Annotated in this window: 36 protein-coding genes, 1 tRNA gene and 1 rRNA gene; 19 read left to right on the top strand and 19 right to left on the bottom strand. The window is 53.9% G+C overall.

The window, feature by feature from the left end:
- A 16S ribosomal RNA gene (locus tag HMPREF1121_RS06350) occupies nt 1-190 on the bottom strand; the annotation flags it as partial.
- A gap of 1,494 nt (nt 191-1,684) precedes the next feature.
- Here HMPREF1121_RS06350 and HMPREF1121_RS06345 point away from each other — a divergent pair.
- The 13 genes from HMPREF1121_RS06345 (at nt 1,685) to HMPREF1121_RS06290 (ending at nt 13,959) form a co-directional block, all read left to right on the top strand.
- Complete coding sequence (locus HMPREF1121_RS06345) at nt 1,685-2,683, top strand: adenine-specific methyltransferase EcoRI family protein (protein WP_044115393.1); 999 nt, start codon at nt 1,685-1,687, stop codon at nt 2,681-2,683.
- Between the two features lie 9 nt (nt 2,684-2,692).
- On the top strand, nt 2,693-3,484 hold the full coding sequence (locus tag HMPREF1121_RS06340) for a DUF262 domain-containing protein (RefSeq protein ID WP_232223753.1): 792 nt from the start codon (nt 2,693-2,695) through the stop codon (nt 3,482-3,484).
- Complete coding sequence (locus HMPREF1121_RS08875) at nt 3,450-3,827, top strand: HNH endonuclease (protein WP_232223752.1); 378 nt, start codon at nt 3,450-3,452, stop codon at nt 3,825-3,827. The genes HMPREF1121_RS06340 and HMPREF1121_RS08875 overlap by 35 nt, the downstream gene beginning before the upstream one ends.
- Nucleotides 3,828-4,476: 649 nt before the next feature.
- Entirely contained in the window at nt 4,477-4,773 is a 297-nt protein-coding gene (locus tag HMPREF1121_RS06335; RefSeq protein WP_232223751.1) for a carboxypeptidase-like regulatory domain-containing protein, read from the top strand.
- 24 nt (nt 4,774-4,797) lie between these two features.
- The gene (locus HMPREF1121_RS06330) at nt 4,798-6,123 is read left to right on the top strand and encodes a C10 family peptidase (RefSeq protein WP_044115391.1); all 1,326 of its coding nucleotides are present in this window, start codon (nt 4,798-4,800) and stop codon (nt 6,121-6,123) included.
- A gap of 252 nt (nt 6,124-6,375) precedes the next feature.
- The gene (locus HMPREF1121_RS06325) at nt 6,376-7,095 is read left to right on the top strand and encodes an energy transducer TonB (RefSeq protein WP_044115390.1); all 720 of its coding nucleotides are present in this window, start codon (nt 6,376-6,378) and stop codon (nt 7,093-7,095) included.
- Nucleotides 7,096-7,260: 165 nt separating this feature from the next.
- Nucleotides 7,261-8,259, top strand: coding sequence for a polyprenyl synthetase family protein (locus tag HMPREF1121_RS06320; RefSeq protein ID WP_232223750.1), 999 nt, complete (start codon nt 7,261-7,263; stop codon nt 8,257-8,259).
- Nucleotide 8,260: 1 nt separating this feature from the next.
- A complete protein-coding gene (locus HMPREF1121_RS06315; RefSeq protein WP_044115387.1) occupies nt 8,261-9,040 on the top strand; it encodes a TatD family hydrolase in 780 nt (259 codons plus the stop codon).
- Nucleotides 9,041-9,053: 13 nt separating this feature from the next.
- A complete protein-coding gene (locus tag HMPREF1121_RS06310; protein WP_044115386.1) occupies nt 9,054-9,653 on the top strand; it encodes a nitroreductase family protein in 600 nt (199 codons plus the stop codon).
- A 40-nt stretch (nt 9,654-9,693) separates the two neighbouring features.
- A complete protein-coding gene (locus tag HMPREF1121_RS06305; RefSeq protein ID WP_052353632.1) occupies nt 9,694-10,686 on the top strand; it encodes a M28 family peptidase in 993 nt (330 codons plus the stop codon).
- Between the two features lie 18 nt (nt 10,687-10,704).
- Nucleotides 10,705-11,127: a SufE family protein gene (locus HMPREF1121_RS06300; RefSeq protein WP_044115385.1), complete on the top strand. Its 423-nt coding sequence runs from the start codon at nt 10,705-10,707 to the stop codon at nt 11,125-11,127.
- 21 nt (nt 11,128-11,148) lie between these two features.
- Nucleotides 11,149-13,452 carry a GH92 family glycosyl hydrolase gene (locus tag HMPREF1121_RS06295; protein WP_052353631.1) on the top strand — a complete coding sequence of 768 codons (2,304 nt, stop codon included), beginning with the start codon at nt 11,149-11,151 and terminating at the stop codon, nt 13,450-13,452.
- 105 nt (nt 13,453-13,557) lie between these two features.
- Complete coding sequence (locus tag HMPREF1121_RS06290; RefSeq protein WP_198019168.1) at nt 13,558-13,959, top strand: hypothetical protein; 402 nt, start codon at nt 13,558-13,560, stop codon at nt 13,957-13,959.
- 279 nt (nt 13,960-14,238) lie between these two features.
- On the opposite strand, the gene HMPREF1121_RS06285 is transcribed toward HMPREF1121_RS06290, so the two are convergent.
- Nucleotides 14,239-15,102 carry an alpha/beta hydrolase family protein gene (locus tag HMPREF1121_RS06285; protein ID WP_084151989.1) on the bottom strand — a complete coding sequence of 288 codons (864 nt, stop codon included), beginning with the start codon at nt 15,100-15,102 and terminating at the stop codon, nt 14,239-14,241.
- Between the two features lie 949 nt (nt 15,103-16,051).
- Between HMPREF1121_RS06285 and HMPREF1121_RS06280 the strand changes: the two genes are divergently transcribed.
- From HMPREF1121_RS06280 to folD, 3 genes are all read left to right on the top strand, one after another.
- A complete protein-coding gene (locus HMPREF1121_RS06280) occupies nt 16,052-17,047 on the top strand; it encodes a class II fructose-bisphosphate aldolase (protein ID WP_044115383.1) in 996 nt (331 codons plus the stop codon).
- 145 nt (nt 17,048-17,192) lie between these two features.
- Entirely contained in the window at nt 17,193-19,238 is a 2,046-nt protein-coding gene (locus HMPREF1121_RS06275) for a M3 family metallopeptidase (RefSeq protein ID WP_044115381.1), read from the top strand.
- 181 nt (nt 19,239-19,419) lie between these two features.
- The gene (folD, locus tag HMPREF1121_RS06270; RefSeq protein ID WP_044115380.1) at nt 19,420-20,313 is read left to right on the top strand and encodes a bifunctional methylenetetrahydrofolate dehydrogenase/methenyltetrahydrofolate cyclohydrolase FolD; all 894 of its coding nucleotides are present in this window, start codon (nt 19,420-19,422) and stop codon (nt 20,311-20,313) included.
- Between the two features lie 95 nt (nt 20,314-20,408).
- On the opposite strand, the gene HMPREF1121_RS06265 is transcribed toward folD, so the two are convergent.
- The 6 genes from HMPREF1121_RS06265 to HMPREF1121_RS06240 all read right to left on the bottom strand — a co-directional run bounded on the left by HMPREF1121_RS06265 (nt 20,409) and on the right by HMPREF1121_RS06240 (nt 28,841).
- The gene (locus HMPREF1121_RS06265) at nt 20,409-21,452 is read right to left on the bottom strand and encodes a BT_3987 domain-containing protein (RefSeq protein WP_044115379.1); all 1,044 of its coding nucleotides are present in this window, start codon (nt 21,450-21,452) and stop codon (nt 20,409-20,411) included.
- Nucleotides 21,453-21,528: 76 nt separating this feature from the next.
- Entirely contained in the window at nt 21,529-22,746 is a 1,218-nt protein-coding gene (locus HMPREF1121_RS06260; protein WP_044115378.1) for a DUF1735 and LamG domain-containing protein, read from the bottom strand.
- A gap of 9 nt (nt 22,747-22,755) precedes the next feature.
- Nucleotides 22,756-23,913: a glycoside hydrolase family 18 gene (locus HMPREF1121_RS06255; RefSeq protein ID WP_052353629.1), complete on the bottom strand. Its 1,158-nt coding sequence runs from the start codon at nt 23,911-23,913 to the stop codon at nt 22,756-22,758.
- A gap of 21 nt (nt 23,914-23,934) precedes the next feature.
- Nucleotides 23,935-25,479, bottom strand: coding sequence for a SusD/RagB family nutrient-binding outer membrane lipoprotein (locus HMPREF1121_RS06250; protein ID WP_044115423.1), 1,545 nt, complete (start codon nt 25,477-25,479; stop codon nt 23,935-23,937).
- A 36-nt stretch (nt 25,480-25,515) separates the two neighbouring features.
- Nucleotides 25,516-28,503: a SusC/RagA family TonB-linked outer membrane protein gene (locus HMPREF1121_RS06245; RefSeq protein ID WP_232223754.1), complete on the bottom strand. Its 2,988-nt coding sequence runs from the start codon at nt 28,501-28,503 to the stop codon at nt 25,516-25,518.
- Nucleotides 28,504-28,571: 68 nt separating this feature from the next.
- Nucleotides 28,572-28,841: a hypothetical protein gene (locus tag HMPREF1121_RS06240; RefSeq protein ID WP_156946061.1), complete on the bottom strand. Its 270-nt coding sequence runs from the start codon at nt 28,839-28,841 to the stop codon at nt 28,572-28,574.
- A gap of 410 nt (nt 28,842-29,251) precedes the next feature.
- On the opposite strand from HMPREF1121_RS06240, the gene murF reads away from it, so the two are divergent.
- From murF to trxA, 3 genes are all read left to right on the top strand, one after another.
- Nucleotides 29,252-30,571, top strand: coding sequence for a UDP-N-acetylmuramoyl-tripeptide--D-alanyl-D-alanine ligase (gene murF, locus HMPREF1121_RS06235; protein WP_044115421.1), 1,320 nt, complete (start codon nt 29,252-29,254; stop codon nt 30,569-30,571).
- An 813-nt stretch (nt 30,572-31,384) separates the two neighbouring features.
- Nucleotides 31,385-35,074: a DNA polymerase III subunit alpha gene (gene dnaE, locus HMPREF1121_RS06230; protein ID WP_044115375.1), complete on the top strand. Its 3,690-nt coding sequence runs from the start codon at nt 31,385-31,387 to the stop codon at nt 35,072-35,074.
- Nucleotides 35,075-35,120: 46 nt separating this feature from the next.
- Nucleotides 35,121-35,435: a thioredoxin gene (trxA, locus tag HMPREF1121_RS06225; protein WP_044115374.1), complete on the top strand. Its 315-nt coding sequence runs from the start codon at nt 35,121-35,123 to the stop codon at nt 35,433-35,435.
- Between the two features lie 82 nt (nt 35,436-35,517).
- Here trxA and HMPREF1121_RS06220 read toward each other — a convergent pair whose 3' ends face one another.
- From HMPREF1121_RS06220 to HMPREF1121_RS06170, 11 genes are all read right to left on the bottom strand, one after another.
- Nucleotides 35,518-36,561, bottom strand: a complete 1,044-nt coding sequence (locus tag HMPREF1121_RS06220; RefSeq protein ID WP_044115373.1) for a GNAT family N-acetyltransferase — start codon at nt 36,559-36,561, stop codon at nt 35,518-35,520.
- Entirely contained in the window at nt 36,539-37,465 is a 927-nt protein-coding gene (locus HMPREF1121_RS06215) for a DUF2156 domain-containing protein (protein WP_044115419.1), read from the bottom strand. The genes HMPREF1121_RS06220 and HMPREF1121_RS06215 overlap by 23 nt, the downstream gene beginning before the upstream one ends.
- Nucleotides 37,466-37,715: 250 nt before the next feature.
- Nucleotides 37,716-38,207: a threonine/serine exporter family protein gene (locus tag HMPREF1121_RS06210; protein WP_044115371.1), complete on the bottom strand. Its 492-nt coding sequence runs from the start codon at nt 38,205-38,207 to the stop codon at nt 37,716-37,718.
- Nucleotides 38,208-38,246: 39 nt separating this feature from the next.
- Nucleotides 38,247-39,074, bottom strand: coding sequence for a threonine/serine exporter family protein (locus HMPREF1121_RS06205; RefSeq protein ID WP_044115370.1), 828 nt, complete (start codon nt 39,072-39,074; stop codon nt 38,247-38,249).
- A gap of 105 nt (nt 39,075-39,179) precedes the next feature.
- A tRNA-Met gene (locus tag HMPREF1121_RS06200) sits at nt 39,180-39,251 on the bottom strand.
- Nucleotides 39,252-39,473: 222 nt separating this feature from the next.
- Complete coding sequence (locus HMPREF1121_RS06195; protein WP_232223749.1) at nt 39,474-41,402, bottom strand: ATP-binding protein; 1,929 nt, start codon at nt 41,400-41,402, stop codon at nt 39,474-39,476.
- A 17-nt stretch (nt 41,403-41,419) separates the two neighbouring features.
- Entirely contained in the window at nt 41,420-42,706 is a 1,287-nt protein-coding gene (locus HMPREF1121_RS06190; RefSeq protein WP_044115367.1) for a hypothetical protein, read from the bottom strand.
- A gap of 207 nt (nt 42,707-42,913) precedes the next feature.
- The gene (locus HMPREF1121_RS06185) at nt 42,914-43,810 is read right to left on the bottom strand and encodes an FKBP-type peptidyl-prolyl cis-trans isomerase (RefSeq protein ID WP_044115365.1); all 897 of its coding nucleotides are present in this window, start codon (nt 43,808-43,810) and stop codon (nt 42,914-42,916) included.
- 36 nt (nt 43,811-43,846) lie between these two features.
- Entirely contained in the window at nt 43,847-44,653 is an 807-nt protein-coding gene (locus HMPREF1121_RS06180; RefSeq protein WP_044115363.1) for an FKBP-type peptidyl-prolyl cis-trans isomerase, read from the bottom strand.
- A gap of 3 nt (nt 44,654-44,656) precedes the next feature.
- Nucleotides 44,657-45,310 carry an FKBP-type peptidyl-prolyl cis-trans isomerase gene (locus tag HMPREF1121_RS06175; protein WP_084151985.1) on the bottom strand — a complete coding sequence of 218 codons (654 nt, stop codon included), beginning with the start codon at nt 45,308-45,310 and terminating at the stop codon, nt 44,657-44,659.
- Between the two features lie 390 nt (nt 45,311-45,700).
- On the bottom strand, nt 45,701-45,967 hold the full coding sequence (locus HMPREF1121_RS06170) for a SemiSWEET family transporter (RefSeq protein ID WP_044115362.1): 267 nt from the start codon (nt 45,965-45,967) through the stop codon (nt 45,701-45,703).
- Nucleotides 45,968-46,048: the final 81 nt, after the last annotated feature.

The raw sequence follows: 46,048 nt of genomic DNA, 5'->3' as shown, positions 1-46,048 counted from the left end.
AGAGTGTACGCGGTATTAGTCCGTCTTTCGACGGGTTATCCCCCTCTGTGAGGCAAGTTGCATACGCGTTACGCACCCGTGCGCCGGTCGCCATCAGTCTTAGCAAGCTAAGACCATGCTGCCCCTCGACTTGCATGTGTTAAGCCTATCGCTAGCGTTCATCCTGAGCCAGGATCAAACTCTTCATTGTCAATATTTTTATTGTACTTTGTTCTGCTTGTCTTGCTCTAAAAATGATTCTTGCTTCAGATTTATTAGTGTATCTCTACCTAAGTAAAGGTCGTAATTGACGGTTAGGTCTTCATTTCCCTAAACGTTTGTTACTACACTTCTGTTTGTCAATATCAATTATCTCAAAGATCTCTTAAAGTCAAACACCCCGCGTCACCGCTAGGCCGTTCGTTTCTTTTGCGAGTGCAAAGGTAAAGCAAAGTTTTCACTCCACCAAATCTTGAGTGAAACTTTTTCGTTACCACTCTTGATTTAAACCCTGTCATTCGCTGCTCGTCCGCCTGACTTGCGACTGCAAAGATACGGCAATAATACCTGTATTTCCAAATAGAGACTATCGCCGCGACTCCTGTCCTCTATTTATTCTGCTAAGGCATCGCACGCCCAACTCCCCGATATGCCCCTCCGAAGAGATACACAAGCCCTGCGCCTTATCGCGAGTATTCCTCTTATCGAGCGGAGGGAAAAGCATCGTTCTCGTGAAGAAAAAGTGCCTTCATGTAGTGGTTTTTCCGCATCTATGTACGTAGTCTTAAAGACCAGGCACGTAAACCCAAATATCCACGTACGTAGATATTAGATCCACGTACGTAGTCCAAACTTATCTTCCACTCGTCCATAACTTTTATCTCTATGCGGAGCAACAACCTAATAGAGGTCACTTTACAAAGCTATATAGCTTTCTTCGCCGTCCTATATAGCTCTACACACGCAACCATATATCTACATATGAGCTCCGCACGCTTACTTCTCCCCGCAAACACTATGCCTCGCGCGCGTACATTATATATTACAGGAGGAGGGCTGAGCATTAGTCCCTCTCCCACACGATCCGCATGCGACAGAAGCTCTGACTGTAACACCATCCCAAAGCCCTATAGAAAGACATGGTATCAACCTATATTAGTCTGTGAGTCGACCTATATTGATCATCGCGCGAACCTATATAGGTTGTTGATGCGACCTATATAGGTCAACCCAGCGACCAATATAGGTTCACATCACCCTCTATACGAAGGACTCGAAAACAACCCTATAAGAGACCACTTCCCCCTTCATTTAAGCAAGGGAAGCCCTGCGAAAAGTAGTAGCACACACACCTACTCCTCACACTCCGATGCAGTCCTCCTGCCATTGCGGAGGTATCCAATTATCCATACCTTTGTACTTGGAGTCGGGGAGAAGCGTCTGCCAATAGCACTCCATCTTTAGTACTAACATAGCGTTTGCTATTTATTCGGAAAGTACCTTCGAACCTAGGAAATTCTAAGCTACGTCGCTCGAATAAGTCAGTGAACGCCTGCGCATAGCGTAGGCGTGACTTATCTCTTGTGACGTGGGCTATTCCTAGGGCCTGAAGGTACGGAGAGAGGCGCGTCTACGCTTCTCTTTGTACCCAAGCCCTAAGTAGCCCACCCGAGAGATAGCCAGCGCCCAATCATGCTATGCGCTTATGGCAAACAAACAACTCTCTCAAGCCAAGAAGGGGAAGGAGGATGAATTCTACACCCAGCTGGAGGACATCGAGGCTGAGCTCAAGCACTATCGAGAGCACTTCGCAGGTAAGACGGTGCTCTGCAACTGTGACGATCCTCGGATGAGTAACTTCTTTTACTACTTCGTCCTAAACTTCCATTACCTCGGCCTCAAGAAGCTCATCACCACCTGCTACAAGAATCAAAATCCAGATCTCTTCTCTGTCAGTGCGACCGAGCAGGCGGTCTACCTCGTCTACGAGGGAGAAGATATCGGCATGCCACCTAACCCGAATATCGCTGGACTCGTGCATCCGCTGAAAGGGGATGGGGACTTCCGCAGTGAAGAGTGTATCGAGTTCCTCAAAGAAGCAGATATCGTCGTCACCAATCCCCCCTTCTCTCTCTTCCGTGAATACGTCGCTCAGCTGATTGAATACCAGAAGAAGTTTATCATCATCGGTAATATAAATGCCGTCACCTATAAGGAGATCTTCCCTTTCGTACAGAGTGAGCAGATCTGGCTAGGGCCAAGCATTCATAGCGGAGATAGAGAGTTTGAGATACCAAGCAGTTACCCCCTGGAAGCTGCGAGTTCCCGCATAGATGGTGACGGGCGAAAATTCATACGCATGAAGGGAGTACGTTGGTTTACCAACTTAGACTTTCCCCAACGTCACCAGGCACTTATCCTTCACAAGAAGTATAGCCCCAAGGAATACCCTCACTACGACAACTACGATGCGATCAACGTAGATAAGACCGCTGATATTCCCTGTGACTATGACGGAGTAATGGGTGTACCCATTACCTATCTGGACAAGCACAACCCCGATCAGTTCGAGATACTCGACGCGAATAACTTTATCATCGGGAATAGAGCTCCCCAAAAGCCCCATGGTCTAATCAAAGATAAGGATGGGAGTGTAGAAGGGCGAATCGTATACGCCCGCATACTTATCCGCAAACGCAAATAGCAAGAACCTATGAACATTCGACTCGTACACATTAAAGTCCGTGATCTATTCAACGGCTACAAAGACAATGGCGACAATGGTGTCGTCGCCTATGGAGGCAAGCTGGATGTACGCCCTGCCTACCAGCGCGAATTCGTCTACAAGCCTGAGCAACAGCAAGCGGTCATCAATACCCTTAGCAAGGGCTATCCGCTAAACGTCATGTACTGGGCTGATCACGGGAATGGGCACTATGAGCTAATAGATGGCCAGCAACGAACGCTATCTATCTGCACCTTCCTCAATGGGGACTTCTCCTGTGCTGGACTCTTTGGCATCAAGCAGCCTCAGGCATTCCACACGCTTCCAGAGGACCTAAGGGTGCAACTTCTTGACTACGAGCTCACCGTCTATATCTGCGATGGGACAGAGAGTGAGAAGCTCGAGTGGTTCAAGACCATCAATATCGCAGGCGAAGAGCTTACCGACCAAGAGCTACGCAATGCAGTCTATACAGGTCCCTGGGTATCAGATGCGAAGCGCTACTTCAGCAAGACGGGCTGTGCCGCTTACGGGCTTGGGAGTAAGTACCTCAAGGGAACAGCTAACCGACAGGACTACCTGGAGACCGTGATCTATTGGTATGGTGACCGAGAGAACCCCCAAACAGAGCATCGAGGAATGCATGATGAAGCACCAGCAGGATCCGAATGCCCAAGACCTTTGGGATTATTTTCGACGTGTCATCGAATGGGTCGAGGAGCTCTTCCCCATCTATCGCAAGGAGATGAAGGGGCTTCCCTGGGGGATCTACTACAATAGATACCACAAGAACACCTACAACCCAATAGCGCTGGAGCAGGAGGTTGCCTCCCTGATGGCTGATGATGATGTGACCAAAAAAAGTGGCATCTATAAGTACGTCCTGGAGAAGGCGATCGGGAACGACGACCCGAGCGTGCTCGGCATCCGCGCCTTCAGCGACAGCCAAAAGCGCACCGTCTACGAGCAGCAGGGCGGGATCTGCACCTGCTGTGGGAAGAAGTACAAGTACGAGGAGATGGAGGGCGACCACATCAAGCCTTGGAGCAAGGGCGGGAAGACCGAGATAGAGAATCTACAGATGCTTTGCCGAGACTGCAACCGCCGCAAGAGCAATAAGTAGCTACGGATAGAGGTAGACGGCACACGGCCTCTTTGCCTCCTTAGGCAAAGGAGTAGTCTACACCACTATACCATAATAATATAAGGGAGAGTCCCAGCCGAATGATCTGATAGCAGACATTCGGCTGGGGCTCTCCTCCTATTTATTCTCGGTATCACTCAGTACAAAGGTTTCTCACACGAGTGCCAGAAGTGGCGCAACGTGCGGTAGGACACGCACACCCTACATAAAGAAATTAAGTAAGTATCTCTATGAAAACGTACCATCTTACAGATAATTAAAAAGCTATAAAAGAGAAGCATAGCACCCCTAAAACGAGGTATTTATCAGCGGACTTGCATAGGAAAGAAAGATTGCTACCTTTGCTCATAGAGTCTGACATAGCACACAGACTGCCATGGAGCGAGGGAGATACGAGTACCACCTACCCTCACATCGACAGACTGCACTACCACCAGACCGCAGGAATGCTTGTGGCAAGCGGCCGCATATCCCTCTACAGAGGTCCTCATCTCGCAGTGGCACACACATCACATATCACACGTCACGTCTTTACCACAGCGAGATGACGACCGAGGAGTCATCACCCAAGGGTCACACTACCCCAGAGCAATCTAACATCCGTTTCACCCTAATCACCACAAGTCTAATGAGAAAGAGTTTACTCTTCGTCCTACTCCTCTGCATATCTATAGGAGTAGCGTGGGCTCAGAAAAAGCAAGTCACCGTCACCGGTGTCGTCATCGCGGCAGATGACAAGGAGCCCGTGGTCGCCGCATCCGTGACCTGCGTCGAGTTCCCCTCCCACGGGGTCTTGACCGACGTCAACGGGAAGTTCACACTCCGTCTCCCTGCCGAGGCTAAGACACTCAAGGTCTCCAGCATTGGCTACCTCCCCCAAACAGTAGCCATCACGGGGCAAGAGCTCAAGATCACATCATACTAACAAACAGATATAACAACATTCCCTATGAGAACTCTAAACTCCAAATACTACTTTAACATCTTAGTAGTAACAGCCCTATGGCTCCTGACCTCCTCTTGTAATCACAACGAGATACCAACCAAGCAAAGCGGCAAACATATTACTATAGGAACTCCAACCGAACGACTCTCGGAGGACGATGCCACACTGCAAGCTATAAACATATATGGAGCCATTTTCCATGGTAGCATGAGGTCGATAAGCACTCCTCCAGTCACTAATATCAAATACATCTCAAAGAGTACAGGACGAAGTACTTCTGGAAAGCCTATCTATGGAGCCTACATCGTAAGCTTCGGAGATAAACAGGGGTACGTTGTCCTCTCCGAAAATCCCAAGAGCAAGCACCCTATCCTCATGGCATGCTCACAGGGAAATCTAGACTTGAAGCACCCTCATGAGACCCCAGCTCTTCAGCCTATAGAAGAGGGCATCAACTTCTTGCTCGAAAAAGACAACGAACAAGATCCCGACGATGGCACACACTTCAGAGATAGCACTGGAAACATCGTTAACCCTGGAAGATACTACTCCGAATATGGTCCTTGGGAAGTCATTGAACAGCACGGACCTTTACTCTCTATCAACTTAGGGCAAAACTCACCTTACAACGCTCGACTAACTCCAATAGAAGGGAAGCTTCCTCCAACTGGATGTGTCGCAACAGCTGTAGCTGGAATTATGAGCTTCTACAAATATCCTCAGTTCAACTGGGATCTAATCACGGAGCAGCCTCGAGGAACCTATGCAGCGAGCGTACTTCCTCAGTTATTCCTTGATTTAGGTCGGCCTCATAATTTGGACATGAAATATGGGCCTAAAGTGAGCGGTGCATTCAGTACCAATGTCGTGCGAACCCTACAACATTATGGATATCAATGTAAGGGATTGATGCCATACAACTGGAAAGAAGTTAAATCCGAAATTAAGACCAAACACCCCGTATACATCGAGGCTTTTGCTTTTCGACATGACAAGAAAAGTTCTAAGTTCCTATTCTGGGGAGGAAACACAAAAACGACCTACAGTGGTGGACACGCGTGGGTTCTAGACGGGTATCGCGTTCTGAAACGCAAAGTATCTACTCATTGGATCATTGAGGGGGAGATCATCAACACCACAGTTAGATACGAGACAAGGGATTTAGTCTTTTGTAACCTAGGATGGGATGGTCTAGACAACGGATATTACCCAACAGAAATCTTTGACACCACACGTGGCCCAGAAATGAGAGGTCTATCGTCAGGCACTACTGGGAAGGAGGATTGCTATGCCTACAATATGAACGTAATAATGGGAATACGCAGGTAAGCAGAAACTTTCCGCAGCCCCCCGCACTAGCGCCCCCGTAGCTCTCTTGCTACGGGGGCGCTATACCTATATAAAATAGGAGTGCTTACCCTCTTCGACGAGCATTCACCACCCCTCAAGCGAAGCTCGCAGATAAATCTTTTGCCTACATATAGTATGTAGACGAATATATTCGTATATTTGTGGTCAAGAAAACAAGTGTACGCAACGTACAGGATCAACATCAACCACTAAAGATACAGTGTAAACGGTATGGAAATCAAGAAGTCACCAGAAGCTGACCTCGAGAAGGGCAAGGGGCTCTCGCTCCTACTGGGTCTCGTCGTAGCACTCTCCCTGACCTTCGTAAGCTTGGAGTGGCGTAGCTCTGTTGCCCAAGCAGGCAACCTTGATGGAGCTGGCAACAAGGCCGAAATGGAAGAAGCGCTCCTCGTCAAGGAAGAGCAGCCTGAGGATAAGCCTGAAGAGCCTAAGCCACAGGAGCAACCCCAGCAGACCGAGATCCAGCTACCTCAGGAATTCAAGGTCGTGGACAACAACGTCAAGGTCGATAAGCCCACCTTCGTCTCTGCCGATGAAGGTAAGGATCTTCCTCCCGTCAACATCCCCTTCGGCCCCAAGGATGTACCAGGCACGCCTACCGAAGAACTCTCTGACGAGCCCTTCGAAGTCGTAGAAGAGCAGCCAGAGTTCCCCGGTGGTATGAACGCCTTCCGTAAGTATCTGCAGGATCACCTCCGCTACCCAGAGAGCGCACAGGATGCAGGTATCCAGGGTAAGGTCATCGTCCGCTTCGTCGTAGAGCGTGACGGCTCAGCTACCGCTGTAGAAGTCTACAAGGGCGTAGACCCTGCACTCGACAAGGAAGCTGTCCGCGTGGTCAAGTCCATCCCAAAGTGGAAGCCAGGTAAGCAGCAGGGTAAGGCTGTACGTACGCGCTACGTCATCCCTATCGTCTTCTCTCTGCAGTAAGACCTCTTCACGCACTCCCCACGGAGGCGACACATACAGCTCGGGCAGATGCTCTCCACAGTGGAGCATCTGCCCGAGTTCCTTTTGCCCCAGACTCAGCGATGGGGCTTATTCGCTGGCTAAGTCGTATCTTTGTAAAAGGCACATCGCCGACAATAGCGTCTTATGACAATGTACCCCGACCAACAGAAGCTCAAGCTCATCCGTGAGGCCGTAGAGGAGCAGCTCGCAGCCCGCTCCCTTGGCACTCGCTCTCCCGAAGGGCTCTTTGCCCCCATCGACTACACCCTGCGTCTCGGAGGCAAGCGCATCCGCCCACTCTTGGCCTGCGCTGCAGCTGCCGCCTTCACCGAAGCCTGGCAGCCTGTCCTCCCCGTAGCTGTAGCCCTCGAGATCTTCCACAACTTCACGCTCCTTCATGACGACCTTATGGACCGCTCCCCACTTCGCCGTGGACAAGAGACGGTCTATCGTCGCTGGGGTGACAATACGGCTATCTTATCGGGTGATGCGATGAGTATCGAGGCTTATGCATCTCTTGCTGAGATTGCAGACAAGTCCCTACTTGCCGAGCTCCTTCCTCGCTTCAGCCAGATGGCCCTCGAGGTATGCGTCGGGCAGCAGTATGATATGGAGTTTGAGACTCGCTCCGAGGTCCGCGTCGAGGAGTACATGGAGATGATCCGCCTGAAGACCTCCGTACTACTCGGCTCGTCACTGGAGCTGGGCGCACTCGTCGGAGGCGCGACTGCAGAGCAAGCTCGCGCACTCTACGCTGTGGGCATCCAGCTGGGACTGGCCTTCCAGATCCAAGACGACCTACTAGACGTCTATGGCGATGAGAAGACCTTCGGTAAGCCTATCGGTGGTGACATCGTCAATGCTAAGAAGACCCTCCTTCTCCTATATACTTTAGAGCAGCTACAGGGCGAAGATCTCAAGCGTCTGCAAAAGATCTTGGCCTACACGCCCAAGGAGCGCCGAGCCTACATCGATGAGGTACGCGCACTCTACGATAAGGCTGGTACACGCCTCTATGCCGAGGCAGAGATCAAGCGCCTCACTACCAAAGCCTACCACGGAGTGGAGCAGCTTCCCCTCCGAGAAGAAGGACGCGAGCTCCTTCTCACCCTCTTCCATACCCTCTCCGGTCGCACGAAGTAGCATGCAGCTCATCGACAGCCACACACATATATACGGAGAGGAGTTCGACGAGGACCGTGACGAGATGCTCGCACGCGCCACAGAGGCTGGTGTAGGGCAGATGGTCCTACCTAATGTTGACGCAGCGAGCTATCCCCGCGTCCTTGATCTTTGCGCAGCACATCCCGAGCGACTTTTCCCTACCATTGGCCTGCACCCGACCTATGTCAAGGAGGACTACACCTCCCAGCTTGACTATATGGAGCGGGAGCTCTCGCAGCGTCCTCATGTAGCTATCGGCGAGATCGGGCTGGACTACTATTGGGACACGACCTATCAGCGGGAGCAAATCGAAGCCTTTGAGCGCCAGCTCCACTGGGCTGCTAAGCTTGATATCCCCGTGATCCTCCATATCCGCGAGGCCTTTGCTGATGCCTTCGAGACGCTACGTCGGGTAAATCTCCCACAGCTTCGCGGAGTCTTCCACAGCTTCACTGGCACACGAGAGGAGCTTGAGGAGGCACTGTCCTTCCCGTCCTTCTACGTCGGGATCAATGGCGTCGTGACGTTTAAGAACAGCACGCTCAAGGAGTACGTCGCCTCCATCCCCCTGGAGCGCCTCTTGCTGGAGACTGACGCTCCCTATCTTGCGCCTGTCCCCAAGCGAGGCAAGCGCAATGAACCGGCCTTCCTCCCCCACACGGCAAGCTTCGTAGCCAGCTGCTACGAGCTGACTGACGATACACTGACCACGAAGACCAGCGAGAATGCACGCCGGCTCTTCGCACTACCCAAATACTAAATCTCCACTATCTATGTCTTCGCTCATCGAGACTCTCATCAAGAAGGATCGCACCTACCGCCGCTTTGACGAATCGGTAGCCATTGACCGCCTGCAGATCCTCCGCTGGCTGGACGTCGTCCGCCAGACGCCATCATCACGCAATGTCCAGCCACTGAAGTATATCATCATCACGGACGAAGCCCTCTGTCATGAGATCACAGAGCTCCAGCACTGGGCTGCTATGCTCCCCGAGTGGGATGGTCCTGCTGTAGGTGAGCGTCCCCGTGCCTACCTTCTCCAGCTCATCGACACCGATATTGCTCCTGCTGCTCGCTTTGACGAAGGCATCCAACTCCAGACGCTGGGTCTGCTGGCTACAGATGCGGGCTATGGCGTCTGCATCTTCGCTGGTCACGGCAAGGGTGAGATCACACGCCGCCTGGATCTCCCCACGCACCTATCTATCAATGCGATCGTCGCTATCGGTAAGCCAGCCGAAGAGGTCATCCTTGAGGAAGCACGCAGCCCCGAGGACGTCCGCTACTGGCGCGACGAAGAAGGGCGCCATCACGTACCCAAGCGTCCCTTGAGCGAAATCATCATTGAGCCCAACAAGCCCTCGATCTTCTAAGGTCATCTCATATCCCTCCTCATCCAAGAGCAAGAAGATTATGCCTAAGTCCCCTCTTCTCTATCTCTTTATCGTAGGCCTCGGCGCAGCTCTCATCAGCTGTGGTGGCACGAAGAGCCAAGCACAGAGTGCCGACAGCACGGGCAGCGAAAGCGCCGAGAGACGCACTGCGGCTCCCTTCAGCGCTGACTCTGCCTACCAGTACATACAGCAGCAAGTAGCTTTTGGTGTGCGCACTCCTGGCAGTGAAGGTCACCGCGCGACAGCTGCCTGGATAGAGCAGAAGCTACGTCAGTGGGGCTATGAGGTGACCCTGCAGCGCTTCGAGGGGAAGGACCACTTCGGCAAGCAGGCGGCGGGAACGAATATCATCGCCACCCGCACTCCCGAGGGTACGGACCGCATCCTTCTCATGGCTCACTGGGATACCCGCCAAGTAGCTGACCACGACCCAGTCGTCCAGCGTCAGGGCGAACCCATTCAGGGCGCAGATGACGGAGCCAGTGGCGTCGCCGTCTTACTTGAGCTTGCACGCCAAGAGAGCCTAAACCCCTCGGGGAAGGCCCTGGACTTCGTCTTCTTTGACCTCGAAGATGGTGGTCAGAGCGAAGACGAAGACAGCTGGTGCCTCGGCTCACAATACTGGGCACAGCACCCCCACCAGAGTGACTACAAGGCTAAGTGGGGCATCCTCCTCGACATGGTCGGCTCCCAAGGTGCCCGCTTCTACTGGGAGGGACTCTCGCGAGAATATGCCCGTCCCCTACTCTCCGCCCTCTGGCAGACCGCAGCCCAGCTTGGCTGGGGCGACTACTTCGTCCAGGCTAATGGCGGACAGATGACCGATGACCACGGCCCCGTGATCCGCTATCGTGGCATCCCTTGCGTGGACATCATCAACTTCGCCCCCAATAGAGCCACGGGCTTTGGGGCTCATTGGCACACCTCAGCAGACAACATGAACGTCATCCATATGGAGACCCTGCGTGCTGTCGGCGAGACCGTAGCCACCACGATCCGAGAGGACATCTAATCACTTCACCCACACTCCATGCCTACAATCAACGAACTACAAGACGAGATCATAGAAGAATTCTCTGCCTTGGACGATTGGATGGACCGCTATGCGCTCATCATCGACCTCGGCAATACCTTAGAGCCACTCCCCGAGAGCGACAAGACCCCGACTAATATCATCGAGGGGTGCCAGAGTCGCGTGTGGATCACCGCTCACTTTGACGGTGAGCGCGTACACTTCCAGGGTGAGAGCGATGCGATCATCGTGAAGGGTATCGTCAGCCTTCTGCTGCGTGTCCTCAATGATCAGAAGCCACAGGACATCCTCGACTCCGACTTGTACTTCATCAAGGAGATAGGTCTCTCCGAGCACCTCTCCCCTACACGCTCCAACGGGCTCGTCTCGATGCTCCGCCAGATGCGTCTCTTCGCTGCAGCCTTCGCCAGCCAAAGCTAAGTATCTATCTCACCCTATCTCATGCATCTATTACCCCATTCACTGAGGTCGCTTGCCGCGTCCTCAGCAGCCCTCCTTGCGGCCGCCTTCTTCCTGCCGGCCTGCTCCTCGAAGACTACGGGCAGTAGTTCCAGCGAGGATCTTCTGAGTTTCGTCGATCCGTTCATCGGTACGGGTGAGCACGGACACACCTTCCCAGGGGCTACACGCCCCAATGCGATGGTACAGTTCAGCCCCGACACCCACCTCATCGGTTGGGATGCCAGCAGTGGCTACCATGAGTCTGACAGCGTCATCTATGCCTTCAGCCTCACCCACCTCTCAGGGACGGGTATTGGTGACCTCGGCGATGTGGCGATCCTTCCCTATAGCGGAGCTGACACGCTGCACCCCATAGCTCAGTTCGACAAGACCGAGGAAGCCGCTTCCCCTGGCTACTACTCGGTGCGCCTGAAGAACTTCGGCATCCAGACCGAGCTGACCTCCACCGACCGCGTCGGGCTTCTCCGAGCTACCTATGCGGACAGCACAGACCGCAAGCTCCTCCTTGACCTCGGTCATATCCTCCAGCCCAACTGGGGACACAAGGTCGTGGGGAATGACTTCCGCCTTGTCAATGACTCGACGATCGTCGGTACCTACTACACTAAGGGCTGGGCAGAGCATCATCAGATGAGCTACATCCTCCGCCTCTCCACACCTGCCGATAGCATCGCCCTCTATCGTGATGGCAAGCGTCAGCTCCTCAGCGCAGGCTTCGCCATCGAGCGTGACACGGCTGACCTGAAGCTCCACCTTTATCTCCCCAAGGGGAGCGCACCCTACCTCGTGAAGGTCGGTCTCTCGGCCGTCTCTCCCGAGGGTGCTGAGCGCAATATGCAGGCAGAGCTCCCCGCCTGGGACTTTGAGGCTGTACGCACCGAGAGCCGCCGTATCTGGGCTGATCTCCTCGGCAAGATCCGCATCGAGACCTCTGACACGGCAGTGCTCAAGAACTTCTACACCGCACTCTACCACTCGCATATCGCCCCCTTCAACTATCAGGATGTCGATGGTAGCTTCCGTGGCATGGACAAGGCTATCCATAAGAATCCCCGCCCCGAAGAAGGTCACTACACCGTCTTCTCTATCTGGGATACCTATCGTGCGCTGCATCCTCTGCTCACGATCATCGACCCCGATCAGGCACTGCGCTATGGCAAGAGCCTCGTCAGCGACTACGACGAAGGGACGATCCTCCCACGCTGGCCACTCGCCTCGAACTATACGGGCTGTATGCCAGCCTACCACTCGGTGAGCATCCTCGCCGACCTCGTCGCTAAGGGTCTGGCTACAAGCGAAGACCTGCGTCACTGGACGGAGGCTGCGCAGCGTAGCTCGATCTATCGCGCTGACCTGGCGGAGAAGTTCGCCGGTACGCGTGAGCTCGACCTCATCACCCGCCATCCTTACTACAAGGAGCGCTACGGCTTCGTGCCCTGCGACTCCGTCCCCGAGAGCGTCAGCTGGGGTGTAGAGATGGCTTACGATGACTGGTGTATCGCCCGTATCGCTGAGGCTGCAGGCCTCGACTCCGTAGCTAAGGCTTACGACCAGCGCGGGCTCTACTACCGCCGCTACTGGGATCGTGAGACGAACCTCATGCGCCCCGTCAAGGGTGATGGCTCATTCCTCACACCCTTCAACCCCCGCTTCTCCGCTCATGAGAAGAGCGACTACACCGAGGGTAATGCCTATCAGTGGAGCTTCTACGCTCCCCACGATATGGAGGGCTTCCTCAAGCTCATGGGCGGTCGTGAGGTGCTGGAGCGCAACCTCGATACGCTCTTCACCACGTCCTCACGTATCGATGGAGCTGAGCAGTCGGGTGACATTACGGGCCTCATCGGGCAGTATGCACACGGCAATGAGCCCAGCCACCACATCGCCTACCTCTACAACTACACCGCTGCACCTCACAAGGGACAGGCGATCCTCGACACCGTCCTGCGCCACTTCTACAAGCCTACGCCTGCAGGTATCATTGGCAACGAGGACTGCGGTCAGATGTCAGCTTGGTACGTCCTCAGTGCGCTGGGCTTCTATCAGGTCTGCCCTGGTAAGGCCGAGTACACCATCGGCCGTCCGCTCGTAGATATGGCGAAGATCCAGCTCCCCAAGGGCATCTTCACTATCGAGGTGCGTAACAATAGTAAGGAGAATAAGTACGTGCAGCAGGCCTCCATCAACGGACGTGACATCACGGAAAGCCTCACCTTCACGCACAAGGATATCCATCCCAATAGCAAGCTCACCATCGTCATGGGTCCCAAGCCCCGACGCTAAGGAGCACCAGCTCTCCTAAGCATGTAGCGCCAGCTTCTCCGACAGCAATCCCTTTGCTCTATGTAGAAGCTGGCGCTACGCTTTTTTATTACACACACTCCATCTATGCGTACACACCATTTCCTATACGCCCTCATCGGGCTCACCCTCTGCTCACTACCCTTACAAGGGCAGAGCCGTCAAAACATCAGCCTGAAGTTCATGGGCCTCAGCTTCCATCCTCTGAGCGGGAGGCCCAATGCCAAGCTGATGCCGAACCGCCTGGACCCCGAGGCTTACTTCGTAGTTGATCTGGGTGCCCTACTCTCCTACGAGTACTTCATCATCCCCGAGATCCTCTCCGTCAAGGGTATCCAAGGGCTTTATGCAGACTGCACCGCCCAGCTCGCTGGTGTGACGAGCATCGGCCTACGTGCTCGTATCTTCCGCATCGGGCGGCATCGCCTCTACGGCGGTATCGGACCGACATGGATCTACCGACGCAACTGGTACCGCCTCCCTGGGTAGGTCGACACGAAGTACTTCGAGGGTAGCCCCACGGACAAGTGGCAGCGTAAGTTCCTCTGGTATGGAGGTGAGCTGGAGTATAAGTATGCCCTCAGCCCCAAGCTCGACATAGCGACGACCTTCGTCCCAGGCTACCCCGACCTCATGGCCTTCGCTGTCGGGCTCAGCTACAATCTTTAGCCCGCACAAGCACACCTCTTCAAAGAGCTCCGCCCCGATCGTCCTCTCTATGTGGACGGTCGGGGCGGAGCTTTTTCTATCAGGGAAGGTGCGCCGTAGCTATCGCTTCATAAAGGTCTGGATGTAGCGCTTGACCTGCTGGAAGGCCTCTCCCGAGAAGCCGTGTTCGCCACCTGGGATCACGTGGTACTCGGCATTCTTGTAGATAGTGGCTGCACGATCCGAGACGGACTGCTCTACGATGCGGTCCCTATCCCCATGGAGGATCAGCACAGGGCCTTGGAAGCGCCCGATGACGGCATAGGGGTCGATATTCCACACATCTTTGTAGTACTTCTCCCCAAGACGCATACCCCAGAGGGTGTTTTCCAGAGGGATTTTCCGATACTCACCCCACTGCTTACGCACCATCTCAGGGATGCTGAAGGCGGGATAAATCAAGATGAGCGAAGCGATATCATCGGGGCGCGATGCCGCCGTGAGGGCGGAGACCAGCCCGCCCTGGCTCAAGCCCAAGAGGGTGATATATCGGGGATCAACGTCGGAGCGGCGCTTGAGCTGATCGATGACCGCATTGAGGTCCGCTTGCTCGGTGAGGACAGACATATCTGTCGTCGCACCAGCACTCAGGCTCTCACGTCCACCGCCGTTGAAGTCGAAGGTATAGCAGAGGTAGCCCATGCGCGTCAGGAGTTCGGCATAGCCCTCGCCATCACGGTGCGTCACGCCAAAGCCATGGCTAAGGATAACGAGCGGTAGGCGCCCCTTGACTCCGACAGGACGGTACAGGCGACCATAGATACCGAGGTGATCGCGCGAGCTATACACCTCCTCAATACTAATGCGCTGGTCGGGTAGCACGTGGCGACGGCTCTGAATCCCAGCGGAGCGGAAGAAGGAGCAGGAGCTCGAGGCCAAGGTCAGCATCATAAGCGCCAAGAGTAGGCTGAATGTTCTCTTCATGATAGTCTATTTGAATAAGAGTGAAGTCAGGACATACGAGAGTAGTGGCACGGGGCATCCCCCTAAATCCACCTGAGCAAAGATAAGGGCTTCACGGGATATCTCACCCTTCCTTGTGCCTATGGATAAGCTCCCACTACGAGCCCTTGGGCGAACCTATATAGGTCACGAAGCCAAGCTATATTGAGACCATTGCTCCACGTAGGAATAAAAGTTGTGGACGAGTGGCAGATAAGTGCGGGCTACGTACGTGGATCTAATATCTACGTACGTGGATATTTGGACTGACGTGCCTGGTCTTTAAGACTACGTGCGTAGATAGAAGAATACCACTACGGGAAGGTGCTTTTTCCTTCACGAGAAGGACACTTTTTCCTCCACTGGATCAGAAGAATACTCGCGATAAAGCGAAGAGCTTGTGTATCTCTTCGGAGAGGGATATCGGGGAGCTGGACATGCAATGCCTTAGCACAATAAATAGAGGGCAGGACTCACGGCAACAGTCTCATATTGGTCACTGGGCGAACCTATATAGGTCAGCCCAGCGACCCATATAGGTTGTCTTTCCCTCCTATATGAGGTGCTACTATTCTCCCGTAGTGGGGTATATGAAAAGAACCCTAACTTCTATACAAGCTAAGGCAGTGGCTGAGGCTCAATAAGAGGGCCAATTCTACCGAGTAGAGTCGGCCCTCCATGCTTTATGCACCCTCACATTTCCATTCCCGCAAACACATCAAAGTGAAATAAATAGCGGGTGGGAGCAGAGGGTAAATCAGGAGATGAATGTCCCAATAGTCAGCACCATTCCCGAGGTACGAGCTCTATGAGGGGAGAGGAGTAGCCTCAACTTCCTGAAAAATTTAAGTATATCGAACCGTTTTACATATATTTCCCTTATCTTTGTTGCATAGAACGATAAACGTATCAACTATAAATAGGAACAGTAATGGTTAGTTACAAAGAACTGGGTCTTGTGAACACCCGCGATATGTTCGCAAAGGCTATCAAGGGTGGCTACGCTATCCCCGCTTTCAACTTCAATAACATGGAGCAGCTGCAGGCTATCATCAGCGCTGCAGTAGAGACCAAGTCTCCCGTCATCCTTCAGGTATCCAGCGGCGCACGTAAGTACGCTAACCAGACGCTCCTGCGCTACATGGCTCAGGGTGCTGTAGAATACGCTAAGGAGCTGGGCTGCCCCAATCCTCAGATCGCCCTTCACCTCGACCACGGTGATAGCCTCGAGCTCTGCAAGAGCTGTATCGAAATGGGCTTCTCCTCGGTGATGATCGACGGTTCGCACCTCCCCTACGACGAGAACGTCGCTCTGACGCGCTCTGTCGTTGAGTACGCTCACCAGTTCGACGTGACGGTCGAAGGTGAACTCGGTGTCCTCGCTGGTATCGAAGACGATGTCGTAGCTGAGCACCACACCTACACCGAGCCCGAAGAAGTTGTTGACTTCGTCAGCAAGACGGGTGTTGACTCACTCGCTATCTCTATCGGTACGTCACACGGTGCTAACAAGTTCACGCCTGAGCAGTGCCACCGCGACGCTAACGGCATCCTCGTACCTCCTCCCCTCCGCTTCGATATCCTCGCTGAGATCGAAAAGCAGATCCCTGGCTTCCCCATCGTACTCCACGGTTCTTCCAGCGTACCCCAGGACGAAGTCGCTACGATCAACAAGTTCGGTGGTGCCCTCAAGGATGCTGTCGGTATCCCCGAAGAGCAGCTCCGTCAGGCTTCTAAGAGCGCTGTCTGCAAGATCAACATCGACTCTGACGGCCGTCTCGCTATGACCGCTGCTGTACGTAAGGTCTTCGCAGAAAACCCTGCTGAATTCGACCCACGTAAGTACCTCGGTCCAGCTCGTGAGTCTCTCAAGAAGCTCTACGAACACAAGATCATCAACGTCCTCGGCTCTAACAACCGCCTCTAAGACGTCGATCCCTACGTATCCTACCCCTGCGGCCTTCCGCTGGAGGGATACACCATACGGCTACCTGCCTTCGCCTGCCCCTTCGCGTGGCTGCGACGAAGGCAGGTAGCTTTCTTTTCACCCCCTCCCGTGTATCACTGACGACATGAATAGTATTTGTCAGCCCAGCCAGCTCCCCCACGGAGCCTATGCCTTCGACCAATTCAAGACTGAGGACTTCCGCGAGGCTTTCCGTCTGGCTATCGAAGAGAAGCGCCGTGAGGTAGAGGCGATCATCGCCTCACCCGAAGCCCCCACCTTTGCCAACACCATCCTTGCTCTCGAGCGCTCCGGTGCCCTCCTCGAGTGGGTATCAGGTAGCTTCTACAACCTCCTACACGCTGAGGCTACGGACGAACTGATGCAGATCAGTCAGGAGGTTAGCCCTGAGCTCTCAGCACTCTCCTCCTTCATCACCCTCTCCGAGCCCCTCTTCGAGCGTATCCGTCAGATATGGGAGGCACGTGAGAGCCTCCAGCTCGATGCCGAAGACCTACGCCTCCTCGAGCGCTGCTACGAAGGCTTCAGCGAGAGCGGTGCCCAGCTCCCTGCAGAGGAGAAGGAGCGACTGCGCGAAGTCAAGCGTGAGCTGAGCGAGCTGAGCCTCACCTTCGGACAAAACAACCTCAAGGATCAGCAGCGCTTCCGCCTCTTCGTCGATGATGCCGCTGCGGTCGAAGGGCTTCCCCACTCGACACTCGCCGTAGCGCATGAGCTGGCCGAGAAGGAGGGCAAGGGCGATGGCTGGCTCTTCACCCTCTCCGCCCCCAGCTACTTCCCCTTCATGCAGCACTGCCCCTCGAGCGCCCTACGCCAAGAGATGTATCTGGCGAAGATGGCTGTCGGAGCTGCGGGAGACGCGTATGACAATAGAGAGCTCATCCGTCGTCTCGTGAACCTGCGTCTGGAGCTTGCTCAGCTCTTAGGCTCCAAGAGCTTTGCTGAGAAGGTCCTCGCCCGCCGTATGGCAGGTAGCACGACGGCAGTCTATGGGCTGCTCGACGAGCTCCTCGAGGCTTACAAGCCCTTAGCAGAGAAGGAGCTTGCAGCAGTGGCCGACTTCGCATGCGAGGCAGGCGCTACCCTCCCCCTCCAGCCCTGGGACTGGAGCTACTGGGCAGAGCGCTATAAGCAGGCCTTCTACGAGCTGGACGAAGAGGAGCTACGCCCCTACTTCGAGCTATCGCGCGTCTCGGATGCCATCTTCTCGCTGGCAACACGCCTCTACGGCATCCGCTTCACCGAGCGCACGGATCTGCCCGTCTACCACAGCGACGTACACACCTACGAGGTGCACGATGCTGATGGGAGCTATCTCGGACTTCTCTACACCGACTTCTTCCCTCGTGAGGGCAAGCAGAGCGGTGCCTGGATGAACAATCTCCAGGAGCAGTATCACACGGCCGAGGGTGAAGACCATCGTCCCCACATCGTGCTGGTGATGAACTTCACCCAGCCCACGGCCGATCGTCCCGCTCTGCTCACACCAGGTGAGGTACGCACCTTCCTGCATGAATTCGGTCACTCCCTGCATGGTATGCTCTCCACATGCCGTCACGGCTCGCTCAGCGGGACCAACGTCGTCCGTGACTTCGTCGAGCTACCCAGCCAGCTGATGGAGAACTGGCTGGACGAGCGTGAGTGGCTCCAGAGCTTCGCCGTACACTATCAGACGGGCGAAGCACTACCCGAGGTCCTCATCGAGCGTATGGAGCGCGCCCGCCACTTCCTCGCAGGCTACGCTGCCTGTCGTCAGCTGAGCTTCGGCTACCTCGACATGGCTTGGCACACGATCACCGAGCCTCTCGCCGAGGGCCTTGACACGAAGACCTTCGAAGATACGGCTTGGCAGAAGGCCCAACTCCTGCCCGCTACGCCTGCACCTTGCCAGATGAGCACCTCCTTCGGGCATATCTTCTCGGGTGGCTATGCAGCTGGCTACTACGGCTACAAGTGGGCCGAAGTGCTGGATGCCGACGCCTTCGCCGCCTTCCAAGAAGAAGGGATCTTCTCTACGGCTACAGCTGAGCGCTTCCGCCGTGAGGTACTGAGTCAGGGTGACCGCCGTGATGCCGAGGAGCTCTATCAGAGCTTCCGTGGCAAGAAGGCCACCATTGATGCCCTCCTTCGTCGTGACGGCATCGTGCGCTAAGAGCATGCCTTCCACCCCAATAAAGCAGCACCGCCCCACAGCCTCTCCGCGAGGTCTGTGGGGCGGTGCTTTTTCATAAGTAGATCTACCTCATAGGCGCCAAACTTTGCCTATCTTTGATAAGCCTTAGGGCCCGTAGCGGCGTCTATCCGCCCACCTACTCATTCATCGTACTACCCCAATGAAAGAACAAACCTACAAGCTCCTCGATGGTAAAGCAACCTCCGCTCAGATCAAGCAGGAGATCGCAGCCGAAGTAGCTGCCCGCGTCGCAGCTGGCAAAAAAGCCCCTCACCTGGTAGCTATCCTCGTCGGACATGACGGCGGCAGCGAGACCTATGTAGCAGCTAAGATCAAGACCTGTGCCGAGGTGGGCTTCCGCTCCTCACTCATCCGCTTCGAGGATGACGTCACCGAAGAGCGTCTGCTCAGCGAGATCGAGCGTCTGAATAACGACCCCGAGGTGCATGGCTTCATCGTCCAGCTCCCCCTGCCGAAGCACATCAACGAGCAGCGCATCATCGAAGCTGTCAATCCCAGCAAGGACGTCGACGGCTTCCACCCCATCAATGTAGGGCGCATGAGTATCGGCCTTCCCTGCTTCGTGTCAGCGACCCCTCAGGGGATCATTGAGCTCCTTCGCCGCTACGACATCGAGACGTGTGGTAAGCACTGCGTCGTCCTTGGCCGTAGCAACATCGTCGGTAAGCCCATGGCGCAGCTCCTCCTGCACAAGGGTACTCCTGGCGACTGCACCGTCACGGTCTGCCACAGCCGCACGCCCAACATCAAGGAGCTCTGCCTGCAGGCAGACATTATCGTCGCAGCCCTCGGCGTACCTGAGTTCCTCAAGGCTGACATGGTGCGCCCTGGTGCCGTCATCGTTGACGTAGGCACGACACGTGTACCCGATGCTTCGCGTAAGAGTGGCTTCAAGCTCACCGGTGACGTTGCCTTCGATGAAGTTGCACCCCTCGCCTCCTACATTACGCCCGTCCCTGGTGGCGTCGGCCCGATGACCATCATCTCCCTCATGCTGAATACCCTCGCAGCAGCTAAGCAGGCAGAGGACTAAGTCCTCTTCTTAAAGGGAATAATAAAAAAGTTCAGGGGCTGTATCTCCATCGTGAGATACAGCCCCTGAGGCTTTTTTATAGTAGGAGGGAGACCTTACTCGGCGTAGAAGGTCAGCTCACCGATACCGAAGAGACCAGACCCAGTGGGATTGATACCCTGGATCTTCACACCCTTAGCTTCAATAGGATTGAGGAAGCGGACTACAGCCGAGCTTTCCTGATTGAGGTAAGATGCGGAGAGGACACCCTGAGAAGTCCAGTTCGTGCCGTCCTGCGTCGTGAAGATCTCAATCGCAGCGAAGGCTTCGATAAGCCCAGACGTACCCTGGAAGTGAATAGCAGTAAACTTCTTCGTACCATTAGCGAGGATACCACTCACCCAAGGAGATTGATCTGAGGAAGCCGCATACCATTCATCAGAAGGATCGCCGTCATAGAGATGATCCTTACTATAGGTATAGGTCAGCCAAGAGAGCGCCGAAGAAACATCATAGGTGATGTCTGCAGAGGTAAGAGCCGTACCCTCAGGGTTGCGCGTATAGTAACCGACATTCTGATAGCTCTTATTCACAGGGATGAAGTAGGTACCATAGTCCTGACTAACACCGACAGAGGATGAGCCCGAGATAGCAGATACCTGGACGGGAATTACATAGTATTCCGTAGCTGCATTAGCCTTTGAGATCTCAGTATACTTATCACCCACGCTGATGGTGATCGCTGAAGAGCTCTTCGTCTGCCCCTTGGGAATAGTTACGGTCGTGGTAGAAAGCTTAGCATAGCCTTCGGGAGCGACCTTATAGCCAGGATTCGTCGGGAGAATCTTTGTAAAGGAAGCGATAGAAGATTCCGTCGTAGCGAGAGCTACAGTCACCGTCACATCCTGATCAACGGGCTTGGAGAGGTAGACATAGCGCTCCTGAGCGGTGAACTCAGTTACGGTCGAGGCACTGTGTGCGACGAGAAGAGGGCTGATGGACTTAGCGAGGTCGAAGTCGCCCGTCTTGATATACGCTACGGATGCAGCAGTCTGTGTCTCTGTCTTATCAAAGAGAGGAGTATCCAGATCAAAGCTCTTGCTACAAGACGTGAGGCCAAGGAAGAGCGCTGCGCAAGCTATAGATAGAGTCTTTTGCATATTAAACTTCTATTAGAGGGGTCGTACACGACCCTCCCAGCGAGGAGAGGGCCGTGTCGTACCACCAATATTACGATTAGGGTACCTTGACCGTACCGGTACCGTCAGAGCGGACGTTAGAGACCCAAGTAGGCGTCAGGATCTGGCTGCTTGCAGGGTTGTTCTCATCGTATGCCGTGCCATAGACGTTGAGAGCAGGGCCACCAGCGATCGAGTTAGCGAATGTGCCACCCTGACCTTCGTTCATCTTCCAGTAGTGTAGGAGACCTGGGGTCGAAGGATCGACGGTGTACTCGTTATCCTTCAGCTGCTCAGGCGTACGAGTCGTATTCCAAATACGAAGCTCGCTGAAGATACAAGCATTTCGGAACCATGCAGCACCCGAGCCAGCGACGTGGATAGCATCGTTGAGCTTGAAGGTACGACCAGCAGGCTTGTCCGTGCTGATGACCTTGCTACCATTGACGTAGAGCGTAGCCTGCGCGCCATCGTAAACGAGGGCAACGTGATACCACGTATTCGTCTTAGCACCTTCGAAAGTACGGTCGATCTGGCCACCATCACCGAACTTGATGTTCAGGTAGTTGTATGGAGGCGTAGCATCACCGAAGCGCATGTAGATCTCAGAGCCCTGAGCCCAAGCACCGAAGATAGCCTGGTTGTTGATGTCGAGGCCATTGATATTCACACGCATCTCGACCGTGAAGCGCTCAAGGTCAGTAGCGGGGATACCACGAGCGATAGCGCGATAGTATACACCCTTGTAGGTACCGAGGATAGGAGCACTTGCCGAGGTGATCGTCTTAATAGCATAGACGTAGGTGTCAGCCCCATTAAGGATAGGAGTAGAGGCATCCACACTCTTGAGCTTAAAGGCGACAGCATACTTCTTACCGAGGTTCATCTGCTCCTGCGTCAGAGGCTGGAGAGTTACCTTAACAGCTTCGGAGAAGACAGCACCAGCCTTGACGACAACCTGAGAGGAAGAGAGAGCGACCTGACTTGCAGGGAGCATCGTGTAGGCCGTCCCATTGAGCTTGTTGTACTCATCGAGAGCTTCCTGACTCAGCTCGAGTGCATAGGTCTGGTCCTTGGTCTGGGGCGAAGAGATGCGGATATTGATATCCGTAGAGACTTCGCTGTCTCCCAGCTGGAGTGACCCGATACGACCAGCCTGCGTACCCGTCTGGGCGATGTAAGCTTGATTCGTGAGCTCCTTAAGTTCTCTGTCGTTACAGGAGCTGAGGAGTGCAGCAGCAGCTACGACTCCGAGGAGATATTTATTGATCTTCATTGGATTCGTCTACTTGATCTGGGGGTTCATAAGCTGGATAGCACGACGCCACCAGGGATAAGAGAGGCCCTTGACAGGCTTCATGTCGATCCCGTTCACGACGTCAGGCGTAGTGACGGCATACTCGAGGTCTACACGGAAGGCACCGACACCACCCTTACGGTAGGTAACACCATCGACGACGGGGTTCTGCAGGGCGAAGTTGAGGATCTGTCCCAGGCCAGCCTTACCACCCGTAGTAGCACCAGACTCGAAGTCTACGACGAAGATGCTCTTCTTGCAGATCTCTTCGACCTTGAGGACATCCTTATAGGCTCTGAGCATACCCTGGAAGTGGCCATTGTTGTAGCCTACAGAGTTGTTATAAGCTTGGATGATGAAGTAGTTGAAATACTTCGCGTGCGAAGCAGGAAGCGCATCGGGCTCACCGTCGACAGCAAGGATCTTCTTACGACCAGCCTCCGTCTCAGCCATAGGGCCGATACGCTTACCGAGGGTCTCGATGAAGAGCGTCATGAGCGTCGGGACACCATTCTCCTTGTCAGTTCTCCAGAGCTCATAGTTCGTCCCGAAGGGGTGAGAATAGTTGGGCTCAGCATCGATATCGAAGCCATCGTAGCCGTACTTATCAATGAGGTCACAGATCGCATTAGCATACTTGACGACAGATGCACGACGGGCAGCCTTACCTTCTTCCGTCTGTTCGGTGCTCCAGCCCCAGTACTTGTGCGTCCACTGTTCACCACTCTTAAGAGCGGCCTTTTCAGCATCTGTAGGATCGGGAGTAACACCAGCGCCCATATCGAGGACGAGGAAGCAGATCATAGCCTTCAGACCCTTCTTCTGCTGTGCATCACGCAGGTCCTTGAGCTGAGCTTCAGATGGGTTCTTCCACCCGCCCCAGAGAGAGACGAGGTCTACAGAGTCGGGCAGGCCCATCAGTGAGCTCTGCATATTCGTACCAACACCCGTCCAAGCGCTGTAGTAAGAGAATGCGATCTGGTGATCGGAGTTCTTATAGTCGCGCAGAGCCTTGTAGTAGGCCTCTGAGTGGTTGGGCTGGGTGAGGTCTTCGGGATGCTGGATCTCCATATCCGTCCACTTGCTGCATGAAGCCAGCGTGGTCAGAGCGAGAGCCGATACCGCGAGGATATTCTTGATCTTCATTTCTTGATTCGTTAGCTATAGTTACTTCTTCTGCCACCAGAGCTTCGTAGCATAGTCATCAGCACCACCGAGGGTGACGAGAGCTGCACTGTAGTTAGCCTGGTTACGGGTACGCTCGTTGACGTCGTAGGGGATACGGTTAGCCACATGGATGGTGTAGCCGTTAGTGGAGACGGGGAGCGCGAAGACCTTAGGATAGCCAGTACGGCGAATTTCCGACCAGCCTTCCTGACCATTGGGGAAGAGAGCGATCCACTTCTGGACGATCAGACGCTCGAGCTTGGCTTCGTCAGAAGCTGAGTCATCCCACTTAGGAGTGATGGTGCTGGTAGCGGACATGTCCTTACCATAGCCACCGACAGCATCCTTGTAGTCAGCAGGAGTCTTGCTGCTCTGCAGGTAGGCATCAGCACCAGAGACATTCCACTGAGTGAAGGACTCCTTGACTCCGCGCTCATAAAGGGCCTTAGCAGTGCCGCCCATGCCCGACCAACCGGCCAGCGCACCTTCAGCACGGCAGAACCACATTTCAGCAGCAGAGAGCCATACGCTGGGGGAGTTCTTCGTGACAGCAGCAGCCGAATAAATTTCGTCAGCAGTGTTCTTATTCTTCACGTCAGCACCAGCCAGACAGCCAATGAGCTTACGGTCACCAGCCTTAGCAGGAGCTGCGAAGTAAGCAGGGATACGAGGGTCTTCGTAGCCGTTCATGTAGGAGTCAATGTCGGCACAAGCACGAGAGTCACCCCACTCGACCGAAGTCTTGTAAAGACCACGAGGAATATAGGTGATAGCGCAGTTGTCAGCCGAAGACTCGATGACCCCAGCCTGCACAGCCTCAGTAGCGTACTGCTGAGCCAGAGCAGGAGCAGCATAGCGCATACGGATAGCGATACGGAGCTTGAGCGAGTGAGCGAGCTTGACCCACTTAGAGAAGTCTCCAGAGTAGATCTTATCTGCAGCCTCATTGACCGTACGACCTGGGTTAGCCAGGACGAAGGCGTTGATATTGCTTGCAGCAGCATCGAGGTCAGCTACGAGAGCCTTATAGATAGCTTCCTGAGAGTTGTAACCTTCGAGGTTGGTCGCATCAAGGCCGAAGGGCATAGGACCATACTTGTCGGTCAGAGCAAGGAAGGCGTGAGCACGCATGATAAGTGCCCAGTTGTAGTTGAGGTCTTCCTTACCAGCGAGGCTTGCGATTTCAGCGAACGCACTCTTTGCAGGGACGAGGATCTGAGAGTTGGACCACCCGAGCCAGCCACTTGGAGCGCTGAAGGTGGCGAAGTTCTTAGAGCTCCAGCCGTTGTTAGCATAGGTGAAGTAACGGCCGAGGTAGTTACCCACGAGGTCAAAGTTACACTGGTACGCGTTCTCCTGCTCGGGGAAAGCTACATTCTGGAGCTGAACGAGGAAGGAGGAGATATTGTAGTTATCACGCTGCAGGACCTCCTTACTCTGGCTACCGCCAGGGCGGTTGGCTTCTTCAAAGCCACTGGTGCAGGAGGCCAAGGCGAGTGACAGGGCAGCGATGCCGAGCCCCTTGGCGATATGATTCTTCTTCATAAGATACATTCTTAATAAACGTCTCTAAGAATACGCTTAGAACTGGAGCTTCACCGTGAAGCCGAGGTTACGCAGGCTGGGCTGCATGAAGTAGTCGAAGCCCTGGTAGTAGGTACCAGTAGAAGCGGTGAGCTCGGGGTCGAATGGAGCCTTGTTATAGATCATCAGCAGGTTACGTGCTGTCAGACCGAGCGAGAGGCGGACCTTATCGCCGAGGAGCTTCTTAGGGATGAGGTAGGAGACGTGAGCTTCCTGGAGGCGGACGTTCGTAGCATCATAGATGTACTCTGACCAGACGGGGCTTGCACCACCGACTACAGAGTAGTAGCCCTGAGCATCGATGCGGCCGTTACCGACAGCGATACCACCAGCCTTACGAGCATCAGCAGAAGCCTTAGATACACCGTACTCATCGAGGATAGCCTGCGTCTGAGAGAGGACGATACCACCGAGACGAGCTGAGAACATGAAGCCCACGTTCAGACCCTTCCAGTTGAATTCGTTGCTCCAGCCGAGGTTAGCATCAGGCAGTACAGAGCCCTTATAGATGGGGTTGTCAAGCGTCTCGGGGATGATCTTGCCATCGGTAGAGAGGACAGGATAACCTTCGGGAGTGCGCTTGATACCGGTATTGATGTAGATGTCACCCATCGTACCACCTTCGCGGAGGTAGACGTCAGCACCCTTCAGACCACCCTTAGAGATAGGATCCTTGCGACCAGGGATCAGCTCAACAATGCGGTTCTGGTTAGCGCTGAAGGTACCCGTCGTGGTCCACTCCAGCTCGCCGAACTGGCTCGTCCAGCCGAGAGAGAGCTCGATACCGCGGTTACGAACATTACCTGCCTGGATATACTCGCTGTTATAGCCGTTGGAGGCCGAAGAGAGAGGCATGAGGAAGGTCTGATTCTTCGTATTGGACTGGTAGATCGTAGCTTCGAGGCTCAGGCGGTTGCGGAAGAACTTACCCGTCACCCCAGCTTCCCATGAATAGGTCAGCTCAGGCTTGAAGTCTTCGGGGAACTTATACGTGACCGTAGCATAGCTCTGCGATGCGGGGTCGTAGGTATAGCGGTAGGGAGAAGAGATCTGAGCAGGGATAGGCGAACCGACCTTAGCCCAAGAGAGGCGCGTCTTGAGGTAGTTGACCCACTTAGGCATCTTAGCCATCTGTGAGATGACACCAGAGAGACCGACAGAGGGATAGAAGAAGGGGTTAGCCGTGGTGTGAGCCAGAGCAGAGTCCCAGTCTTCACGACCCGTAAGCGTGAGGAAGACCATGTTCTTCCAGCCCGTTTCTACGCTTGCAAAAGCAGAGTTCGTGATGTGCGAGCTATTAGTGTATACAGGAGCATTACCTGCAGTAGGCTGACCGTAGTCGATCTGGTTAGGATCGAAGACGTTAGAGATAGAGCGAAGACCGCCGCGGAAGCCGCGAGCATCGTTGTAAGAGCGGTTGGTAGACACCCCGACGTTAGCAGCGATAGAGAAGTCGTCGATACGCTTGTTGATGTTCGCCATCACGTCACCATAGAGTGAGGTGTTGTTACCCTTGCTGTAAGAGTAGTAGCCATACTGTGACCCCGTGAAGAGGGTGGCCGTAGAAGCGTAGCGCTTGCTTTCGTCGAAGCTGTTGATGACGTCAGCACGAGCACGACCCGTGATGTCGATCCATTCGTTGATCTTCCACTTGAGCGAGCCGTTGATCATGTAGCGATCCTTGCTGCCCGTGGTGAGCATGCGGTTAGCGACCCAGTAGGGGTTCTGCTGTGAGTAAGCATCACCGTAGTTCCAGTTCTGGACGTAGATCTTACGGATAGGGTCGTAGACCTCATAGGTACGTACACCGTCAAAGTTCTCACCGCGGGGGAAGAGATACAGAGGTACGATGGGGTTGAGGTATTCACCCTGAGCGATGAGGTTCTGGTCGCCCTGACGGATGTAGTTGAAGCCGAAGTCAAGCGTCAGCTTATCTTCGAGGAACTTCGTCGTGTTGCGGAAGTTGAAGTTGTAGCGGTCGTACTTGCTGTTGGGGATGATACCAGCAGCATTAGTCGAGCCGAGAGAGAGATACGTCTGGTTCTTCGCGTTACCGATAGTCAGCGAAGCCGTGTTCTGGATGTTAGAACCCGTGTTGAAGAAGTCAGCGGGATCGAACTTCCCATAGGGAGAAGCCGTCTGTGCCCCCCAGCTCTTCACGTCACCAGGAGCGCTGATGAATTCGTTCTGGAAGCGAGGCATGACGAAGGGACGAGAGAAGGAGGTGCTGTTGGAGAGCATGACCTGCACGCGACCATCCTTACCCTTCTTCGTGGTGATCATGATGACCCCCTGAGCAGCGCTTGCACCATAGAGTGCAGCAGCAGCAGGACCACTGAGGACGCTGATCGACTCGATATCGTCAGGGTTGATGTCAGAGATACCTTCACCCTTAGGCTGCGAAGAGTAGCGACCGTTCGTCTCACCACCGTTGGTGTTGATGATGGGTATCCCGTCGATGACGTAGAGAGCCTGGTTGCTCTGGTTCATCGACTTAGGACCACGCATGACGACACGCGTAGCACCACCGAGACCCGAGGAAGAGGCGTTGATGTTTACACCAGCGACCTTACCGTTGAGGCTATTCATGAAGTTGGCATCCTTCACCGTCGTGAGAGCGTCGCTCTTGACTTCCTGGACATTATAGCTCAGGGCCTTCTGCGAGCGCTTGATACCGAGAGCGGTGACGACAACGGCTTCCACCTGATTGTCTTCACTGGGGAGCTCGATCTTAAGCTCAGTCTGGTTACCGACAGGGACTTCGATCTTCTTGTAGCCGATGGACGATACTACGAGGACCGCACCTGCCTTCACGTTCTTCAGGCTGAACTTCCCGTTGATGTCCGTGGAAGCACCTTGGCCTTGTACGCCCTTGACCAGGACAGAAGCCCCGATCACAGGCTCATGATTAGCGGCGTCGAGGACGACCCCGCTGATACTCTTACCCTGCGCCATCGCCGTAGCGACCGTAAGGAAGAGGATCATGAGGATAGATAGTACTTTCTTCATATCTGAAACATTAAAAAAATAAGCAGCACACAGGTGTCCCTCATCTATGCTCGTGGAGCACGGAGCTGAGGGGCACACAAAAGAAAAGCCCCGAAGAGCTGACGGCCATAGCCGAGCATCTTCTGGGCTCTATTATTATATAGGTAGGAGGTATAGGTCTGACGCGTCGACCAAATGGAGCTGTCCATCTGTGTCGCCATCTCCTCAATGAGGGGCATAGCCACCGACCACTCGCGCATATCGCAAGCCATGCGACACACACGTGCAGAGTCATTTGAGAGTAAAAGGGGCATCACGCCCGAATGCTTGTCCATGTACCTTCCGTTACAATCCGGGGGACAAAGATAGAGATAAATAACATGCAGAGTATAAAGCTTTTCAATCCCCAACTTAATAAAAAATTTAAGGAAATATAGTGGTTTGCGCCCTCTCTTCCACAAGTCAGAAAGAAGGGGCAAGGGAAGGGCGAGCTACGAAGGTGGGCCAATCATACCATACACCTATATAATAGCATACCATACCCTTATACAATAACATGCCATAACCTAATAATAATAGGTAGGGAAAGGACGGAGGTAGCTACTCTTCACAGCAGCCCCCGAGATGAATCCCAGCCTATCTACGCGGTATTGAGGCTATGTAGTACCTTTGTGACACCATATATAATAGTAGTGTCACCGTAGGGCGCTTCCCACTCCCCTACTCCCTTATGACCCGACTCATGATCACGATAGAAGACCTCTACTCCATCTACCTCGCCCACCCCGTGGTGAGCACCGATACCCGCCAGCTACCCGAGGGCTGTATCTTCTTCGCCCTGCGTGGAGCGCGCTTCGACGGCAATCAGTATGCCCGTGCCGCACTGGAGGCTGGCGCAGCCTATGCTATCATCGACGACCCCAACGCACAGATCGACGAGCGAACGATCCTCGTCGAGGACAGCCTGAAGGCCCTACAGCTGCTCGCCTGCCACCACCGTCAGCAGCTGGGCATCCCCGTCATCGCGATCACTGGGACGAATGGTAAGACGACGACGAAGGAGCTGACGGCTGCCGTCCTCTCGACGACCTACCGCCTCCTCTATACCGAGGGCAACCTCAATAATCATATCGGTGTCCCCCTGACCCTCCTACGTCTCACCCCAGAGCATCAGCTTGCCCTCATCGAGATGGGCGCCAGCAAGCCTGGGGACATCGATGAGCTCTGCGCCATCGCCGAGCCCAACTACGGGCTCATCACCAACATCGGTCGGGCGCACCTCGAGGGCTTCGGCTCCATCGAAGGGGTACGCCGCACCAAGGGCGAGCTCTATGACAGGCTCCGCGCCCACAAGGGTATCGTCTTCTTCCGAGCCGAAGACAAGATGCTCGAGGAGATGAGCGAAGGTATCGATCGCATCGACTATGGTACCGACCCCGAAGCACGTATCGTCGGGCAAGCTACCCCCAGCACGGGCGATCAGCTCTTCCTCCACTTCTCTTGGGCCTGCCCCACCCTCGGCATCGAGCAGCGTAGCGTGCAGACTCACCTCGTCGGGGACTACAACCTCGCTAACGCTCTTGCAGCGATCACCATCGGCCTTTACTTCGACGTAGCTCCCGAGCGCATCGACGAAGCCCTCACCAGCTACACCCCCAGTAACAGCCGCTCCCAGCTCATCACCTCCACCCGTGGCAACCAAATCATCGCGGATGCCTACAATGCCAACCCCTCAAGCATGCACACGGCACTGGACAACTTCCTCCACATCGAGCCTCTGGATCGTCCCCGCACCGTCATCCTCGGCGACATGAACGAGCTGGGCGAATCGAGCCACGAAGCCCATCAGGAGCTGTATGCCCGCCTCAAGGCACACACCGCCTCGCCACTGACGATCTACCTCTGCGGTCCGCATTGGGTAGAGGAGCTCGGAGCATCGGAGCACGTCCTCCCCTCGGTCGAGGAGCTCATCGCACGCATCGAGGCAAAGCCCATCACGGACAGCCTCATCCTCGTCAAGGGCTCGAACGGCATCCACCTCGGCCGTCTCCTCCCCTCGCTATAAGCAAAGAGCGCATGGATCTACCGTATTGACGAGATCCGAACAAATGCTTATCTTTGTAGTAGAACAAAAGAAAAGAGCCACGTTGTCGATTGGGAAACTCATCGTACTAAGTTGAAAACCGAGGCAACCCTCTCCTCCAATGGCGGGCTACCGAGGCCTTCGGGTCTCCTCGCCTATGGCGAGCAGAGTAGATTACAAAGGGGGCGGGGATCTCAAATCCTGTTTTTCGGAGTTTTCACTTAATCTGCTCGTGGCTCCCCCAAGCGTAGGTCACTCACCGATACTCACCGAGTATCATGTGAGTGACCTACTTCTTTTATCGTCACCCTCCCGTTTCAGTCGCGACGCACTTTGCAAAGGTATTTCGACAGCCCGAGTACTCCTGCACCGACAGACCACCACACCTGTTTCGTGCACGCTATTTGCAAATAATCGCCGACCACCGGTATTATTCGCTCGTGCTTAAGGTGCTATTTCCTCGAAGTCATACAGCTATACCTTCGTCTACGTACGTGGACGTAAGGACTACGCACGTAAAACCTAAAGTCTACGCACGTAGATTTTAGGACTACGTATGTGGTCGGAAGTTTAGGACTACGGGATGATAGCCTTTAGTCGTGGAGAAACGAGTTTTTCCTCCGCGAAGCGTAAGTTTTCCGCGTATTGATTTAGGCCTCAAAGCACTACAATGATCGAGCTCTCGGGAGGGACATTTTTTCTCCTCTCGAGGCACAGAATTCTGAGCTATTTGCGGTAACTTTGTACCACACTGCAGAGGAAGCCGCCCTCGCAATCCATTCATTTTCAGTCATTATGCAGCCTTTCGTACACCTCCACGTACACTCACAGTTCTCCCTCCTTGACGGCCAGGCCTCGATCAAAGGCCTTGTCGACAAAGCTATGGCCGACGGCATGCCTGGCATTGCCCTCACGGACCACGGAGCTATGTTCGGCATCAAGGAGTTCTTTGACTACGTCAATAAGAAGAACGGCCCCCTGCTTCGCGAGCGCAAGGATCTCAAGAAGCAGATCAAGGCCCTCGAGGAGCAGGAGGAGCGTAGTGCAGAGGACGAAGCCAAGCTGAGCGAGCTGCGAGAACAGCTGCAGGCGGCCGAAGCCAAGCCTCTCTTCAAGCCCATCCTCGGCTGCGAAGTCTATTGCGCCCGTCGCTCGCGCTTCAAGAAGGACGCTAACGTCCCCAACCCCTATCGCCCCAACCAATCCGTGGACAATAGTGGCTGGCACTTAGTCCTCTTAGCGAAGGATCTCACGGGCTACAAGAACCTCATCAAGATGGTCTCGCGCTCGTGGATCGACGGCTACTACTACCGCCCACGTATCGACAAGGAGCTGCTGGAGGCCCACCATGAGGGCATCATCGCCTCCTCGGCCTGCCTCGGTGGGGAGATCCCCCAGCACATCATGTACGGCAATATCGATGAGGCGGAGAAGAGCATCGAGTGGTTCAAGGGGCTCTTCGGTGATGACTTCTACCTCGAGCTACAGCGTCACAAGACCGACAACCCGCTCGGCAACCAAGAGACCTACGAGAAGCAGCAGCAGGTCAATGCTGTCCTCCTCGAGCTGGGTAAGAAGCATGGTGTGAAGGTCATCGCTACCAACGACGTCCACTTCCTCAACGAAGAGGATGCCGAGGCGCACGACCGTCTCATCTGTCTCAGCACAGGTAAGGATCTCAACGACCCCCGACGCATGCGCTACAGCAAGCAAGAGTGGCTGAAGACGACAGCAGAGATGAACGAGCTCTTCGCCGACCTACCCGAAGTGCTCGCCACGACGAAGGAGATCTGCGATAAGGTCGAGCTCTACAGCATCGAGAACGATCCTCTCATGCCAGACTTCCCTATCCCCGAGCAGTTCGCCGATGCCGACGAATACCTCCGTCATCTGACCTACGAGGGTGCCCGACGTAAGTACGGCGAAGAGGGTATCACCGAGGAGGTGCGTGAGCGTATCGACTTTGAGCTGGGCGTCATCTCTGGTATGGGCTTCCCTGGGTACTTCCTCATCGTGCAGGACTTCATCGCTGCCGCCCGTGATATGGGCGTCTTCGTGGGCCCTGGGCGTGGATCGGCCGCAGGATCTGCCGTAGCCTACTGCCTCGGCATCACCGACATCGACCCCATCCGCTATGACCTCCTCTTCGAGCGCTTCCTCAACCCCGACCGTATCTCCATGCCTGATATCGACGTGGACTTTGACGATGACGGGCGTGCGGACGTGCTCCACTGGGTCACGGAGAAGTACGGCTACGAGCGTGTAGCCCATATCGTCACCTATGGCACGATGGCCGCCAAGAGTGCCATCAAGGACGTCGCACGCGTACAGCGCCTCCCCCTCTCAGAGAGTGACCGCCTCACGAAGCTCATCCCCGACAAGATCCCCAACGTGAAGAACGTCACCATAGGCGCTTCTCTCGACTACGTCCCCGAGCTCAAGCAGGCTTCCCTTAGCCCCGACCCCCTACTCCACGATACGCTGAAGTACGCTCAGATGCTCGAGGGGAATATCCGCAGTACGGGCGTACATGCCTGCGGTATCATCATCGGGAAGATGGATATCAGCGACGTCGTCCCCTTGAGCACCGCCGAGGATAAGGCCACGGGCGAGAGCATGCTCGTGACGCAGTACGAAGGCTCGGTCATCGAGTCTACGGGGCTGATCAAGATGGACTTCCTCGGGCTCAAGACCCTCTCGGTCATCAAGGAAGCCCTGCTGAACATCAAGAAGAGCCGCGGTATCGAGATCGACATCGACAAGATCCCCATCGATGATACCAAGACCTACGAGCTCTACACCGAGGGGAAGACCGTCGGGACCTTCCAGTTCGAATCCGCTGGGATGCAGAAGTACCTGCGCGAGCTGAAGCCCTCGACCTTCGAGGACCTCATCGCGATGAACGCCCTCTATCGTCCAGGGCCTATGGACTACATCCCCGACTTCATCGACCGTAAGCACGGCCGTAAGCCCATCACCTACGACCTGCCCTGCATGGAGCGATACCTCAAGGACACCTATGGTATCACCGTCTATCAGGAGCAGGTGATGCTACTCTCCCGTGAGATCGCCGACTTCACGCGTGGAGAGTCTGACGGCTTGCGTAAGGCGATGGGTAAGAAGCTCGCCGATAAGATGGCGGAGCTGAAGGTGAAGTTCCTCGCTGGTGGCACGAAGAAGGGCTACAAGGAGGACACGCTGGAGAAGATCTGGGCCGACTGGGCAAAGTTCGCCAGCTACGCCTTCAACAAGAGCCATGCTACCTGCTACAGCTGGGTCGCCTATCAGACGGCGTACCTCAAGGCGAACTACCCCGCAGAGTACATGGCTGGTGCGCTGAGCCGCAACCTCAACAACATCTCCGAAATCATCAAGCTCATGGACGAGTGCCGTACCATGGGCATCCGCGTACTCACGCCAGATATCAATGAATCCGACTTCAAGTTCTCCGTGAACCAAGACGGCAACATCCGCTTCGGGCTCAATGCCATCAAGGGCGTAGGTAGCTCAGCGGTCGAGATGATCATCCGTGAGCGCGAGGAGCATGGGCCCTTCGAGAATGTCTATGACTTCTTCGAGCGCGTGCCCATGAGCATCGTCAATAAGAAGACACTCGAGAGCTTGATCTTCTCCGGCGCCTTCGATAGCTTCGGCCTGCCGCGTGAGATCTACAGCGCTCCGATGGAGACGGGGAACGATGACTCCTTCCTCTCCGCCCTCGTGCGCTTCGCCCAGGTCAGCCAAGCCGAGCAGAGCCTCAATGAATCTTCCCTCTTCGGAGGCGATGACGAAGCCCTGCAGATCCCCCGCCCCACGCCTCCGACGCACTTCGTCGAGCTCTCGGATATGGAGCGTCTCAATAAGGAGCGTGAGCTGGTCGGGCTCTACCTCTCAGGCAATCCGCTTGACCCCTACCGCGTACTCCTCGAGTGCTACTGCCCCGTCAATGCGCAGATGATGAATGACCCAGAGGCTCTCGGCGAAGGGCGTCAAGTCTCCTTCGGCGGTATGGTGTCAAACGTCTTTATCGGCACGACCAAGCGTGGCGACCCCTATGCTCGCATCACGATCGAGGATACACAAGGCTCGTGTACGATTCCGTTATTTAGTGGGAACTATGTGAGCTACTCGCAGTACTGCCAGAAGGGGCTCTTCGTCTTCGTCGAAGGGGTCATCCAGAAGCGTCGCTACGGCGAAGAGCTGGAGCTGAATATCCAGCGTGTGAGCCTGCTGAGTGATGTCATCGACCGAATCATCTCCAGCATCCATCTGAACATCGATGTACGCATCGTCAATCAGAGCATCATCAGCGAGCTCGGAGATATCATATCGAACAATAGCGGATCTGCTATGTTATCAATAAGACTCTCGGATGGTACGGGGCGCAATGATGTCGAGCTCACCTATGACCAAGGTACGGTAGCTCCGACACCTATCCTCCTCGACTTCTGCCGTCAGTACGGCATCGAGATGACAGCTAAGTAGCAAGTAATAATATTAGTCTCACCTATAAGAAAGAAAGGAAACAATCATGGCATTAGAAATCAACAGCCAGAACTTCGACACGCTCATCGCCGGCGACCAGCCCGTAGTCCTCGACTTCGGTGCCACTTGGTGCGGCCCCTGCCTGATGGTGGCTCCCATCATCGAAGAGCTCGCAAAGGAATACGAAGGTAAGGTCGTCATCGGTAAGTGCGACGTCGACCAGGATCCCGAGCTTCCCAACCGCTTCGGTGTACGCAACATCCCTACGATCATCTTCGTCAAGGGCGGTGAAGTCGTAGAGAAGAAGGTCGGCGCTCAGAGCAAGGACACTCTGAAGAAGTCTATCGAAGGGCTGCTCTAAGCTCCATATCCGATAGCCGGAAATAGCATAAGGGCTGTACCACCTGCTGGGTGGTACAGCCCTTATCTCTTTTATAGCCGAATTATACCGCCTCGAAGAAGAGGCGCAGCGAATAGCTCAGCTCCTCGCCAAGGGACTTCCCAAGCTGAGCAAATAGCTCCGCCGTCGTGCGACACTTAGGATAGGCATCCGAAGTAGGGTAAGCCGTGCGACGCACTACCCCACCCTCGACTATGTAGAGCCCATCCAGCGCAGGGAAAAGCTCGTCACTATAAGCCCAAGCACCTCTAAGGTCGGGATGAAGCGTAGCGAGATGCTGCAAGAAGCGTAGTGGATCGAGGAGGCGAATCATTCCCCGTCGCTCCTCCCCTACCCCTCGTCCTCCCTCGGGACGAAGATAATAGCTCACCTTCTTCGCCGAATGGGATGGCTCTTGAAGCAAGACTTCTCGCACCACAGAGCTTCCGTAGACAGCCTGTACAACGACTTCGTCCTCACGCTCTACGTAGAAGAGTGCGCCATTGACCTTACCCTCTGCCGTACGATGCTCACGAAGCACATAGCCCTCACTGGTCGGATAGTCTTCGGTCACTACACGCCAGAGTGCAGGAGTATGCAGGAGCTGTGGCGCCTTGCTTGCGCGCTCCACAGCAGTGAGGTATTCGACGAGCGTCGCCCCCTCACATTCGGGATCGGACTCAGAGAGCACGGCGTCAAGGGAAGCTGTCGTCACGGCGACAGGAATGGGAGCATAGCCCACAGCCTTCGCATAGTAGTCGAAGAGCCAATCCTCAGCAGGCAAGAGAAGTGAAGCGGCATCGCCCCGCTCTTGCGCCAGACGCAGGGCTTCCTTCAGTGTCTCCTTCATCAAGCCACGTCCAGCGTAGTCGGGATGCGTACATACCGCCACGACATAGCTCACGGGTAGGCGCTCGCCACCCGAAGAAAGCTCTACGGGGAGATACTGTAGGTGCATCGTTGCTACGCCCTCGGTGTAGCCGACAAGCGTGCTATCGTCACGGTAGACCTCACTAAAGTACGATGAGAGGAAGGCATCCGTATCCCCGAAGCAGAGCTGCCAAAGGCGATAGGCATCCTGTGCCTTAGGGCTCAGTGGGGCATTCATGGCGCAGGACTGCAGCGATCTTCTGCAGGATGATATCAGGCTTGTAGGAGAGCTTAGCCTTACGGAGCCCCTCGATACCTAAGTCCTCCTCACGATTCACATAGGTGTAGCGCTCGGGGATCGTCGAAGCGAAGAGCTTATTGATCACCGTGAAGGCGCCATCATAGTCACGGTTGGCCTTCTCGATGTGCACACCGAAGGTCGTCTCATTGATGGGCGAACCGATAGTGAAGGCGACGATCTGCCCGCCGACACGCAGGATGCCACCCGAGAGCTGCAGTTCGTCGAAGGAAGAGAGGAGACGCAGGATGACCTCCTGCTCCTTGTCCTCGCCTTGGTCTTCGCTGCCGTGCTGCTGTAGCCAGGCTTTCTCGACCTCAAGGCACTCCAGCGCGTTGGCTCCCGTGATGGGCTCATAGCTGAAATCAGGGTAGAGCTTCTCGAACTTATTGACGTGATTACGCTTCGACTGCAGCGCCTTCCCCGAGAGACTGACCAGACGCTCTCGGAGATAAATGTAGTCCGCCGCGCCTTCGTCTTCGAGGAAGGTGAAGGCGCCAGGGCAAAGCTCCTCGAGATGCTCCCGACAATGCGCCGTGATCCCCATCACGACGAGCGGATAACCACCTGCATCGGCCTCGTGACGTAGCCGATCCAGCGCATCCGAGCCACAGCCCCCACCCCGACGAATAGGGATCAAGTACGCCGGATGCGAGCGCACAGGCGAGGTGAAGCGAATGAAGAGCGTGTCGTCAGCTATGGCGTAGCTCGTCTCATACTTCACAGCCCAGCCGAAAAGATTGGCGAACGCGAGATCACAGATACGTGACTGGCTGGCGAGCGTATAAGCCGTTATCTCCTCTCTCGAAGCTGCTGTGATGGGGGTAAAGTGCAATAAATCCATATACATCGAATAGCTTGGGACCACCGATTCAGCATGCCCTCGGGCGCGCTTCCAGACGATGGTCCCAAATGTTATATTACTTTCAGCCGAATGTTATATTACTTTCACTCAAAAGTAATATTACTTTTCGGCAAAACTTATATTACTTTTCCTCGGAAGTTATATTACTTTCGGCAGAAGGGTATATACCTTTCTCTCTGTACTTATATAGGTGAGTGAAGAAGGCCTTCGAAAAAGCCGTGCCTTCTTGCTACTTCGCCGCGCCGCGCGTCATGCGGAAGGAGACCTGGTAGCACATGAATAGCGGAATGGCGACGCCCACACCGAGGGCGAACATCGTCAGCAGTGCCGTGATACCATTCGAGATGATGCCTGGCAGATACTGCTCCTGCGCCACCTCCTGCGTCGACTCCATGAAGCGAATCGTGCCCAAGATAGCGCGGTAGGCGAACTGACCTGGGATCATAGGCAAAAGGGCGGGGAAGGCAAAGACTTCGATCGGGTAGCGCGCATGATAGGCAAAGCCCACAGCGATGAAGCCAGCAAAGACTGCTGCGAAGAATGTGGCGATAGCGATATTCATACCCGCATACGTCATCAGCGTGAAGCGCAGGGCATTCCCACAGAAAGCGATCATGGGGACATATCGGAAGGCCGCCTTAGAAGGATTACCAACGGCGGCGAAGCCCAAGGCAGCGATGGCGGCGAAAAAGCCTTTCTCAAGGATAAGGAGGAAGTCCATAGTAGCGTAGTCCTATACGATTGCGATGGTGATGAGAGGTTAGAGGAGCGAGAGACCAAGGGACATCAGCGTGACTGAGAGGCCTACGGTGATGCTCACGACGATCATCACCGCTGTCAGGAGGCGCGAGATGCCGTTGAGGACATAGCCATCGAGGATATCCATCATACCATTGATGAAGGGGACACCAGGGATAAGGTAAAGCACACTGGCACTAAGGGCAATCTTAGGAAACTCTTCGTAGCCGAACTTCGCACCGAGACCGACGACGAAGGAAGCGACGAAGGCCGAGAGGACTACCGTCAGATAGTGATAGACGTGACGGCGATTCAGCTCCTGACGCAGGAGGAAGCCGCAGAACGTACCGAGGAAGACGAAGAGCCCCGACATCAGATCGCCACCGAAGAGCAGGCAGAAGGCCATGTTTGCCTGGCTGATCAGATAGAGCACAAGCCAGCGATTCATCGGCGGCGTGTTGAGGATCTTCTGGAAGCGCTCTTCGAGTTCGTCGAGACTTGGGTGATTGTCGTAGGTGTACCAAGACAGACGGCTCAGCTCTGCATTGAAGAAGAAGTTCAGAGGGCCATGTCTATGCTGCAGCATCCCAGATACAGGATGCGCATCCAGCGGACGATAAGAGTGACGACCATCGCCCAGGACAGGGCTAAGTGTCATCGTCATGTTGCGCTGGAAGGTCATGATCGTCGGCTCGTAGCCATAGGCGTGGGCGATACGCGTCGTATTGACCACGATACGATTGGTCTGCACGCCGACACTTGTCTGTGTCGTCGCGTAGCGCAATAAGAAGTCCAAGAGACGCTCCTTGTCGATATCCTCACGCAGAGGACAAGGTTTCGATTGGGCCATAATTACCGTGAGAGGTGAAGAAAATAGTAAGTGTAGTATGAATAAGAAGAGCCTCCACTGGGATTCAGGGGAGGCTCTGGTATCAGCTCGGGCTGATCATCTTTGTTGCGGAGGCAGGATTCGAACCTACGACCTTTGGGTTATGAGCCCAACGAGCTACCACTGCTCCACTCCGCGCTATCTTTTTGCACTGCAAAGGTAGTATTATTTTCTTAACCTACAAACTTTAAGAATATCTAGCTCCGAATTTTCCTCCTCATAAAGCAAGAGCAACTACCCCATCCGTGAGGGATCGTCACCCTATGATCGAGTGTCAAGCTCAGCTAAAAAGGAAGGTCATCTGGGTCGAAGGGTCTAGCATCAGCCGTAGTCAGGTCTTCCTCTGCCATAGTATGATCTTTATCTTCTATAGTCGGTCGGCTCCCCTTCCTCTTCCGTAGTCTGCTCTCCCTCCTCGGTAGACTTATCTAGCCATGATTCTGTGAGGGCGATGGTCTGACTTTCGGGTTGCTCCTCCTCGCTGAGACGATCGACCTGCAAGATCAGGGGAAGGTCGGCTACGATACCCGAGAGCACACAAGCTCCAGCAGGTAATATCGGGAGCGACTCTATTGAGATCTTATCAAGATAGGCAATTGCCTTCTCCACCATCTCTAGATCCCGATTGTTGATCAGACGATGGATGAGGTAATTGTGGAGCTGAGAAATAATCGTCGCTGATATGTCCGAAGGCCGCTGACTAGCGATAGTCAGGAAGACCCCAAACTTACGTCCCTCCTTGATGATCTCCTCAAATGTTTCCAATCTGAAGTCCTTCCACTCCTGGTTCTCTCGCGTGGAATCATACGATAATATGTTGTGGGCTTCGTCGATGATAATGTTAAGCGAGCTCGTGACCTCTGCTAATTTCTTATCCTTATGCTCTTGGTAGTACTTATATGATAGAAGTAGCGGGATTAGCTTCTTCATAGAGGTAGACACCTTATCCATATTGATCACCGCTAAAGGCTTTCCCTCCTCCCAGAGACTAGTATTGCCTATATCAGTCGGAATAGAAAATACCTTCGAGAACTCCTTAGTCAAGCTTTTCAGCTTATTGATCGCAGGAGCGACATGCTCATTCTGCGCACGATTTGACAATACATCATCAATCAGTTGAATGTATAGGAACTTGGTAATCCACGAAATAAAGTCCTTATCCACTGTCATTGCTTCTAGCGCTTGGTAGAACTTCGTTTCAGGGATAGCAAGATCAAATTCGCTCGGGTTATCCGCATAAACGCGTTTTGAAGGTTGTACTCTGTCAATATAGAAACAAGGAGTAGATGAAAACCATCCTAAATTAGAACGAAGATCATCCTGATGATCTAATATACTTTCCATATACCCTAAGGTTAAATCAGCAAGCCCCCAATTGCCTAATTTGAGAATTTGCTTCAACTTATTCTTAAGAATACCCTTGGTATATTCCAAGGGATCCCGTGCTTCTTGTGCCTTTCCATATAGCTTCAATGCCCTCCGGATGAAAGGTTGTTGTGTCTTCTCTGTGGCACTTGCAAGGATAAAGAAGAGTTCTGGTGTAAGGATATCCTCTGACAACAGCTGAATCTTATCAGCCTGATCGCTTTTAGTGGATAGATTATATACCTTCTTGAGAGGAGTTATAGTGGTTGCATTGGCATACTCTCCATTGAAATCAAAAAGGATAAAACGTGCATTCTCTTGGAATTTCATTTGATTTCCAAACTTTTGGAATAGGTTCTTGTAGAGCGTGGCTAATGTATGACTCTTACCGCTCCCCGTATTCCCAAAGATGCCGATATGGCTTGCAAAGAGTCGATCAACTGATATGTCAATGGAGACACGCTCATCAGTCATCAACGAGCCTAAGCGTATCGTAGACTTTTTCTCTTGAGCAAAGCTATGAATCTTCTTATACTCGTCTAAATCTAAGAGTACGCATTCATTACCTATTAAGGGAAGCTCCTTGATCCCCTTACGATACTTATCCCCCGAGAAGTAGCCAAGCATCTTAACCGATAGGAAACGAATGAACCGCTCTTCAGGCTGAGTATACTCAGGAGATTGGGAAGTCGACTTATCTTCTTTGATATACTCTTTCTCGATCTTACCGATCAGGCTATTGAATCCCTTGATGAGCTTGACATATCCACCCACGGACACATTAGACAGTAGCTCTCCCCGGTAGAGGATGTGCGAACGATTCTTCTCCTGATCGACACGAACGGAGATTTCTCTACCATCGACACTGGAGACCTCCCCAATACGAAAGATCGATTTCTTAAGTAGATAATCGTCGTGATCCATTGTAGATTTCCCCATATTCAATTGATACGATTCCTGATCTGTCCAAAGACATACTTATTAATAGATGCCAAATCGAACACATCCAACTCTTTACAGGCCTCTTGATCTAACAAATCTTGATCCTTTTTAAACTTTGATGGCGATAGGATAATGATATTCTTATGGTTGCTCTCTCCTATACATTGCTGTATAGCTTCCTTTGCCCCATCATCATAGGCAAAGATAATGATGAGTAGAGTTGGGTTAGATGATGCCGCTCGACGCGTGATCTGAGCTATATGCTCATCGGCAAAGGAAAAGCCCATTGCAAAGAGGCAGGTAGTCGGCTTCTCTAATGCATTTGCATACAAGCGCATCAGCTCATAGAAATGCAAGTCCAAGACCGTCTCTCTGAACTTTGCCTTTCTCGGGTTAATCATCACTAACTCATCGTATGCCTCTCGGAATGATCGCATCAGCTTATCAGAGGCAGGGTCGATGCTCAGAGGTTCGGTAGGTATTTCTTTCTCTACAGCACTTTCCTCTACAGGCACAGACTGGGATTTACCAATAGCATATCCCACAGCGTTCACTAGATCATCAAACTGCAGCTCCCTTTTTTGGGCATCATCCTTTCCTTCGTTCTCCTTATCAAGTTCATCCTGTCGTCGCTTTATAACCTGAAATTGGTCTGGATACTCCTTGATACAACCGACGACTTTCTTCAATGTATCCAAACTCCCATCATAGAATATTTCAGCACTATTCTCCTTATGCCGCCAGTTAACCGAGCCGTGCATCTTCAGATAGTTGAATGTAGGTAGCTCCGAGGTTCGCTGATAGAGTGGACTCACCTTAGAAACTATCGTACTGAACGCTTCTTCTCGAAAGACAGGTCTCATCACGCCCTTGAAGCCATTATTGAACTCTATCCCCAGATCTTCAGCCACCCCCTCAAGCAATGGATCTATATTGGTCGTGAAGATATTGACTTGCTTACTCAAGAGAGTACTACCTCGGCGAGAGATGATATGATTCCAGATCTTCAGGAAGTCTTGATAGGCAGACTCTACTTTCTGGAGCTTTTCAGGCTTCTCATCCATAGAGATGGCGTCGAGACAAGGCTTCATGACACCTTCCACATAGGTAATCTTTAGATTATCCTCGGTGATTTTCCTTACGCTCTCATTCTCAATCGTCGCACATTCTGTTAGCCACGTCTCAATGTTACCCAAAGCTTTCAGGTAGGGAAGTGAAAGCCCAGCTCCAAATAAGAAGTTGATGTGGCTTGATTGTATGATATTCTTCAGCTTGTCTAATGTCATGGGGTGTCTAGTATCTAGGAAAGTCCTTACGGGAAGGATTTACACACATAAAAGTAGAGAAATCAATCGTTACAGACAAGGATCTATAATCAGTAGGAACACAGCCGAGATAAGGTAGCATAAAAAAAGCCATGTGGCTGCACTCCTCGCTCGAGGAGTGCAGCCACATGGGGAGATAAGTGATTAGCGCGGGGAGGCGCCGATAGCTTAGAGAGAGTCGGGCTGTGCAGCGCTGGCAGCAGAGACCTTCAGCAGCTCGATTTCGAAGACCAGCGTGCTGAAAGGAGGGATCTTTTCACCAGCGAAGCGAGCACCATAAGCCAGCTCCTGAGGGATGACGACCTTGACCTTTTCACCGACCTTCATCAGCTGAAGCATTTCCGTCCAACCCTTGATGACCTGGTCAACGCGGAACTCAGCAGGCGTACCCTTTGATTCGTCGAAGACCGTACCATCGATGAGCTTACCGACATAGTTCACCTGGACCATATCCGTAGCCTTAGGCGTAGCACCGTTACCTTCCTTGAGGACCTGGTAAGCCAGACCAGAAGCAGTCGTCTTCACGCCAGCTTCCTTCTTGAAGTTAGCGATGAATTCAGCACCCTTCTTCTTGTTCTCACCGTACTGCTCTTCCATCTGCTTTTCCATTTCAGCTTCGTACTTAGCACGCTCTACTTCCTGCTTCTTTTCATAGTAGGACTGAGCGATAGCGCCGAGGCTGTCAGCCTGCTTAGCACGAGCAGCAGAGTCGAGGCCGAGCGCCTTCTTGAAGCCAGCCATGAAGGCAGCCTTCTTCAGCGTAGAGTCGTCCTTGAAGCGCATTGCAGCCTGGACGCCCTGCATCTGACCGACGTAGTACCACAGCTTGGTCGTGTCGCTGTTGAAGCCTTCTTCGAAGCCCTTGAAGAAGAGTGCAGAGTCTACGTTTTCACCCTGAGCCTTTGCGCCCTGGATAGCGTTGACGAGCTCGGTAGCATTACCGAAACCGACAGCGAAAGATACGCTATCAGCACCATCCTTAAGGTCAGCAGAGCCACTCTTAGAGCAAGAGAAGATACCGAGAGCCATAGCTGAAGCAGCCAGGAGCATTGAGATCTTTTTCATTTTTCTTTTGATAGATATTGGATTGATATTCTGTTGTTACTTTTTACGCTTGACTGCCTTGCGAGGCTTAGCAGCCTTGGGGGTAGTAGAGGAGGAAGCCTCTGAGACGTGTTCTTCGCTCGAGGGAGCAGCCTTGAAGGGACGCACGTCGATCAGCTCGACCTCGAAGAAGAGGGGCGAGCCAGCTGGGATGACACCGCTGACACCACGATCGCCATAGGCGAGGGAGGCAGGGATGAGGAACTCATACTTCGAGCCCTTCGTCATCAGACAGATACCTTCCGTCCAGCCAGCGATGACCTGAGAGAGGGGGAAGACGGCGGGCTCACCACGCTTGTAGGAGCTGTCGAACTCCTTCCCCGAGGGAAGCGTCCCCTTGTAGTGGACGACGACCGTATCCTGTGCCATAGGGCGGACGCCCTGCGTAGCACGTAGCACGCGGTACTGCAGACCGCTCTCGGTGACCTTCACACCCTCCTTAGCCTTGTTGGCTGCGAGGACGGAGTCAGCCGAAGCTGCCGTGCGACGTGTCTCGGCCTGCTGCAGACCCGCTGCATACTCGTCGAAGATCGCCTTAGCAGCGGATGCCGAGACCTTCGTAGAGTGCCCAAGGAGGACGTCACCGAAGGCAGCAAGGATCTGCTGACGGCTCAGCGTATCGCCAGGCATATGGGAGAGGACTTCGGAGAAGGCCTGCCCATTGAGGACGCCGAAGGCATAGGCGACACTATCCTGACGGGTAGTGAGAGCAGCACTCTTCTGCTTGCTCAGCTTGGGCGAGCAGGAGGCGAGTGCGACGAGAAGGCCTGCCGACAGGGCGAGGTGCTTGGTAAGCTGCTTCATCCCTTACTTACCGACGATAGCGATGAGCTCGATGATGAAGATGAGCGTGCTACCAGGCTGGATCATCTCACCTGCACCGCGGTCGCCATAGGCAAGATCCGAGGGGATCGTGACCTTCCACTTCGAGCCTACGGGCATAAGCTGGAGGATCTCCGTCCAACCCTTGATGACGCCCTGCAGGGGGAACTTAGCCGTCTGGCCACGGTCCATCGAGCTATCGAAGACCTGACCATTGATCAGCGTACCGTGGTAGTGGCACTCGACCGTATCGGTGAGCTCGGGCTTGGGACCGTCACCCATCTTGATGACCTCGTACTGCAGACCGCTGGGCAGGGTGACGACACCCGTCTTGTGGCCGTTGATCTTGAGGAATTCTTCGCCTGCTTCCTTGTTCTGCTCGACGGCCTTGCGACGTACTTCCTGGAAGTAGTCATTGATGACGACCTTAGCTTCGTCGTAGGTCATCTGAGGCTCAGCGCCTTCGAGTACGTCACGTACACCAGCGAGGAAGTCTTCCAGATTGATCTCATCGAAGCCAGAGGCGCGGAAGTTCTGGCCGATGCTCAGCCCGAGGGCATAGCTTACTTTATTCATTGTACTTATATAGTTGTTGTCTGTGATGTGGGGAGTGCATCTCGTAGCGAGATACAAATGCATATCAGAGGACAAAGTTAGTCATTTTTGTATGGTTGCAAAGCAGGCAGAGAGCTGGAGGAAGCAGGGGGATGAAGCAAGCTCTACGGCAGTCTCCAGCACAAGGTCATACGGCACACTCCCGAGCGACTGCACGAGGCGGGCAAATCAACCTATATAGGTCACTGCTCGGACCAATATAGGTCCCCCTATGCGACCTATATTGCTTCGCGTCGTGACCTATATTGGTCAACCCATCGACCTATATTGGTCGCAGCACCGCCCTATATTCCCCCACTCTATCCCGCCCTATACAGATACACTTCGGCCCCGCCACATACTACGCCTTAGAGCGGTAGATATGTGGCGGGGCCGAAGGCTATATCGGGGAGTCTTTACTCCAAGGGAGTCGGACTACATCAGTGCCGTGATGGCAGCTGCCAGACCGAAGACAATACCGGGAGCGTTAGCGATCACGATAGGCCAGTCGCGCTTAGGCTGCTGGAGCAGGCCGTAGAAGACCCAGAGGGTACAGTTGATCGCTGCGACGAGAGGCTGGATCCAGTCCCCCTTTTGACCATTGAGGTTGCCCTGGATCGTGCTGATATAAGAGACATACATAAGGATAGCAGCCACTGAAGCGACGGTACCCAGGATGGTGAGGAACTTACTCTTTGCCATATACTTCTTAGGATGAATGAATACAATCTTATCGGATGCAAAAGTATAAAAACTCTTAAAAACTCGCATCCTTCCGCTCTG

This window comes from Porphyromonas sp. KLE 1280, from assembly GCF_000700805.1.
Lineage (GTDB): Bacteria > Bacteroidota > Bacteroidia > Bacteroidales > Porphyromonadaceae > Porphyromonas > Porphyromonas pasteri.
This window is presented reverse-complemented; position numbering and strand designations above follow the sequence as displayed.

Bases quoted from the DNA above. Each gene is read 5' to 3' on its own strand.
- HMPREF1121_RS06170 (WP_044115362.1), bottom strand. From the start codon at position 45,967: ATGGCAAAGAGTAAGTTCCTCACCATCCTGGGTACCGTCGCTTCAGTG.
- HMPREF1121_RS06295 (WP_052353631.1), top strand. From the start codon at position 11,149: ATGCATCTATTACCCCATTCACTGAGGTCGCTTGCCGCGTCCTCAGCA.
- HMPREF1121_RS06345 (WP_044115393.1), top strand. From the start codon at position 1,685: ATGGCAAACAAACAACTCTCTCAAGCCAAGAAGGGGAAGGAGGATGAA.
- HMPREF1121_RS06340 (WP_232223753.1), top strand. From the start codon at position 2,693: ATGAACATTCGACTCGTACACATTAAAGTCCGTGATCTATTCAACGGC.
- HMPREF1121_RS06250 (WP_044115423.1), bottom strand. From the start codon at position 25,479: ATGAAGAAGAATCATATCGCCAAGGGGCTCGGCATCGCTGCCCTGTCA.
- HMPREF1121_RS06285 (WP_084151989.1), bottom strand. From the start codon at position 15,102: ATGAAGAGAACATTCAGCCTACTCTTGGCGCTTATGATGCTGACCTTG.
- dnaE (WP_044115375.1), top strand. From the start codon at position 31,385: ATGCAGCCTTTCGTACACCTCCACGTACACTCACAGTTCTCCCTCCTT.
- HMPREF1121_RS06325 (WP_044115390.1), top strand. From the start codon at position 6,376: ATGGAAATCAAGAAGTCACCAGAAGCTGACCTCGAGAAGGGCAAGGGG.
- HMPREF1121_RS06255 (WP_052353629.1), bottom strand. From the start codon at position 23,913: ATGAAGATCAAGAATATCCTCGCGGTATCGGCTCTCGCTCTGACCACG.
- HMPREF1121_RS06245 (WP_232223754.1), bottom strand. From the start codon at position 28,503: ATGATCCTCTTCCTTACGGTCGCTACGGCGATGGCGCAGGGTAAGAGT.
- HMPREF1121_RS08875 (WP_232223752.1), top strand. From the start codon at position 3,450: ATGAAGGGGCTTCCCTGGGGGATCTACTACAATAGATACCACAAGAAC.
- HMPREF1121_RS06195 (WP_232223749.1), bottom strand. From the start codon at position 41,402: ATGGATCACGACGATTATCTACTTAAGAAATCGATCTTTCGTATTGGG.
- folD (WP_044115380.1), top strand. From the start codon at position 19,420: ATGAAAGAACAAACCTACAAGCTCCTCGATGGTAAAGCAACCTCCGCT.
- HMPREF1121_RS06315 (WP_044115387.1), top strand. From the start codon at position 8,261: ATGCAGCTCATCGACAGCCACACACATATATACGGAGAGGAGTTCGAC.
- HMPREF1121_RS06185 (WP_044115365.1), bottom strand. From the start codon at position 43,810: ATGAAAAAGATCTCAATGCTCCTGGCTGCTTCAGCTATGGCTCTCGGT.
- HMPREF1121_RS06180 (WP_044115363.1), bottom strand. From the start codon at position 44,653: ATGAAGCAGCTTACCAAGCACCTCGCCCTGTCGGCAGGCCTTCTCGTC.
- HMPREF1121_RS06320 (WP_232223750.1), top strand. From the start codon at position 7,261: ATGACAATGTACCCCGACCAACAGAAGCTCAAGCTCATCCGTGAGGCC.
- HMPREF1121_RS06290 (WP_198019168.1), top strand. From the start codon at position 13,558: ATGCGTACACACCATTTCCTATACGCCCTCATCGGGCTCACCCTCTGC.
- HMPREF1121_RS06330 (WP_044115391.1), top strand. From the start codon at position 4,798: ATGAGAACTCTAAACTCCAAATACTACTTTAACATCTTAGTAGTAACA.
- HMPREF1121_RS06215 (WP_044115419.1), bottom strand. From the start codon at position 37,465: ATGGATTTATTGCACTTTACCCCCATCACAGCAGCTTCGAGAGAGGAG.
- HMPREF1121_RS06265 (WP_044115379.1), bottom strand. From the start codon at position 21,452: ATGCAAAAGACTCTATCTATAGCTTGCGCAGCGCTCTTCCTTGGCCTC.
- HMPREF1121_RS06280 (WP_044115383.1), top strand. From the start codon at position 16,052: ATGGTTAGTTACAAAGAACTGGGTCTTGTGAACACCCGCGATATGTTC.
- HMPREF1121_RS06305 (WP_052353632.1), top strand. From the start codon at position 9,694: ATGCCTAAGTCCCCTCTTCTCTATCTCTTTATCGTAGGCCTCGGCGCA.
- HMPREF1121_RS06190 (WP_044115367.1), bottom strand. From the start codon at position 42,706: ATGACATTAGACAAGCTGAAGAATATCATACAATCAAGCCACATCAAC.
- HMPREF1121_RS06210 (WP_044115371.1), bottom strand. From the start codon at position 38,207: ATGGACTTCCTCCTTATCCTTGAGAAAGGCTTTTTCGCCGCCATCGCT.
- HMPREF1121_RS06335 (WP_232223751.1), top strand. From the start codon at position 4,477: ATGAGAAAGAGTTTACTCTTCGTCCTACTCCTCTGCATATCTATAGGA.
- HMPREF1121_RS06205 (WP_044115370.1), bottom strand. From the start codon at position 39,074: ATGGCCCAATCGAAACCTTGTCCTCTGCGTGAGGATATCGACAAGGAG.
- HMPREF1121_RS06310 (WP_044115386.1), top strand. From the start codon at position 9,054: ATGTCTTCGCTCATCGAGACTCTCATCAAGAAGGATCGCACCTACCGC.
- HMPREF1121_RS06300 (WP_044115385.1), top strand. From the start codon at position 10,705: ATGCCTACAATCAACGAACTACAAGACGAGATCATAGAAGAATTCTCT.
- HMPREF1121_RS06220 (WP_044115373.1), bottom strand. From the start codon at position 36,561: ATGAATGCCCCACTGAGCCCTAAGGCACAGGATGCCTATCGCCTTTGG.
- HMPREF1121_RS06240 (WP_156946061.1), bottom strand. From the start codon at position 28,841: ATGGACAAGCATTCGGGCGTGATGCCCCTTTTACTCTCAAATGACTCT.
- trxA (WP_044115374.1), top strand. From the start codon at position 35,121: ATGGCATTAGAAATCAACAGCCAGAACTTCGACACGCTCATCGCCGGC.
- HMPREF1121_RS06275 (WP_044115381.1), top strand. From the start codon at position 17,193: ATGAATAGTATTTGTCAGCCCAGCCAGCTCCCCCACGGAGCCTATGCC.
- HMPREF1121_RS06260 (WP_044115378.1), bottom strand. From the start codon at position 22,746: ATGAAGATCAATAAATATCTCCTCGGAGTCGTAGCTGCTGCTGCACTC.
- HMPREF1121_RS06175 (WP_084151985.1), bottom strand. From the start codon at position 45,310: ATGCATTTGTATCTCGCTACGAGATGCACTCCCCACATCACAGACAAC.